Source organism: Paenibacillus tianmuensis (genome assembly GCF_900100345.1).
GTDB classification, from domain to species: Bacteria; Bacillota; Bacilli; order Paenibacillales; family NBRC-103111; genus Paenibacillus_G; species Paenibacillus_G tianmuensis.
In genome coordinates this window covers 2366-60036 of the sequence record NZ_FMTT01000029.1, presented here as the reverse complement: position 1 = coordinate 60036, position 57671 = coordinate 2366, and the positions used below count along the sequence as shown (strand labels likewise).

The 57671-nt window shown below is 51.2% G+C and carries 53 protein-coding genes, 1 tRNA gene, 2 other RNA genes and 2 pseudogenes (1 of these 58 cut by a window edge); 49 read left to right on the top strand and 9 right to left on the bottom strand.

The features are described 5' to 3' along the window. The 25 genes from BLO51_RS18240 to BLO51_RS18125 form a co-directional block, all read left to right on the top strand. Window positions 1–265, top strand: partial view of a PucR family transcriptional regulator gene (locus BLO51_RS18240; RefSeq protein ID WP_090674161.1) — the 3' end only. The gene continues 851 nt to the left of window position 1, outside the view; the window shows 265 of its 1116 coding nt (coding positions 852–1116); the start codon falls outside the window, past its left edge; its stop codon occupies window positions 263–265. A 93-nt stretch (window positions 266–358) separates the two neighbouring features. Beyond that, window positions 359–1483, top strand: coding sequence for an ABC transporter ATP-binding protein (locus tag BLO51_RS18235; protein ID WP_090674159.1), 1125 nt, complete (start codon window positions 359–361; stop codon window positions 1481–1483). Between the two features lie 159 nt (window positions 1484–1642). Next, a complete protein-coding gene (locus BLO51_RS18230) occupies window positions 1643–2539 on the top strand; it encodes a LysR family transcriptional regulator (RefSeq protein ID WP_090674158.1) in 897 nt (298 codons plus the stop codon). A 58-nt stretch (window positions 2540–2597) separates the two neighbouring features. Further along, the gene (gene hprK, locus BLO51_RS18225; RefSeq protein WP_090674156.1) at window positions 2598–3536 is read left to right on the top strand and encodes an HPr(Ser) kinase/phosphatase; all 939 of its coding nucleotides are present in this window, start codon (window positions 2598–2600) and stop codon (window positions 3534–3536) included. 57 nt (window positions 3537–3593) lie between these two features. Then, complete coding sequence (gene lgt, locus BLO51_RS18220) at window positions 3594–4589, top strand: prolipoprotein diacylglyceryl transferase (RefSeq protein WP_090674155.1); 996 nt, start codon at window positions 3594–3596, stop codon at window positions 4587–4589. A 4-nt stretch (window positions 4590–4593) separates the two neighbouring features. Further along, a complete protein-coding gene (gene ppaX / locus BLO51_RS18215; RefSeq protein WP_090674154.1) occupies window positions 4594–5241 on the top strand; it encodes a pyrophosphatase PpaX in 648 nt (215 codons plus the stop codon). Between the two features lie 3 nt (window positions 5242–5244). Further along, window positions 5245–5751, top strand: coding sequence for an acyltransferase (locus BLO51_RS18210; protein WP_090674153.1), 507 nt, complete (start codon window positions 5245–5247; stop codon window positions 5749–5751). 123 nt (window positions 5752–5874) lie between these two features. Further along, on the top strand, window positions 5875–5994 hold the full coding sequence (locus tag BLO51_RS30435) for a putative holin-like toxin (protein ID WP_245719726.1): 120 nt from the start codon (window positions 5875–5877) through the stop codon (window positions 5992–5994). Window positions 5995–6268: 274 nt separating this feature from the next. Then, window positions 6269–7474, top strand: coding sequence for an ATP phosphoribosyltransferase regulatory subunit (locus BLO51_RS18205; protein ID WP_090674151.1), 1206 nt, complete (start codon window positions 6269–6271; stop codon window positions 7472–7474). A gap of 13 nt (window positions 7475–7487) precedes the next feature. Further along, the gene (gene hisG / locus BLO51_RS18200; protein ID WP_090674149.1) at window positions 7488–8129 is read left to right on the top strand and encodes an ATP phosphoribosyltransferase; all 642 of its coding nucleotides are present in this window, start codon (window positions 7488–7490) and stop codon (window positions 8127–8129) included. A gap of 67 nt (window positions 8130–8196) precedes the next feature. Next, window positions 8197–9486, top strand: coding sequence for a histidinol dehydrogenase (gene hisD, locus BLO51_RS18195; RefSeq protein WP_090674147.1), 1290 nt, complete (start codon window positions 8197–8199; stop codon window positions 9484–9486). Then, a complete protein-coding gene (gene hisB, locus BLO51_RS18190; RefSeq protein ID WP_090674146.1) occupies window positions 9479–10090 on the top strand; it encodes an imidazoleglycerol-phosphate dehydratase HisB in 612 nt (203 codons plus the stop codon). The genes hisD and hisB overlap by 8 nt, the downstream gene beginning before the upstream one ends. Window positions 10091–10093: 3 nt before the next feature. Then, window positions 10094–10702, top strand: a complete 609-nt coding sequence (hisH, locus tag BLO51_RS18185; RefSeq protein ID WP_090674144.1) for an imidazole glycerol phosphate synthase subunit HisH — start codon at window positions 10094–10096, stop codon at window positions 10700–10702. An 83-nt stretch (window positions 10703–10785) separates the two neighbouring features. Next, entirely contained in the window at window positions 10786–11514 is a 729-nt protein-coding gene (gene hisA / locus BLO51_RS18180) for a 1-(5-phosphoribosyl)-5-[(5-phosphoribosylamino)methylideneamino]imidazole-4-carboxamide isomerase (protein WP_090674143.1), read from the top strand. A gap of 21 nt (window positions 11515–11535) precedes the next feature. Then, on the top strand, window positions 11536–12294 hold the full coding sequence (hisF, locus tag BLO51_RS18175) for an imidazole glycerol phosphate synthase subunit HisF (RefSeq protein WP_090674141.1): 759 nt from the start codon (window positions 11536–11538) through the stop codon (window positions 12292–12294). Next, window positions 12291–12974 carry a bifunctional phosphoribosyl-AMP cyclohydrolase/phosphoribosyl-ATP diphosphatase HisIE gene (hisIE, locus tag BLO51_RS18170; RefSeq protein WP_090674139.1) on the top strand — a complete coding sequence of 228 codons (684 nt, stop codon included), beginning with the start codon at window positions 12291–12293 and terminating at the stop codon, window positions 12972–12974. The genes hisF and hisIE overlap by 4 nt, the downstream gene beginning before the upstream one ends. 67 nt (window positions 12975–13041) lie before the next feature. Further along, complete coding sequence (gene hisJ, locus BLO51_RS18165) at window positions 13042–13869, top strand: histidinol-phosphatase HisJ (protein WP_090674138.1); 828 nt, start codon at window positions 13042–13044, stop codon at window positions 13867–13869. A 112-nt stretch (window positions 13870–13981) separates the two neighbouring features. Continuing rightward, complete coding sequence (locus tag BLO51_RS18160) at window positions 13982–14932, top strand: ribose-phosphate diphosphokinase (RefSeq protein ID WP_090674136.1); 951 nt, start codon at window positions 13982–13984, stop codon at window positions 14930–14932. A 164-nt stretch (window positions 14933–15096) separates the two neighbouring features. Beyond that, a complete protein-coding gene (locus BLO51_RS18155; protein ID WP_090674134.1) occupies window positions 15097–16845 on the top strand; it encodes a tetratricopeptide repeat protein in 1749 nt (582 codons plus the stop codon). A gap of 36 nt (window positions 16846–16881) precedes the next feature. Beyond that, entirely contained in the window at window positions 16882–17829 is a 948-nt protein-coding gene (gene trxB / locus BLO51_RS18150; protein WP_090674133.1) for a thioredoxin-disulfide reductase, read from the top strand. Window positions 17830–18317: 488 nt separating this feature from the next. After that, complete coding sequence (locus BLO51_RS18145) at window positions 18318–19268, top strand: ROK family glucokinase (protein WP_090674131.1); 951 nt, start codon at window positions 18318–18320, stop codon at window positions 19266–19268. A 319-nt stretch (window positions 19269–19587) separates the two neighbouring features. Beyond that, on the top strand, window positions 19588–20487 hold the full coding sequence (rapZ, locus tag BLO51_RS18140; RefSeq protein WP_090674130.1) for an RNase adapter RapZ: 900 nt from the start codon (window positions 19588–19590) through the stop codon (window positions 20485–20487). Then, window positions 20484–21473 carry a gluconeogenesis factor YvcK family protein gene (locus BLO51_RS18135; protein WP_090674128.1) on the top strand — a complete coding sequence of 330 codons (990 nt, stop codon included), beginning with the start codon at window positions 20484–20486 and terminating at the stop codon, window positions 21471–21473. The genes rapZ and BLO51_RS18135 overlap by 4 nt, the downstream gene beginning before the upstream one ends. A gap of 5 nt (window positions 21474–21478) precedes the next feature. Continuing rightward, complete coding sequence (gene whiA, locus BLO51_RS18130) at window positions 21479–22408, top strand: DNA-binding protein WhiA (protein WP_090674126.1); 930 nt, start codon at window positions 21479–21481, stop codon at window positions 22406–22408. Window positions 22409–22664: 256 nt separating this feature from the next. Next, window positions 22665–22934: an HPr family phosphocarrier protein gene (locus tag BLO51_RS18125; protein WP_010500412.1), complete on the top strand. Its 270-nt coding sequence runs from the start codon at window positions 22665–22667 to the stop codon at window positions 22932–22934. Window positions 22935–23126: 192 nt separating this feature from the next. On the opposite strand, the gene clpP is transcribed toward BLO51_RS18125, so the two are convergent. Continuing rightward, the gene (gene clpP / locus BLO51_RS18120) at window positions 23127–23708 is read right to left on the bottom strand and encodes an ATP-dependent Clp endopeptidase proteolytic subunit ClpP (RefSeq protein ID WP_090674124.1); all 582 of its coding nucleotides are present in this window, start codon (window positions 23706–23708) and stop codon (window positions 23127–23129) included. Window positions 23709–23830: 122 nt separating this feature from the next. Further along, window positions 23831–23905, bottom strand: a tRNA-Arg gene (locus tag BLO51_RS18115). A 307-nt stretch (window positions 23906–24212) separates the two neighbouring features. Here BLO51_RS18115 and BLO51_RS18110 point away from each other — a divergent pair. From BLO51_RS18110 to BLO51_RS18030, 17 genes and pseudogenes are all read left to right on the top strand, one after another. After that, complete coding sequence (locus BLO51_RS18110; RefSeq protein WP_090674123.1) at window positions 24213–25241, top strand: sugar-binding transcriptional regulator; 1029 nt, start codon at window positions 24213–24215, stop codon at window positions 25239–25241. A gap of 99 nt (window positions 25242–25340) precedes the next feature. After that, complete coding sequence (gene gap / locus BLO51_RS18105; RefSeq protein WP_090674121.1) at window positions 25341–26345, top strand: type I glyceraldehyde-3-phosphate dehydrogenase; 1005 nt, start codon at window positions 25341–25343, stop codon at window positions 26343–26345. A 264-nt stretch (window positions 26346–26609) separates the two neighbouring features. Further along, complete coding sequence (locus BLO51_RS18100; protein WP_090674119.1) at window positions 26610–27791, top strand: phosphoglycerate kinase; 1182 nt, start codon at window positions 26610–26612, stop codon at window positions 27789–27791. Window positions 27792–27803: 12 nt separating this feature from the next. Continuing rightward, window positions 27804–28556, top strand: a complete 753-nt coding sequence (gene tpiA / locus BLO51_RS18095; protein WP_090674118.1) for a triose-phosphate isomerase — start codon at window positions 27804–27806, stop codon at window positions 28554–28556. A 1-nt stretch (window position 28557) separates the two neighbouring features. Next, the gene (gpmI, locus tag BLO51_RS18090) at window positions 28558–30102 is read left to right on the top strand and encodes a 2,3-bisphosphoglycerate-independent phosphoglycerate mutase (protein ID WP_090674116.1); all 1545 of its coding nucleotides are present in this window, start codon (window positions 28558–28560) and stop codon (window positions 30100–30102) included. A gap of 44 nt (window positions 30103–30146) precedes the next feature. Then, a complete protein-coding gene (gene eno / locus BLO51_RS18085) occupies window positions 30147–31439 on the top strand; it encodes a phosphopyruvate hydratase (protein WP_090674114.1) in 1293 nt (430 codons plus the stop codon). A 177-nt stretch (window positions 31440–31616) separates the two neighbouring features. Next, window positions 31617–32336 carry a M50 family metallopeptidase gene (locus BLO51_RS18080; protein WP_090674113.1) on the top strand — a complete coding sequence of 240 codons (720 nt, stop codon included), beginning with the start codon at window positions 31617–31619 and terminating at the stop codon, window positions 32334–32336. 121 nt (window positions 32337–32457) lie between these two features. Further along, window positions 32458–32697, top strand: coding sequence for a preprotein translocase subunit SecG (gene secG, locus BLO51_RS18075; protein ID WP_090674111.1), 240 nt, complete (start codon window positions 32458–32460; stop codon window positions 32695–32697). Between the two features lie 145 nt (window positions 32698–32842). Then, a complete protein-coding gene (locus tag BLO51_RS18070) occupies window positions 32843–33157 on the top strand; it encodes an alpha/beta hydrolase (protein ID WP_245719725.1) in 315 nt (104 codons plus the stop codon). A gap of 22 nt (window positions 33158–33179) precedes the next feature. Next, on the top strand, window positions 33180–35654 hold the full coding sequence (rnr, locus tag BLO51_RS18065) for a ribonuclease R (protein WP_090674109.1): 2475 nt from the start codon (window positions 33180–33182) through the stop codon (window positions 35652–35654). Window positions 35655–35742: 88 nt separating this feature from the next. After that, on the top strand, window positions 35743–36222 hold the full coding sequence (gene smpB, locus BLO51_RS18060) for an SsrA-binding protein SmpB (RefSeq protein WP_090674108.1): 480 nt from the start codon (window positions 35743–35745) through the stop codon (window positions 36220–36222). A gap of 209 nt (window positions 36223–36431) precedes the next feature. After that, window positions 36432–36795, top strand: a transfer-messenger RNA (tmRNA) gene (gene ssrA, locus BLO51_RS18055). Between the two features lie 112 nt (window positions 36796–36907). Next, window positions 36908–37272, top strand: a transfer-messenger RNA (tmRNA) gene (gene ssrA, locus BLO51_RS18050). 79 nt (window positions 37273–37351) lie between these two features. Further along, a complete protein-coding gene (locus BLO51_RS18045; protein WP_167670255.1) occupies window positions 37352–37696 on the top strand; it encodes a helix-turn-helix domain-containing protein in 345 nt (114 codons plus the stop codon). Between the two features lie 973 nt (window positions 37697–38669). Beyond that, window positions 38670–39440 carry a DUF5986 family protein gene (locus BLO51_RS18040; RefSeq protein WP_217266756.1) on the top strand — a complete coding sequence of 257 codons (771 nt, stop codon included), beginning with the start codon at window positions 38670–38672 and terminating at the stop codon, window positions 39438–39440. Window positions 39441–39467: 27 nt separating this feature from the next. Further along, on the top strand, window positions 39468–40652 hold the full coding sequence (locus tag BLO51_RS18035; protein WP_090674104.1) for a helix-turn-helix domain-containing protein: 1185 nt from the start codon (window positions 39468–39470) through the stop codon (window positions 40650–40652). A gap of 172 nt (window positions 40653–40824) precedes the next feature. Then, window positions 40825–41861: pseudogene (locus BLO51_RS18030) on the top strand (IS630 family transposase). An 882-nt stretch (window positions 41862–42743) separates the two neighbouring features. Here the strand turns inward: BLO51_RS18030 and BLO51_RS29835 are convergent. The 3 genes from BLO51_RS29835 to BLO51_RS18015 form a co-directional block, all read right to left on the bottom strand. Next, window positions 42744–42938 (bottom strand): hypothetical protein, encoded by a 195-nt coding sequence (locus tag BLO51_RS29835; protein WP_217266755.1) that lies wholly within the window; start codon window positions 42936–42938, stop codon window positions 42744–42746. A 1797-nt stretch (window positions 42939–44735) separates the two neighbouring features. Further along, window positions 44736–46247: a hypothetical protein gene (locus BLO51_RS18020; protein ID WP_090674101.1), complete on the bottom strand. Its 1512-nt coding sequence runs from the start codon at window positions 46245–46247 to the stop codon at window positions 44736–44738. 200 nt (window positions 46248–46447) lie between these two features. Then, a complete protein-coding gene (locus BLO51_RS18015) occupies window positions 46448–46915 on the bottom strand; it encodes a GNAT family N-acetyltransferase (RefSeq protein WP_090674099.1) in 468 nt (155 codons plus the stop codon). Window positions 46916–47356: 441 nt separating this feature from the next. Between BLO51_RS18015 and BLO51_RS18010 the strand changes: the two genes are divergently transcribed. From BLO51_RS18010 to BLO51_RS18000, 3 genes are all read left to right on the top strand, one after another. Beyond that, entirely contained in the window at window positions 47357–48502 is a 1146-nt protein-coding gene (locus BLO51_RS18010) for a SagB/ThcOx family dehydrogenase (RefSeq protein WP_090674097.1), read from the top strand. 22 nt (window positions 48503–48524) lie between these two features. Beyond that, window positions 48525–49697: a SagB/ThcOx family dehydrogenase gene (locus BLO51_RS18005; RefSeq protein ID WP_090674096.1), complete on the top strand. Its 1173-nt coding sequence runs from the start codon at window positions 48525–48527 to the stop codon at window positions 49695–49697. A gap of 74 nt (window positions 49698–49771) precedes the next feature. Further along, window positions 49772–50983 carry an MFS transporter gene (locus tag BLO51_RS18000; protein ID WP_281180386.1) on the top strand — a complete coding sequence of 404 codons (1212 nt, stop codon included), beginning with the start codon at window positions 49772–49774 and terminating at the stop codon, window positions 50981–50983. Between the two features lie 283 nt (window positions 50984–51266). Here the strand turns inward: BLO51_RS18000 and BLO51_RS17995 are convergent, their stop codons facing one another. Together BLO51_RS17995 and BLO51_RS17990 are read right to left on the bottom strand one after the other, a co-directional pair. After that, window positions 51267–51773: a hypothetical protein gene (locus tag BLO51_RS17995; RefSeq protein WP_090674092.1), complete on the bottom strand. Its 507-nt coding sequence runs from the start codon at window positions 51771–51773 to the stop codon at window positions 51267–51269. Between the two features lie 389 nt (window positions 51774–52162). Then, on the bottom strand, window positions 52163–53371 hold the full coding sequence (locus tag BLO51_RS17990; RefSeq protein WP_090674090.1) for an MFS transporter: 1209 nt from the start codon (window positions 53369–53371) through the stop codon (window positions 52163–52165). A gap of 233 nt (window positions 53372–53604) precedes the next feature. On the opposite strand from BLO51_RS17990, the gene BLO51_RS17985 reads away from it, so the two are divergent. Continuing rightward, window positions 53605–54063, top strand: a complete 459-nt coding sequence (locus BLO51_RS17985; RefSeq protein ID WP_090674089.1) for an Lrp/AsnC family transcriptional regulator — start codon at window positions 53605–53607, stop codon at window positions 54061–54063. A 187-nt stretch (window positions 54064–54250) separates the two neighbouring features. Here the strand turns inward: BLO51_RS17985 and BLO51_RS17980 are convergent. Further along, window positions 54251–54636 (bottom strand): annotated as a pseudogene (locus BLO51_RS17980) (winged helix-turn-helix transcriptional regulator). 55 nt (window positions 54637–54691) lie between these two features. Further along, entirely contained in the window at window positions 54692–55573 is an 882-nt protein-coding gene (locus tag BLO51_RS17975; protein WP_090674172.1) for a LysR family transcriptional regulator, read from the bottom strand. Between the two features lie 111 nt (window positions 55574–55684). On the opposite strand from BLO51_RS17975, the gene BLO51_RS17970 reads away from it, so the two are divergent. The 3 genes from BLO51_RS17970 to BLO51_RS29320 all read left to right on the top strand — a co-directional run. Continuing rightward, entirely contained in the window at window positions 55685–56884 is a 1200-nt protein-coding gene (locus tag BLO51_RS17970; RefSeq protein WP_090674087.1) for an MFS transporter, read from the top strand. Window positions 56885–57225: 341 nt separating this feature from the next. Next, window positions 57226–57390 (top strand): hypothetical protein, encoded by a 165-nt coding sequence (locus BLO51_RS29325; protein ID WP_167670254.1) that lies wholly within the window; start codon window positions 57226–57228, stop codon window positions 57388–57390. Between the two features lie 63 nt (window positions 57391–57453). Next, the coding region (locus BLO51_RS29320) for a helix-turn-helix domain-containing protein (RefSeq protein WP_245719724.1) at window positions 57454–57671 on the top strand (218 nt) is incomplete at its 3' end.

Genomic DNA, 57671 nt, shown 5'->3' with positions numbered 1-57671 from the left:
AGCGGAGAAGGTGAGCTTTCTCGAGAACGTGCTGAAACGGCTCGATGTGGCGTTCGATGCGGAGACGATGACGACGCTCGAACAGTTTTTCCAGTTGGACTGCAACGTCAGTGAGACGGCCAAGAAGCTGTATATTCACCGCAATACGCTGTTGTACCGCTTGGACAAATTCAAGCAGGAGACGGGATTGGACGTGCGAACGTTCAACAACGCCGTGCTTGTGAAGATTGCCATGCTATTGTACAAAGTAACGAAAAGAAAGTAATTTTTTTGTGAAGATTGTGCATAGTCATGATACGCCTTGTTACGGTATGATTTAAACAATGAACACGATACTAATTCGTAGGGGGAATCAATCATGGCAGGTGTACGTTTGAACCACATCGTCAAAAAATATCCGGGCGCAGAAGAAGCAACGGTAAAAGACTTCCATCTTGATATTCAGGACAAGGAATTTCTGGTTCTGGTAGGCGCTTCCGGTTGCGGTAAATCCACGACGCTGCGGATGATCGCCGGGTTGGAGGAAATCACGGAAGGCGAGCTGTATATCGGCGATCGTCTCGTGAACGACGTCGCTCCGAAAGACCGCGATATTGCGATGGTATTCCAATCCTACGCTTTGTATCCCCACATGAACGTATATCAAAACATGGCATTCGGCTTGAAGCTGCGTAAATTCAAAAAAACCGACATCGACGCTCGCGTGCGCGAAGCGGCCAAAATTCTCGATATCGAGCACTTGCTCGACCGTAAGCCGAAGGCGCTCTCCGGCGGTCAGCGTCAGCGTGTTGCCTTGGGCCGGGCGATTGTCCGTGAGCCGCAAGTGTTCCTGATGGACGAACCGCTGTCCAACTTGGACGCGAAGCTGCGCGTACAAATGCGCGCTGAAATCACAAAGCTCGTTAAACGTCTCGAAACGACGACGATCTACGTAACGCATGACCAAACGGAAGCGATGACGATGGGCGACCGGATCGTCGTTATGGATAAAGGTATCATTCAACAAGCGGCATCTCCGGAGGAGATCTACAACTATCCGGTGAACATGTTCGTAGCGGGCTTTATCGGTTCCCCGTCTATGAACTTCGTGCATGGCGCATTCGCTGAGCAAGGCGGCAGCTTGTACTTTAAAGCATCGGGCTTTAATGTCGAAGTAACGGAAGGCAAAGCCAAAATCCTCCGCGAGAAAGGTTATGTCGGCAAGGAAGTCGTACTGGGCGTACGTCCGGAAGATTTCCACGAAGAAGCGATCTTTATGGAAGCTTCTCCGAACACGATCATCAACGCTCATGTCGAAGTAGCGGAGAACCTTGGTCATGAAATGCTCTTGCACCTCAGCGGAATCGGCAGCCAAATCGCCGTGGTTCGTGTAGACGGCCGTTCGAACGCCAAAGAAGGCTCCGGCGTAAAGCTTGCTGTGGATATGAACAAAGTTCACTTCTTCGATAAAGATACGACGAATTCCATATTGCTGAACGCTTAATGCGTATCGAACAGAATAAAAGGTCAGTCCTGACGGGCTGGCCTTTTTTGCTGCGGCTGGCATTGGAATGAAAATCGCGATATGCTAGGCGTAGCCTCTACGAATGAAGGGTTCGTCCGGACAGCGCGGCTGTACGAAGAACTGGGGAGTGGGGAATTCATGAGCATCGAGCAATTAAAAGTGTTTGTGACGGTAGCGGAGCTGCAGCATTTTTCACGTGCCGCAGAGCTGCTGCATTTGTCTCAGCCGGGAGTCAGCATGCATATCCGCAGCTTGGAAAACGAGTTCGGGGCGAAGCTGCTTCATCGTTCATCGAAGCGGGTGAAGCTGACGGAGGCGGGGGAAATCTTGTATCGTCAAGCGAAGGCGATACTGCTGCAATACGAGACGGCGAAGCATGAGATCGACAGGCTGAACCAGGTCGTCTCCGGCAGTTTGAGCGTCGGGGCAAGCTTCACGATCGGAGAGTTTCTTCTGCCCAAGTTGCTGGCGAGCTACGCACGGCTGTATCCGGGGGTGGAGGTACAGGTCACCGTCGGCAATACGGATGAAATCGAGCGGCTTGTGCAGGCGCACGAGCTGGAGGTCGGGCTGGTCGAAGGAGAGCTGCAGCGGCCGGGGATTCGTTCGGAGACGTTCATGGAGGACGAAATGATCGTGGCCGTCCCGGCAGGCCATCCGCTTGTGGCGTACCGGGAAGTGACGCCGGAGGCTTTGCAGGATCAAGTCTGGATCTTCCGCGAGGTCGGCTCCGGTACCCGGGCCTACAGCGACCGGCTGATCCGCGAGTGGGGACTGCGGGTGCAGCGGGCTTACGTGTTGAGCAGCACACAAGGCGTCAAGGAGACGGTTGCGGCGGGACTGGGCATTGCTGTATTGTCGCGCTGGACTGTAGGACGAATGGTTGCGACGGAGGAACTGAAGGAGCTGCGAATTCGCGGACAGCGGCTGACCCGTTTGTTGTCGCTGATTCAGGGCGAGGAGCGGGCGGGGACGCTTGCGCTGGACCGGTTCGTCCAGCAGGTGAGAGGGCTTCGTACGGCCTCTTCCGGTTGATTTATGAGGCTGATTCCTTTAGGATGAGGATATTGGGATATAAAGGAGAAAGATCACGATGCCGAAAAAAGTGAAAGTATCGGATTTGGTGAGAGAGTTCCATCTGGAAATTATTTGCGGCGAAGAGGGACTGAAGCGTCCGATCGTCACGGCGGATTTGTACCGTCCCGGGCTTGAGATGGCTGGATATTACGAATTCCATCCGACGGACCGGGTCCAAATTCTCGGCAAAACGGAGCTGACGTTTTTCGACGGGTTGTCATCGGAGGAGCGGATGGACCGGATGCACCGGCTGTGCGCGCCGGAGGAAACGCCTTGCATTATTATCAGCCGCGGGATGGACGCGCCGATCGAGCTGCTGGCGGCGGCGAACGACCATCAAATCACGGTTGTTCGGACAGCGATGGCGACGACGATTTTGGCCAGCCGCGTAACGAATTTTCTGGAAAACCGGCTTGCCCCTACCACGACGATTCATGGGGTGCTGGTCGACGTATATGGTATCGGCATGCTGATTTCCGGGTCCAGCGGGATCGGCAAAAGCGAAACGGCGTTGGAGCTGGTGAAGCGGGGACACCGGCTGATCGCGGACGATGCGGTCGAAATCCGTCAAACGGCCGACCATCAGTTGATCGGCAACGCGCCCGAATTAATTCGGCACCTGCTTGAAATCCGCGGCATCGGAATTATTAACGTCATGACGCTGTTCGGCGCCGGTGCGGTGCGTACCGAGAAGAAAATATCTGTGGTCGTCAAACTGGAGACATGGCAGCAGGACAAGCAGTACGACCGGCTCGGCCTGGACGAGGAAACGACGCAGATTATTGATACGAACATACCGCTCGTGACGATTCCGGTTCGGCCGGGACGAAACTTGGCGGTTATTATTGAAGTTGCGGCGATGAACTACCGCTTGAAACGGATGGGTTATAACGCCGCCCTGCAGTTTACGAATAAATTGACCGAGTCGCTGGCCGAGGACATGGACGATTTGTAAGGGGAGGCCCCGAATGGAGGGGCGGACAATTTTTGGTATAAGGAAGGAGTCACAAGCATGTTTCTCGCGATTAATCCGATTGCTTTTTCCATCGGTCCGTTAAGCGTCCGTTGGTACGGCATCATCTTAGGGACGGCGGCGCTGGTCGGTCTGCTGCTCGCGATTCGAGAAGGGAAACGGTTCCGCATGTCCCCGGACTTCTTCATGGATCTGGTGCTGATCGGGGTACCGTCGGCGATCGTTGGCGCAAGAATTTACTATGTCGCTTTCAAATGGGAGGATTACCAAGATAATCTGTGGAAAGTCTTTGCCGTTTGGGAAGGCGGTATTGCTATCTACGGAGCGTTGATCGGCGCCATTATCGCGGCAGTCATTTACGTGCGGCGGAAAGGCTACTCGTTCTGGCGCATTGCCGATATCTGCGCGCCTGGCCTAATCATCGGACAAGCGATCGGGCGTTGGGGCAATTTTATTAATCAGGAAGCGCACGGCGGGGTGGTAGCTGAATCGTTCCTCAGGAACAACCTGCATCTGCCGGATTGGATCGTCAATCAAATGCTTATTGAAGGCCAGTATTACCATCCGACGTTTTTATATGAGTCGCTTTGGAACGTCGCGGGACTCCTTCTGCTGTTCGTGCTGCGTCGGCGTTCGTTTTTGCGGGCGGGAGAGCTCTTCTTCAGTTATTTTATCTGGTATTCGATCGGGCGGTTTTTCGTAGAAGGCCTGCGGACGGACAGTCTCGATTTTACGGGACCAAGCTGGCTGGCCGCGCTGATGAACGGCATGTGGTCGCCGATGACAGCTTTCGGCTTCGAGCCCGGATTCATGACCTACGGAGGCAATGTGCGGATTTCGCAGCTTCTGGCGGTGCTGATCGTGCTGGCCGCGTTTGTGCTGATCATCGTTCGCCGCCGGACGGGCGCAGCTTCGGAGCGCTATAGCGCTCCGATTGTACGGATCGGACAAGCCCCGGAGGAAGCGAGCAAAGCCGGCGATGCAGACACTCGGCCGAATGGCACCAAGGAAGCAGACATAAAGGCAAAGGAGTAGCAGTATGATACAAACGGTGTTATTTGATCTGGATGGAACGATTGTCGATACGAACGAGCTGATTATTCAGTCGTTCTTGCATACGTTTGAGGGAATAACTGCAGAGCCGGTAACTCGGGAACACATTGTGCCGAACATGGGACGACCGTTGATCGAGCAGATGGTGTTCTTCTCCGGACGGGAGCAGGTGGACGATTTGGTGCAAAAGTACCGGACGTTTAACATTGCGCATCACGACGAACTGGTGCGGGAATTTCCTTATGTTCGCGAGACGCTGGCCAAGCTCCATGCCGCCGGCGTCAAGCTGGGCGTGGTGACAAGCAAAATCCGGCAGACGACGGAAATGGGGCTGAAGCTGACGGGGCTGTACGACTACTTCAGCACGGTCGTAACGGTGGACGATGTCGGGAAAGCGAAGCCGGACCCGGAAGGGATTCATAAAGCGGTTCGGGAGCTCGGCGGCGATCTCTCGTCCGCGCTGATGGTCGGCGACAGCCACTATGATATCGAAGCGGCGCACAATGCGGGCATTCCGTCGGTAGCGGTCGCTTGGTCGCTGAAAGGGACCGAATATTTGAAACAGTATAACCCGACCCATATCATTCAGGATATGCGCGATATTGTGCCGATTGTCGGGATCGAGGGGAAGTAGCGCTTGAGAAACACGGACAAATATCCGGTGGAAGGGCCGAACTCGCTGTGGCAGGTTTATAAGACGATCAGCCGTTTCAAGGCGGTCCGCAATTTTATTTTTATCCAAATATCCAGGTATGCGCCCTCCTTGCCAATGAAACGGTGGATTTACCGCCACGTGCTTGGGATGAAGGTAGGGGAGCATGCCTCCTTTGCGTTAATGGTGATGGTGGATGTTTTTTTTCCGGAGAAGATCGAGGTCGGAGACAATACGATTATCGGTTACAATTCGACGATTTTGACGCATGAGTATTTGATCAAGGAATACCGACTCGGGCGGGTGAAAATCGGGTCGCATGTGATGATCGGAGCGAATACGACGATTTTGCCCGGGGTGACGATTGGCGATCATGCGGTCGTGGGCGCGGGCTCGGTCGTGCATAAGGATGTTGCGCCGTACAGCTTTGTGGCGGGGAATCCGCTTCAGGTGATCCGGGAGGATGTGCGCATGACGGAGCAGGATAGATGAGTGGGCACGTTTTATCTATTGCAAATTTAACATTTTGCAAAAGTTAACAATTTGCTCTATAATACGGCTTGTACAATAAAAAGGCTTGCAAGGGCGGTCGGCTAATCTCCCGGAAGGGAGGAGATGCCTGTGGAGGCTAAGGACACGCTGACTTTAATGATCGGCTTCGGGATGCTGCTTATTGCGCTGCTCACGCTGATAGTTAACATCATTGTCGCTCTTATCCAAAACAAAAAGAAATAGACCGCCCATTACACAGGGAACACGGTCTATTTCACGATCATTCCTTATTCAGCCAACCGCCTTTGAAGCGGTTATTGTACCAAGGGAGAACGGTAGCCGCCGTTGCTCCTTTGTATTGTTTATTATATGCTCTTGCCTTTATTCGTGCAACCGGCTCCATGCAAGCGGATCATTGACGAATCAAGCGCTCCCGTGATAAACTTACGATTACATTCTTTATTTTGGTAGCATGGTAGCGCACTAAAGCAAAATTAAAGATAGCAGGGTGAAGACGGTGTCCAAACCGAAGGTGTTTGAAAAGCCAACAGGCGTAAAAGATTACCTCCCCGAAGCGGCGGCCAAGCTCCGCCGCATCGAATATAAAGTCATGCAGTGCATGGAGCGCTGGGGCTATAGAGAAATTATTACTCCTACTCTGGAGTATTACGATACCGTTGGGGTCGCCAGCTCGACGGAGGACAAAAAGCTGTTCAAGCTGCTGGACCGGAACGGTACGACGCTTGTGATGCGTTCCGATATGACGGCGCCGATCGCCCGGGTTGCTTCCTCGCTGCTCAAGGAGCATCCGTTTCCGCTGCGGCTCTCGTATCAAGCGAACGTATTTCGGGCGTTCGAAGCCGAGGCGGGACGGGATGCGGAGTTTTTCCAGACGGGCGTGGAGCTCATAGGCGATGCTTCCAGCGAAGCCGATGCCGAGGTAATCGCCTTGGCCATCGCTTGCTTGCAAGCAGCGGGTGTGCAGCAGTTCAAGATCGCCCTCGGCCATGTGGGCTTCCTCAACGGCTTGTTCCAAGAGATGCTGCAGCAACGTCAGGATGCACAGACCGCGCTGAAAGCGTGTCTGCTCAGCCGCGATCACGTCGGCTACCGGGAGACGATCAAGTCGCTTGGCCTTCCTCGCGAAGTGCAGCAGGAGTTGGAAGGCATTCTCCGGCTGCGCGGCGGGCGGGAAATCTGCAATCAGGCGCGGCAGGTGACAAAAGACCCCGTCGCACAGCATGCGATTGCGCATCTGTGCGAAATCTGGGACGTGCTGGAAGCGTATGGCGTCTGCGAGCATGTGCTGATCGATCTGACGATGATCGGCGATTTCTCGTACTATACGGGAATGACGTTCGAAGGCTACGCTGCGGATCTGGGCTTTCCCGTATGCAGCGGGGGACGGTACGACAACCTGCTGGCGCAGTTCGGGCGTCCGGCGCCGGCGACGGGTTTCGGGCTGAAGACGAACCGGATCTTGGAAGTGATCGGTAAAAGCAAAACGGAAGAAGCCCCGCAGCGTGTGCTGATCGTCTACAAGGAGCCTCATCGGGCCAAAGCGTTGGCTAAGGCAAGGGAGTACCGCTCGCGAGAAGGCTTTATTGCGGAGACGCGTCTTCTAGAAGACGGACAACAAGGACTGAATGTGGTACGGCAAGCAGACGGCGTGCTGCAAGTGCACGGCTCCCGCTATGGCGACATCATATCGTTTACGGAGTAAGGAGGGGTAGTGCATGCAGGACTTATTGAAGGTGGCAATGCCCAAAGGGCGTATTTATAAGCAGGCTTCCAAGCTGTTCCGCGAAGCGGGGCTCGCCATCCCCGAGGAGACGGACGATTCGCGCAAGCTGATTATTGCCGTGCCGGAGGCGCGGATGGAATTCATTATGGCGAAGCCGGTCGATGTGCCAACCTACGTCGAATACGGCGTGGCGGATATCGGCGTCGTCGGCAAAGACGTGCTGATGGAGGAGAACCGGGACGTATACGAGCTGCTGGATCTCGGAATTGCGCGCTGCCGCATGTCCGTCATCGGGCTGCCGGATTGGCAGCCGGTGCTCAACCCGCGGGTGGCGACGAAATATCCGAATGTGGCTTCGCAATATTTTCGGGAGCAAGGACAGCAGGTGGAGGTCATCAAGCTGAACGGCTCGATCGAGCTGGCCCCGCTGATCGGTCTGGCCGACCGGATCGTCGATATGGTGGAGACCGGCAGCACGATCCGGGAAAACGGGCTGGCCGAGCATGAGCAAATTTTTGCGATTACAAGCCGGCTCATTGCCAACCGCGTCAGCTACCGGATGAAAAACGACGCTATTCAGGCGCTCTGTGACCGGCTGCAGCCGGTCATTGCCGCTGTGACGGCAACGGTATAGCTTCATAGGCCGATTATATTGAAGGAAAGAGAAACAGAATTCGCATACATCAAAGGAGGCCGCGGTCATGAGAGTGATGCCCGCATCGGAATTTTCGCTGCAGCGTGAGGTCGAATACGGCACGCCCGAGCAAAACGAGAGTGTACAGCGCATCATCGAAGAGGTGCGCCGGAACGGGGATACCGCACTGCGCAAGTTCGCACAGCTGTTTGACGGGGTCAAAGTCGAGGAGCTGCGCGTTGCGCCGGAAGAGATTGAAGTCGCCTATACGCAGGTGGACGAGAGCTTCTTGGCGGCGCTGCGTGAAGCGGCGGCAAACGTGCGCCGCTTCCATGAGAAGCAAATGCGCAACTCGTGGATGGACCTGCAAGTCGACGGCAGCATTCTCGGCCAAGTGATCCGCCCGCTGCGTAGGGTCGGGCTGTATGTGCCCGGCGGCAAGGCGGCGTATCCGTCGTCGGTGCTGATGAACGCGATCCCGGCACAGGTTGCGGGCGTGCCCGAAATCGTGATGGTGACGCCTCCGGCTACGGCCGGGGTGGAGGGCATCAACCCGCATATTCTCGTTGCAGCCGCGGAAGCGGGCGTGCGCGAAATCTACCGCGTCGGCGGCGCGCAGGCGGTAGCTGCGCTGGCGTATGGGACGGAATCGATTCCGGCGGCGGACAAAATCGTCGGCCCCGGCAACATCTACGTCGCGCTGGCGAAGCGCAGCGTATTCGGCGCGGTGGACATCGACAGCATCGCCGGGCCGAGCGAGATCGTCGTTCTGGCGGACGAAACGGCGGACGCCGCCTATGTGGCGGCGGACCTGCTGTCGCAGGCCGAGCACGACGAGATGGCCTCGGCCATTCTCATCACGCCGTCGCAGGAGCTGGCTGAAGCGGTTCGCCTGGAGGTAGACCGCCAGTTAAGTGAACTGCCGCGCCGCGACATTGCCGCGCAATCGATTCGCGATTACGGCGCGATTTTGACCGTGGGCAACCTCGAGGAAGGCGTCCGCGCCGTGAACCGGCTGGCGCCGGAGCATTTAGAAATCATCGTGCGTGAGCCGTTCGATTATTTGAGCCGGATCGAGAATGCCGGGGCGATTTTCCTCGGGCCTTACAGCTCGGAGCCGGTGGGCGACTATTTTGCGGGACCGAACCACGTGCTGCCGACGAATGGCACGGCACGGTTCTCGTCGCCGCTGAACGTCGACGATTTTCTGAAAAAGTCGAGCGTCATCTATTACAGCAAGGAAGCGTTGCTGCGCGATGGGGAGAAGATTATAACGCTGGCCCGTCACGAAGGACTGGACGCGCATGCGCGGGCCATCGAAATTCGTTTGAAGAAAGAAGGGGACCAGCGTGGCTGAGCAAAACCAGCAAGGGGCCGGGCGACAGGCCGAAATCGCGCGTAAAACGAACGAGACGGACATCCGGCTCGCATTTAACGTGGACGGTACCGGCGTATCCGAGATCGAAACGGATGTGCCGTTCTTGAATCATATGCTCGATCTGTTCACAAAGCATGGACAGTTCGATTTGAAAGTGGACGCCAAAGGCGATGTCGATATCGACGATCATCATACGGTCGAGGATATCGGCATCTGCCTCGGACAGACGCTGCGCGAGGCGCTTGGCGACAAGAGGGGAATCAAGCGTTACGCGAACGTATTCATCCCGATGGACGAAGCGCTGGCACAGGTGGCGATCGATATCAGCAACCGGCCGCATCTGGAGTATCGGGCCCAATATCCGTCGGCGACGGTCGGCAGCTTTACGACGGAGCTGGTGCATGAATTTTTGTGGAAATTTGCGCTGGAGGCGCGGATTACGCTGCATGTCATCGTGCACTACGGGCATAACACGCACCATATGGTCGAAGCGGTATTCAAGGCGCTCGGACGGGCGCTCGACGAGGCGACGAGCATCGATCCCCGCGTACAGGGCGTGCCGTCGACGAAAGGGGTCCTGTAATCCATGATCGCCATCATCGATTACGGCATGGGCAACCTGCACAGCGTCGCTTCGGCGGTGGAACGGCTTGGCTACCGCGGCGTGATCGTTTCGGACGAGCAGGAGCTGCTTCAGGCGGAAGGAGCCATTCTTCCCGGCGTCGGGGCGTTCGGCGATGCGATGGACCACCTGCGCGAATCGAAGCTGGATGCGGCCGTGAAGCGTTATGCGGACAGCGGTAAGCCGCTGCTTGGCATCTGCTTGGGCTTGCAGCTCCTGTTTAGCCGCAGCGAGGAGCATGGTCTGCATGAGGGGCTGAACCTGCTGCCCGGAGACGTCGTCCGCTTCCGCGGCGATTACAAGGTGCCTCACATGGGGTGGAACAAACTCGAATTCCGGCAGGCAAGCCCGCTGTTTGAAGAGGTAGAAGAGGGGCATGTGTACTTCGTTCACTCGTTTCATGTGAAGCCGGAGCAGCCGGGTGATCTGCTGGCGGTAACGGATTACTATCAGCAGGTGACGGCCATCGTCGGCCGCAATAACGTATTTGGGATGCAATTTCACCCCGAAAAAAGCGGCAGCGTCGGCATGAAGCTGCTCGGCAATTTTCTTGCGCTGTGTACGCGTAAATAGACAGGCCGTGTGCTTGGCTCCGGCTCGCCGGGTTTCCAAACGGCCGGTGCGATTCATATTTTCAAGGTTGGAGGAACGTTTTCATGTCTTCATTCATCATTTATCCCGCTATCGACATTCGCGGGGGCAAGTGCGTGCGCTTGATCCAAGGAGATTACAATCAGGAAACCGTGTATAACGAAAATCCGCTGGAGGTCGCCAAAGCTTGGGAAGCGCAAGGAGCCAAATGGATTCATCTCGTCGATCTGGACGGAGCGAAGGCGGGCTATCCGGTCAACGACAAGCTGGTCGGCGATATCGCCAAAGCCGTTAACGTTCCGGTTCAGCTCGGAGGCGGCTTGCGCACGGAAGCGGACGTGGATCATATTTTATCGCTCGGCGTTTCGCGTATCATTCTCGGCACGGCGGCCATCGAAAACCGCGAGTTCGTCAACCGGGTGCTTCAGAAGCACGGGGACAAAGTCGCCATCGGCATCGATGCCCGGGACGGATATGTGGCGACCCGCGGCTGGCTGGAAACGTCCGCAGTCAAAGCGGATGAGCTTGCCGCAGAGCTGGCGAAGGAAGGCGCGAAAACGTTTATTTTTACGGATATTTCGCGCGACGGTATGATGGGCGGTCCGAACGTGGAAGCAATCGTCCATTTGGCGAAGGTATCGGGGCAGTCGGTGATCGCTTCCGGCGGCGTAAGCCGTTACGAGGATTTGGAGCGGCTGGCGAAGCATGCGGCGGACGGCGTAGGCGGCGCCATCGTCGGCAAGGCGCTGTACACCGGCAGCATCAAGCTGGAGGAAGCGCACGGACGGGTGTAAAGGCAGAAAGGAGGACGTCTTATGCTGGCCAAACGGATCATCCCTTGTCTTGACGTGAAGGACGGGCGGGTCGTCAAAGGAGTCAACTTTGTCAATTTGCGCGATGCCGGCGATCCGGTCGAGCTCGCATCGATCTACGATCGCGAAGGAGCCGACGAACTGGTGTTCCTGGACATCTCCGCCTCCCATGAGGGACGGGCGACGATGGTCAACGTCGTGCAGCAGACGGCTGGTCAAATCACGATTCCGTTCACGGTCGGCGGCGGAATCTCGAGCGTGGACGACATGAAACGGCTGCTGCGGGCGGGCGCGGACAAAATCGGGATCAACACGGCTGCGGTCCGCAATCCTCAGCTTGTATCCGACGGCGCGCGCCGCTTCGGCTCGCAGTGCATCGTCGTCGCGATCGATGCCCGGTACAATCCGGAGTGGAACGAATGGGAAGTGTTCACCCACGGCGGGCGGAACGGCACGGGCATCCGGGCGCTCGAATGGGCCAAGCGGATCGAAGACCTCGGCGCCGGTGAAATTTTGCTGACGAGTATGGATGCGGACGGCACGAAGGACGGGTTCGACCTGCGGCTCACGCGGGCGGTTTCGGAGCTCGTATCAATCCCGGTCATCGCCTCCGGCGGAGCGGGCAAGAAGGAGCACTTCTACGACGTGTTTGCGGAAGGCAAGGCGGACGCAGGACTGGCCGCTACCATTTTTCACTATAAAGAGATGACGATCGAAGAGGTTAAGGACGACCTCAGGCATAAAGGAGTGGAGGTCCGGTGAGCGGGCAAACGGTAGGAACCTTAGAGGAGTTAACGGCGGCGATCAAATGGGACGCGAACGGCCTCGTGCCGGCCATCGTGCAGGATGCGGCAAGCAAAGATGTGCTGATGATGGCCTATATGAACCGGGAGTCGCTGAAGCTAACGCTGGAATCGGACGAAACGTGGTTTTGGAGCCGTTCGCGCAGCGAGCTGTGGCATAAGGGCGCGACGTCCGGCCATGTGCAGAAGGTTAAGGCTTTGAAGTACGATTGCGACGGCGACACACTGCTGGTGCTTGTGGATCAAGCAGGGCCGGCTTGTCATACCGGCCGCTACAGCTGCTTCTACAACGAAATGAAGCTCGGAGCTTTGGCGGATGGCGGGGAAGCTGCGGCAGAATCGAAGTCTGCGGACCGTTTTGCCATGCTCGGCCGACTGGAGTCGGTGATCGCGCAGCGCGACGCGGAACGGCCGGAAGGCGCGTATACGACGTATCTGTTTGAAAAAGGCATCGATAAAATATTGAAAAAAGTCGGCGAGGAAACGGCCGAGGTCATCATTGCGGCGAAAAACCGCGACAACGACGAGCTGAGGTACGAAGCGAGCGACCTTATTTTCCACCTGATGGTGCTGCTGCGCGAAGCGAAGCTGCCGCTCGATGAGGTTATGCGCGAGCTGGACCGCCGACACAAAAAATAACGGCGGCGAAGAAGGGGCAGGCTGGTGACCATGCCGCCCTCCGTCGCCTAAAAGGAGAATTCGCTCGATGCGCATCGATTATCATACGCACCATGTGCGGTGCGGGCATGCGTCGGGAGAGCTGGAGGAGTACGTGCTGAAGGGCATTGAGATCGGACTGGACCAACTGGGGCTGTCCGATCACATGCCCTTGCTGCATGTGGACCCGGCTTCTTATTACCCGGGCATGGCTATGCCGATGGACGAACTGCCGAGCTATGTGGAAGAAGCGCTGCATTTGCAGCATAAATACAAAGATCAGATCGATATCCGGGTCGGACTCGAAGGCGATTATATCGAAGGCTATGAAGCGGAAATCGAGCGGATCATTAAAGCGTATCCGTGGGATTATGTGATCGGGTCCGTTCATTTTCTCGGGGAATGGGACATTACCGATTACCGGCAGACGGACGGCTGGAAGGAGCGGGACGCCTACGAGGTCTACGTGCAATATTACGACGCCGTTTGCAAAGCATGCCGGACCGGCTTCTACGACTACATCGGGCATATCGACGTGATCAAGCGGTTCGGCTTCAAACCGGAGCAGAGCGTGGAGCACTTGGAACGTCAGGCGCTGGACGCTGTTCGGGAGGCAGGTATGGCCATCGAGCTGAACGCATCGGGCTTGCGCATGCCGGTAGAGGAGATGTTCCCAAGCCTCCGTGTGCTGAAGCACGCCCGCGAGCTGGGAATTCCTGTGACACTAGGCTCGGACGCGCACCAGCCGGACCGGCTCGCTCAGTACCTTGACCAAGCGACCGCCCTGCTGCGGAAGGCAGGATTTAACGAATTAGCCACATTTAAAAGCAGGAAACGCGCCATGGTGCCTATTGGATTCGCTTCATTTCATGTATAATGGGGACGTGGGCATTTTAAATATTGTGTAAACCTGCCAACCGGAGCCTTTTTGAAAAGGTCCATTCAACGTCAAATGACCCATTGTAACATAAGCAAAAGCGGAGGTAACCATGTACAGCGACAAAATGAAGATTTTCTCGGGTTCGTCCAACCCGAAACTGGCGGAGCGCATATGCGAAGAGTTGAAAGCGCCGCTCGGCAAAATCAAGCTTTCCCGATTCAAGAGCGGGGAGATTTACTGTCTCTACGAAGAAAGCATTCGGAACTGCGACGTCTTTCTGGTGCAAACGTTCTCTCATCCGATCAACGAGAATTTCATGGAGCTTCTCGTCATGATGGATGCTGCCAAGCGGGCTTCAGCGAGAACGATCAACCTTGTCGTTCCTTACTATGGTTATTCCCGTCAAGAGCGCAAAGCCGCGCCTCGGGAACCGATCTCGGCCAAGCTGGTGGCGGACCTGCTGACGGCAGCGGGTGCGGACCGCGTCATCACGATTGATCTGCATGCCCCGGCGATTCAAGGCTTCTTCAACATCCCTGTGGACCATTTGACGGCGCTGGACTTGGTTAGCGATTACATTAAAAAGCTTAATATCCAAAACCCGATCATCGTCTCTCCGGATGCGGGACGCGCGACGACAGCCGAGAAGATGGCGAACATTCTCGATGCGCCGTTTGCGATGATGATCAAGAAAAGACCGGCTCACAACGAAGCGGTCATTACGCATGTTATCGGGGATGTAGCCGGCCGTACGCCGATCATCATTGAGGATCTGATCGATACCGGCTCGACCATCGTCAACGTCGTGGAAGGCCTGAAGGAACGCGGGGCTCACGACGCTTATGTCTGTGCGACGCACCCGGTATTCTCCGGCCCGGCCTTGCAGCGACTGGATCATCCGAACATTAAGGAAGTCGTCATTACGGATTCCATCGCCATTCCGGACAACCATCCCAGCCGATTCCGGGTGCTCTCGGTTGCCCATCTGCTTTCGGACGCGATCAATATCATCATATCCGGCGGTTCGCTTAGCTCGCTGTTCAAATACGGCGGCGTATAATAAATTATTACCACACGACTCCGGCTGTCGAAACCTTACGGTTTTGGGCCGGATTGTGTTATACTTAGGAATCATTATTACTCCGGCGATGTAGAAATGAAGCTCTGAAATGCACAGGCGGGTTTCTCATGTAATTCCGGACGGGTCACGGAGGTGCCTGAATTATGGAGAAGAAAAAACGTGTGCTGCCGAAACCCAGCACCAATGTCGTACCGATGAAAATGGACGCCACGTTCTTTTTCGAAAAAGCCGTTCAGTCCTTGGACCGTTATCATTACGATAAGGCATTGAAATATTTTCGTCGTGCGGCTGAGTACGAACCGGAAAACCCGGTCAATCACTGCAACTTGGCCGGGCTGCTGTCCGAGATGGGAAATTACGAGGAATCCAACCGCATTTTGCAGCACGTACTGGACCGGATCGATCCGACGATGACGGAATGTTACTTCTATATGGCGAACAATTTTGCTAACATGGAAAATTACGAATCAGCGGAAAAAGCGATTATTCATTACCTTGAGAACGATCTGACCGGACAGTTTCTGGAAGAGTCCGAGGAAATGATGGAACTGCTCAGCTACGAGCTGGACCGCCCTGCGAAGCTGTCGACGATCAAGAGCCGGGAAGGCTTGTTCGATCACGACCGGGCGCGCTCGATGCTGGAGGAAGGAAAGTTCTCCGAAGCGGTTCGACTTTTGGAAAATATCATCAGCAAGCATTCCGATTTTATGGCCGCGCGCAACAACTTGGCCTTGGCCTATTATTATATGGGGCATTTCGACAAGTCGGTCGACATGATCCGGCAGGTGCTGGAGATGGAGCCCGGCAATTTGCATGCGCTCTGCAACCTGGCAATCTTCTACCAGCATTTCGGTGACCGGGAGAGCTTGGCGGAACTGCTCGAAGTGCTGCGCAAAACGTACCCGTTTCATCAGGACCACGTCTTTAAGCTGGCCACAACGATGGGGATCTTAAGCGAGCATGAGAAAGCATTCCGTCTGTTCAAGCGGCTGTTGAAAACGGGCGAAGCGGGTCTGGATCCCTGCTTGTTCCACTACACAGCCGTAGCCGCTTACAATACGGGGCGGTACGAAGAAGCTCAGCGGCAGTGGAAGCAGGCGGAGAAATTCGATCCGGGCTCGGAAATCCCGAAGTTCTATCTGAATTTGCTGGATAAGCACCGGGAGGAAACGAGAAAGCCTCCGGTCAGCTATCACTACCATCTACCGTTCGAGGAACAATTTCGCGGGCTGGAACGCGCCGAGGGCGGGCTGCCGGAGCATATGAAGCGCGATCCGCTTGTCCGGTCGTCGTTCTTTTGGGCGCTGCGTCATGGAGATGGAGATACGAAGCTGCAGGTGATCCAAGCGTTCGGTCTGATTGCGGACGACGAAGTGAAGGATGCGCTCACGGAATTTATTATGCTGCCGGACGAGGACGACTATTTGAAGCAGGTGGCTATCTTCGTGCTGCGCAGCATCGGGATGAAAGAGCCGCTGAATGCCGTGCTGAACGGCAAGCCGACGACGGTCGAGCCTTCGCCGTTCTCCCCGGGGCTTCCGGTATGGGAAAGCAAGTGGCAGGCCATCATGGAAACGGCGCTGCGGCATATGGCCCAGCGTTACGATATGGTACAGCAGTACGATTTGCAGACGCTTTGGGTAGAATATTTATCGCGGGTGTTTCCGAATGTGCCCAAGATGACCAAGGTCGAAGGCTGGGCGGCTGCGCTTGAGTATTTGACGGCCAAGATGCACCGGCGTCCGATCAGTTATCACGAGGCGGCGCAGCGTTACGGGGTGTCGGTGGCGACGGTGAGCAAGAATGCGAAGCTGATCGACGAAGCTTGCGGTTTAAAAGAGAAAATGGACGCCATTTTCAAAAAATTGACCGGCATGGAGTCTCAATCTTAATATAGAGATCAAGAAGAAACGACAGGAGGAATCTCTATGTACAAATCGATCGTAATCGGAACCGGCCCGGCAGGACTCACGGCTGCCATTTATTTGGCCCGCGCCAACCTGAACCCGCTCGTCATCGAAGGACCGGAACCGGGCGGACAGTTGACGACGACCACCGAAGTCGAGAACTTCCCGGGGTTCCCGGAAGGAATCATGGGCCCGGAGCTCATGGACAACATGCGGAAGCAAGCGGAGCGTTTCGGCGCCGAGTTCAAAACGGGCTGGGTCAACAAGGTCGATCTTTCCAAGCGTCCGTTCAAGCTGAATGTGGAAGGCCTCGGCGATATTGAAGCCGAATCGCTCATCATCTCGACCGGCGCTTCGGCGAAGCTGCTCGGCATTACGAACGAGAAGGAAAGCATCGGCCGCGGCGTCAGCACTTGCGCTACGTGCGACGGATTCTTCTTCCGCGGCAAGAAGATCATTGTTGTGGGCGGCGGGGACTCGGCGATGGAGGAAGCGGGCTTCCTGACGCGTTTTGCGACGGAAGTGCGCATCGTGCACCGTAGAAACGAACTGCGTGCCTCCAAAATCATGCAGGATCGCGCGCGTCAAAACGAGAAAATTACATGGAGCCTGAACCTCACACCTCTGGAAGTCATGTCCGGCGAAAAGGGCGTGACTGGCTTGAAGGTGAAAAACAACGAGACCGGTGAAGAGGAATTGATCGAAACGGCCGGGATCTTTGTGTCGATCGGTCACAAACCGAACACGGACTTCCTCGGCGGGCAAATCGTCACGGACGAAGTCGGTTACATTTTGGTCAAGCCGGGTACGTCCCTGACCAACGTCGAAGGCGTCTTTGCCTGCGGCGACGTGCAGGACAGCAAATACCGCCAGGCGATTACGGCGGCCGGCAGCGGCTGTATGGCGGCGCTCGACTGCGAGAAGTTCCTGGAAGGGCATATGGTGCATGACTGGAGCAAGTCCCTGTAACAACGCCATATAGGCGTGGAACCCTGCGTTCTGCGCCTTTTTCATGCTTATAAGAAAAGCTTCTTATCGAAGTCTATTCATGGATGAGCGACCGCGGTTTAGCGGAAGTTTTTCTTGTGATATAGAATTTGTTCAGCTTTGCTGAAAATTTATAAATTCTATATCGTTAAGAAAAGCTTCTTATCGAAGCCATTTCGAGGAAGATACATTCGTGTTTTAGTGGAAGCTTTTCTTGCGATATAGAATTCAATCAGCTCCGCTGATAACTTATAAATTCTATATCTAAAAAAATTACGTTCCGTCTTAAGCTTCTCGGGGCGCTCTTCCGTGATTAAGCGGCTGGAAAGCGGTCATTGACACTTTCTCGACACACTCTCGGAGGAGTCTCCGGCTTCCCCTTGGCTAATCTTGACCTTCTAGGGAGGTTGGCTTATAGTTGGAACAGGAGCTTATAGATAACGGATAGGGTACGAGGTGATTCGACAGGTATGGGAGAACGTGTTTATGTAGGAGTCGATTTGGGAGGAACCGCGATTAAAGTCGGATTGTGCGACGAGCAGGGGAAACTGCTGCAAACGTACGAGGGCCCGACCGGTACCGAACATGGCGCAGAGGTAGTGCTGGAAAATATCGCGCAGTATGTGCGTAAGCTGGTTGACGAATCTCCATACGAATGGGAGCAGGTCGCCGGCATCGGTGCGGGAATCGCCGGGTTCATGGACATTCCCGAAGGCTTCATCAAGCTGTCGCCCAACCTGGGCTGGCGCAACGTGCCGGTCAAGAAGATTATGGAAGAGAAGCTTGGCAAAACGGTCAAAATCGATAACGACGCCAACGTCGCAGCGCTCGGGGAAGCATGGAGCGGTGCAGGCGCGGGCATTCCGAATGTCGTCTGCTATACGCTAGGCACAGGAGTAGGCGGCGGGGTCATTATCCACGGCCGTATCTACCAGGGCTACAACGGCATGGCCGGCGAACTCGGCCACATGGTTGTTGTGCCGGACCTCGAAGCCATCGAATGCGGTTGCGGAAAGAAAGGCTGTCTGGAGACCGTATCGTCGGCAACAGGCATCATCCGCATGGCCAAAGAAGCTGTGGAGCGGGGCGAGCATACGTCTCTGGCGCTTGTCGAGAACATCATGGCGAAAGACGTGTTTGACGCGGCCAAAACGGGCGATGAAACAGCGCTGCGGATCATTAACCGCGCCGCTCTGTATCTCGGCAAATCGATGGCGGCGATTTCCGTCGTTCTGAACCCGCAGCGTTTTATCGTGGGAGGCGGCGTATCCAAGGCAGGCGACATCCTGTTCGATGCGATCCGCAAGTACTACAACGAGCATGCTCAGGAAACGGCCAAAGAAGGCGTGGACATCGTCCCTGCCGTTCTCGGCAACGATGCCGGCGTCGTCGGCGCAGCGGGCCTCAACCTGCACAGCTAGACGCAGGCGACGGACCTGCAGCACGGCTCATGAAGCCTGCGCATCGGTCTGGAAACCGCTGAAGTTTGGAAACCCGGGCCGGATTTTCACGTATAAACAACCGGCGCGACAAATTGCAAAGCGCCAACAGATATATATAGCGAAGGTCGGGTCTGCGTAAGCAGCAGGAAAGATACCGGAGAGTTTACGTGGTCCCTTTTAAATCATGTTCCGACCATTTTATTATTATTCCAGGAACACGATTTGAACAGGACCCGGAGGTACTTTCCTGCTGCGACAGCGAAAAGACCCGAACGGAGCGTCCTCAGGAGGAGCAGCCATGGAAGAAATGCAAACCCTCGGAAAGCTGGTCATCATTACGGGCATGTCCGGAGCCGGCAAGACGATTGCGGTGCAGAGCTTGGAAGACTTGGGCTTTTTTTGCGTGGATAACCTTCCTCCGGTGTTGATTCCCAAATTTGCCGAGCTGATCGAGCAGTCCAAAGGCCGGATCGGTAAAGTTGCGCTGGTCATCGACCTGCGGGGAAGAGAGTTTTTCACTTCGCTGTCCGAATCGCTGCGCTACTTGAGCGAGAACTACACGCTAACACACGAGATTTTGTTCCTTGACGCGATGGATGCGACGCTTGTGCAGCGTTATAAAGAAAGCCGGCGCAAGCACCCGCTGGCTCCGACGGGCGCCCCGCTGGAAGGGATTCATCAGGAGCGTAAGCTGCTGGAGGAGCTCAAAGGTCTGGCAACACAGGTGATCGATACATCCAACCTGAAGCCGGCGCAGCTGAAGGAAAAAATCATATCCCGGTTCACCAGTCTCGAAAACAGCGGCATTTCGATCAACGTCATCTCGTTCGGTTTTAAGTACGGCATTCCGATCGACGCTGATCTTATTTTTGACGTCCGCTTTTTGCCGAATCCGCATTATGTGGATAATCTGCGTCCCAACACCGGGCAAGACCCGGATGTGTACGATTATGTCATGAAGTGGACCGAAACGCAGGAGTTTCTCGCGAAGCTGCTCGACATGCTCTACTTTCTCGTTCCCCAATACAAGAAAGAAGGCAAAAGCCAGATCGTTATTGGCATCGGCTGTACGGGTGGAAAGCACCGTTCGGTGGCGATTGCCGAATATCTCGGTAAAATGATGGGCAATAGCGAAACGGAAGTCGTTCGGGTCAGCCACCGCGATTCCGAACGCGACCGGGTTGAGGTGAAGAAATGACGTTTGACCGGGAGAGGGAAACGTACATTCCGCGCATCGTCGTGATCGGCGGGGGGACCGGGCTGTCGGTCATGCTCCGGGGGCTAAAGCATAAACCTGTGGACATTACGGCGGTCGTCACCGTAGCCGATGACGGAGGAAGCTCGGGCATCTTGCGGTCGGAGCTGGAAATGATCCCGCCGGGCGATATCCGCAACGTCTTGTCTGCGCTGGCGGACGTAGAGCCGCTGCTCGGTCAGCTGCTCGATTACCGTTTTGATAAAGGGAACGGATTGGCAGGCCACAGTTTGGGTAACCTAATGTTGGCAGCCATGTGCGACATCACCGGTGATTTCGTCACCGGCGTGCGCGAGTTAAGCCGGGTGCTGGCCGTGCGGGGACGCGTTCTCCCGGCTTCCGATCACTCGATCGTGCTGCGGGCGCTTATGGAAGACGGCTCGATCGTCGAAGGCGAGTCCAATATCCCGAAGGCAAGAGGCATTATACGCCGGGTGTCGATCGAACCGAAAGACGTTCGGGCGCTCCCGGAGGCGCTGGAGGCGCTGCGGGAGGCGGACGCGATTCTGGTCGGTCCGGGAAGCTTGTATACAAGCATTTTGCCCAATCTGCTGGTGCCGGAAATCGCGAAAACGATCGTCGAGTCGAATGCACTCAAAATTTTTATTTGCAACGTGATGACGCAGCCGGGCGAAACCGACGATTATAAGGTCAGCGACCATCTCAAAGCAGTGCGCGACCACATCGGCAGCGACCTGTTCGATTACGTGATTGTGAACGATGGGGACATCCCGGAGCAGGTGCAGAGCAAGTATGCCGAGCAGGGGGCCAAGATCGTACCGCTTGATTTAGACGAAGTGACCAAGCAGGGCTATAAGGTCATTGCCGATCAACTCGTTCTGTTCCGGACTTATCTGCGTCATGACGCCGAGAAGCTGAGTCAACATATTTATCAACTGGTGGAGAGCTGGATGTTCAAGAAGAGGTGATTCCCATGTCCTTCGCCGCCCAGACGAAAAAAGAACTGACCATGATGGAGTCGGATCGCTGCTGCGAGAAAGCCGAGCTATCCGCTCTTATCCGCATGAACGGGGCTGTGCAGTTGACCAGCCAGAAGATCGTGCTCGATATTTCGACGGAAAACGCCGCAATTGCAAGACGCATTTATTCGCTGCTCAAAAAATCGTTCAAGGTGCATACCGAGCTGCTCGTCCGCAAAAAAATGCGGCTCAAAAAAAACAACGTGTATATCGTGCGCGTGCCGAATCAAGTGCAGGACCTGCTGTCGGAGCTGCATATCGTCTCCGAAGGGTTTTTGTTCACCCCCGGCATCGAGCCGGATATCATTAAACGCAGCTGCTGCAAGCGCGCTTATTTGCGCGGGGCGTTCCTTGCGGGCGGCTCCGTGAACAATCCGGAGGGGACGTCGTACCATCTGGAGATTTATTCGATGTACGAGGAGCACTGTCAGGCTCTGGTACGGCTGGCCAATGAGTTCGATTTGAACGCCAGATGCATCGAGCGGAAAAAGGGCTTCGTCCTGTACATCAAAGAAGGCGAGAGGATCATCGAGTTTCTAAGCCTGATCGGCGCTCACCAAGCGCTTCTCCGGTTCGAGGACGTCCGGATTATGAAGGATATGCGCAATTCCGTCAACCGTCTGGTCAACTGCGAAACCGCCAATCTGAACAAAACGATCGGCGCCGCCGTCCGGCAGATCGACAACATCCGGCTGCTGCAGAAGGAAGTGGGGCTCGACAACCTGCCCGACAAGCTTCGGGAAGTGGCAGAGATCCGGCTGATGCATCCGGATATGAACCTTAAAGAGGTCGGCGATCTGCTGAAAGGCAAAGTAAGCAAATCCGGGGTGAACCACCGGCTGCGCAAGATCGATGAAATGGCTGAAAAGCTGCGGAAATCGTGAGTAGATTCGGCCAATTATAGATTTTTTGTGTAAATTTGCAATAATTCTAGTGTAAATTGCCGAAAAATGATATAATGTTTGAAAAATCGTTTGTTTAAATCGGTTTCGGATAGACTATCCTCCAGATTGCACATCCATGCCGAAATCGTTGGTAAATCGTTTGTCTAGTCCTGCAGGACGATGGTTTCGTTTACGCTGAGGGCGTTACGCCCTTCCTTATTTTAGGAATTCAAAGATTGTAGGGGGTATTGGTTGCATGTCGAGACGCCCAGTTGTCGTCAAGTTGAAAACAGGCCTTCACGCCAGACCGGCAGCGCTTTTCGTACAGGAAGCGAATAAGTTTTCTTCAGAGATTTTTGTGGAGAAGGACGAGAAGAAGGTCAACGCCAAAAGTATCATGGGCATTATGAGTTTGGCCATCAGCACAGGAACCGAAGTTCACATAAGTGCAGAAGGTTCGGACGCCGAACAGGCTGTAAACGCTTTAGTCACATTGGTCAGCAAGGAAGAGCTGGAAAACCAATAAACCGCCACAGGGCTTCCGATCCGGAAGCTTTTTTCTTTGCGGCGTTCCCTTATTTTGTCGCATATGATACTCGCGAATAAAGTGAAACCTTTTTTGGGCAATTCGTTGCATGAAAAAAGCCCGGCCATTCGCACGGAGGCATACAAAGATGCGTCGTGGAATGGCCGGGCTTTTCGTGCTGACCGGATCAGGTTATACGCGTTCGATAACTTTGTCGATCAAGCCGTAGTTTTTTGCTTCCTCTGCGGACATGAAGTTGTCGCGGTCGGTGTCTTTCTCGATGCGCTCGATCGATTGGCCCGTACGCTCAGCGAGAATCGTGTTCAGCTTGTCGCGCGTTTTCAGGATACGCTTCGCGCGGATCTCGATATCGCTGGCTTGGCCTTCGGCTCCGCCGAGCGGCTGGTGAATCATAACCTCGCTGTTCGGCAGCGCCAAGCGTTTACCTTTCGCTCCCGCGGTGAGCAGGAAGGCGCCCATTGATGCCGCCATGCCGACACAGATCGTGGACACGTCCGGTTTGATGAATTGCATCGTGTCATAGATCGCCATCCCCGACGTAATGGAGCCGCCAGGGCTATTGATATACAAGCTGATGTCTTTATCCGGATCGGTTGCGGCCAGGAATAGCATTTGGGCAATAATCGAATTGGCTACAACATCGTTGACCGGACTTCCGAGAAAAATAATCCGGTCCTTGAGCAGACGCGAATAGATGTCATAAGCGCGTTCTCCTCTTGCATCCGGTTCGACGACCATTGGAATAAAACTCATGGGCTGCAGCCTCCTTTTATATTCAAACTATAACCATCATATACGAAAAACAAACAAAGGTCAAGAAAGGTCAAACTAAAGAAATAAAAAAATCAGTTTTGTTAAAACTGACTGTGTGTGAATGGCGCGCCCGCAAGGAATCGAACCTTGATCTCAGGCTCCGGAGGCCTACGTCATATCCATTGGACCACGGGCGCATATTTAATTTGGTGTGCTGTATTTCATAAGTGACAGCAAAAATTATTATAAGCTATAAACCCAAGAAAAGCAACCCTTTGGCGATAAAAAAAATTTCCATACCTAAATTGCCGCAAGAATAGCGGTTGCGGACGGTTAACGGAATGTCGAACGGTGACGAAGGCACTTGATGTGAGAAGAAGAATGGGTTATAATGGGGACACTAAGTGAAACAACTTAGTACTTTTTTTAGAGTATGTGGGACTTAAAATGCAGCACTGGGACAAAAAAAGTCCAACAAAGCTGCGATCTTAAGCAGGTGAATCCATGAGAGAAATCCTCGACATTCAAAAGCAGCTTTTGCCCGATCTGGTTGACACCATGAAGAAGCGATATACGATCCTGCATCACATCATGATATCCGGTTTGGTGGGCCGTCGGACGCTGGCGCTGTCGGTGGGAACGACGGAGCGGGTGCTCCGCGCGGAAGTGGATTTTCTGAAGGAGCAGGGCTTGATCGAAGTCGAAGCTTCCGGCATGCGGATCAGTGGAGCGGGCAGAGAGCTGTTGGAACGGCTTGAACCGGTTGTTAAAGACTTGTTCGGTCTGACCGAGCTGGAAGAACGCATACGTTCGCACTTCGGCTTGAAGCAGGTGATCATCGTCCCAGGTGATTCGGACGTTTCGCCTCATACGAAGAAAGAGCTTGGCCGTGCTGGCGCCTCCGTCTTGCGGAAGCTGGTCGGCGAGGACGAAACCATTGCCGTAACCGGCGGCTCTACGATGGCTGAAGTGGCCTATCATTTGACGCCGGCGACTCCGATGAAGGGCTGCTGGTTTGTACCGGCCCGCGGCGGACTAGGGGAAAGCGTCGAGCTTCAGGCGAACACGATCGCTTCGACGATGGCGAAGAAAGCGGGCGCCCGTTACCGGCTGCTGCACGTGCCGGACCATCTCGGCGAGGAAGCCTACCAATCGCTGATGCAGGACAGCCACATTGCAGAGATCATCGCCTTCATCCGCGGCGCGCGGATTGTCGTTCACGGCATCGGAGAAGCTATGGTAATGGCCAGACGGCGCAAGGTGGACCCGGAGACGACCGAAAGCCTGCGGCATGACGGCGCGCTTGCGGAAGCGCTCGGGTACTATTTTGACCGGGACGGAAACATTTTGCACAAAATGCCGACTATCGGGCTGCGCATCGAAGACATTCACAACATGGACCATGTGATCGGAATTGCCGGAGGCAAAAGCAAGGGCGCGTCAATCGCTTCGGTATTGAAACACGGTCATGAGGACGTGCTGGTCACCGATGAGGCGGCTGCTTTGGAAGTTGTCAATCGCTTGCTATCTTGACGGGCTCTGCCTGTCTTGACATATCGCTGCCGCGGTCGTAATTCTACGAAACCTTGCCGGGAGCAGCGGAAACCAAATCATTTCTAGGAGGCTTTCAACATGGTAAAAGTTGGTATTAACGGTTTTGGACGTATCGGTCGTAACGTATTCCGCGCAGCACTTGGAAATCCTGAGGTGGAAATCGTTGCTATCAACGACTTGACGGATGTAAAAACGTTGGCTCACCTGCTCAAGTACGACACGACTCACGGTCGTCTGAACGCTACGGTGGAAGCTACCGAAGGCGCGCTCATCGTGAACGGCAAAACCATTAAAGTGTTCGCCGAGCGCAATCCGGAAAACCTGCCTTGGGCTGCAAACGGCGTTGAAATCGTCATTGAATCCACAGGGATCTTTACCGCAAAAGAGAAAGCCGAGCTTCACCTGAAAGGCGGAGCGAAGAAAGTTATCATCTCTGCACCTGCAACGAACGAAGATATTACGATCGTTATGGGCGTTAACGAAGATAAATACGATCCTGCACAACATACGATCATCTCCAACGCATCCTGCACAACGAACTGCTTGGCTCCTTTCGCCAAAGTGATTAACGATAAATTTGGTATCGTTAAAGGCATGATGACGACGGTTCACTCCTACACGAACGACCAGCAAGTGCTCGACCTGCCGCATAAAGACCTGCGCCGTGCTCGTGCAGCCGCTGAAAACATCATTCCTTCAACGACGGGCGCTGCGAAAGCCGTTTCCCTCGTTCTGCCGGAGCTGAAAGGCAAGCTGAACGGTATGGCGATGCGCGTTCCTACGCCGAACGTATCGGTTACGGACCTCGTTGTTGAGCTGAGCAAAAACGTAACGGTCGACGAAGTCAACGGCGCTCTGAAAGAAGCTGCTAACGGCCCGTTGAAAGGCATCCTGAACTATTCCGAAGAGCCGCTCGTATCCAGCGACTACAACGGTGATCCGGCTTCTTCCACCATCGACGCGCTGTCCACGATGGTTGTCGGCGACAACATGGTGAAAGTGGTATCCTGGTATGACAACGAGTGGGGCTACTCCAACCGTGTCATCGATCTGGTAAGCTTTATCGCGAAAAAAGGTCTGTAATGGTAAAATTGTGGTGATGTTCTGAAAACCTGCTTGAAAGACAGCTCGCTTTTCGTACGCAATGGGATGTGTCTCCGGGTTCTGTTGAACTTTCGTTTCTTTTAACCATATTTGATAGGATGAAACGAAAATTCAAAGGAATCGCGCTCTACGACACACCTCATTTGCGCTCGCGCGAGCTGCCTTTCAATAGTGGAAACAGGCACATTCCCACAATTTTTGTATATGGGTAGGAAAAGACAAAACCGCTGGGAGGCATGGAAGATGAATAAGAAAAGCGTTCGTGACGTAGAAGTTAGCGGTAAGCGCGTATTTGTCCGGGTCGATTTCAACGTGCCGCTGGAGAACGGGAAAATTACCGACGATACGCGGATTCGCGAAACGCTGCCAACGATCAAGTATTTGACGGATCGTGGAGCGAAAGTCATTCTGGCCAGCCATTTGGGTCGTCCGAAGGGACAAGTCGTCGAAGACATGCGGCTGACTCCGGCTGCGGCACGCTTGTCCGAGCTGCTCGGCAAGCCGGTTGCGAAGGCGGACGAAGCGATTGGCGACGCGGTCAAAGCGCAAATTGCCAAGCTGAACGACGGCGACGTGCTGCTGCTTGAGAACGTGCGCTTCTACGCGGGCGAAGAGAAGAACGATCCGGAGCTGGCGAAAGCTTTTGCCGAATTGGCGGATCTGTACGTCAACGACGCATTCGGCGCCGCGCACCGGGCTCATGCTTCCACGGAAGGCATCGCGCATCATCTGCCGGCCGTATCCGGATTGCTGATGGAAAAAGAACTCGACGTTCTCGGCAAAGCGCTCAACAAACCGGATCGTCCGTTCACCGCGATTGTCGGCGGAGCGAAGGTCAAAGACAAAATCGCCGTCATCGAGAAGCTGATCGAGATTGCAGACAACATCATCATCGGCGGCGGGCTGTCCTACACCTTCTTCAAAGCGAAAGGCCACGAGATCGGCAAGTCCCTTGTGGACAACGACCGTCTGGAGCTGGTGCAGGAATTCGAGCGCAAAGCGAAGGAAAAAGGCGTGAACTTCCTGCTGCCGGTTGACGTTGTCGTCGGTGACGATTTCAGCGCTTCGGCGAATACGAAAATTGTAGATGTCGACCAAATTCCAGCGGATTGGGAAGGCTTCGACATCGGACCGAAAACCCGCGAGCTGTTTGCCAAAACGATTGCGGAATCCAAGCTGATCGTATGGAACGGACCGATGGGCGTATTCGAATTGAAGCCGTTCGAAGACGGAACGAAAGCGGTAGCGGAAGCTTGCGCGGCGACGGCCGGCTATACGATCATCGGCGGCGGCGACTCGGCGGCAGCTGTGGAGAAATTCCATCTCGGCGACAAAATGGATCACATCTCTACTGGCGGCGGAGCTTCTCTTGAATTTATGGAAGGCAAGGCGCTTCCAGGCGTCGTGGCTTTGAACGATAAGTAGGAGGCGGGGCATATGCGCAAACCAATCATTGCAGGCAACTGGAAAATGTTCAAAACGGTAGGGGAATCGCTGGCCTTCGTCAGCGAGGTGAAGGGCAAGGCGGAAGCAGCGGGCGTCGAGAGCGTCATTTGCGCGCCGTTCACGAACCTTCCGGCCTTGGTAGAAGCGGTGAAGGGCACGACGCTGAAGGTCGGCGCTCAAAACCTGCATTTCGAAGACAACGGCGCATTTACGGGCGAGATCAGCGGCGTGATGCTGAAAGATCTCGGCGTAGAGTACGTGATCATCGGGCACTCCGAGCGCCGGGCTTATTTTGCCGAAACGGACGAAACGGTGAACAAAAAAGTGCATGCGGCGTTCAAGCACGGTTTGACTCCGATCGTATGCGTCGGCGAGAAGTTGGAAGAGCGCGAAGCGGGCCAAACGAAAAACGTATGCAAAGTGCAGACCGAAGCGGCGTTTGCCGGCTTGAGCGCGGAGCAAGCGGCGGAAGTCGTCATCGCTTATGAGCCGATCTGGGCGATCGGAACGGGCAAATCGTCGACTGCGGCGGACGCTCAAGACGTGATCGGATACATCCGCGAGCTGGTTGCCGGTTTGTATGGAGCCGAGACGGCAGCGGCGGTACGGATTCAATACGGTGGTAGCGTGAAGCCGAACAATATCGCCGAGTACATGTCGCAGCCGGACATCGACGGCGCACTGGTAGGGGGCGCGAGTCTGGAGCCGGCATCCTACATCGATTTGATCAAGGGAGCTGAATAAGATGGCCAGACCGAAACCGGTAGCACTGATCATTTTGGACGGCTTCGGCCTTCGTAACGACACGCAGGGCAATGCGGTAGCGCAGGCGAACAAGCCGAATTACGACCGGTATTGGAACCAGTTTCCCCATACGACGCTGACTGCTTGCGGCGAAGCGGTCGGGCTGCCGGAAGGGCAGATGGGCAACTCCGAAGTTGGCCATTTGAACATCGGCGCCGGACGAACCGTGTATCAGGACTTGACGCGGATTTCCAAGTCGATTCACGAAGGCGAGTTTTTCGAGAACGAAACGATACTCGGCACTGTACGCCATGCCCGCGAGCACAGCAAGAAGCTTCATTTGTACGGTCTGCTGTCCGACGGCGGCGTACATAGTCATATCGCACACCTGTTCGCATTGCTGGAAGTGTGTAAGAAGGAAGACTTTCCTGAAGTCTACATTCACGCGTTCCTTGATGGCCGCGATGTCGCGCCGGACAGCGCTGTGAACTATATAGAGCAGCTGCAAAACAAAATTGCGGAGCTCGGCGTCGGCCACATCGCTACGGTGCAAGGACGTTACTATGCGATGGACCGCGACAAGCGCTGGGAGCGTACGGAGAAGTCGTACCGCGCGATGGTATACGGGGAAGGACCAGCCTTCGAGGACCCGATGAACGCCGTCAAGGAATCGTACTCCCGTTCCGTATACGACGAGTTCGTCATGCCGACAGTCATCGTGAAGAAGGACGGCACGCCTGTCGGTCTGGTAGATTCCGGCGATTCGGTCGTGTTCTTCAACTTCCGGCCGGACCGGGCCATCCAGCTGTCGCAAGTATTTACGAACAGCGACTTCCGCGGCTTCGACCGCGGGGACAAGTGCCCGAAGGATTTGTACTATGTTTGCCTGACGCTCTTCAGCGAAACCGTGGGCGGTTACGTTGCGTATAAACCAAAGAATCTGGACAATACGCTCGGCGAGGTGCTGGTGCAGAACAACCTGAAGCAGCTCCGCATTGCCGAGACGGAAAAGTACCCGCACGTCACATTCTTCTTCAGTGGCGGCCGCGACGTTGAGCTCCCGGGCGAAACGCGTATTCTCATCAGCTCCCCGAAGGTTGCGACGTATGACCTGAAGCCGGAGATGAGCGCTTACGAGGTAGCGGAGGCGGCGGTGAAGGAGATTGAGGCCGAGCGTCAGGACGTCATCATTCTAAACTTTGCCAACCCTGACATGGTCGGACACTCCGGTCTGCTGGAGCCGACGATCAAGGCGATCGAAGCGACGGACGAGTGCCTCGGCAAAGTCGTCGACGCCATTCTGGCGAAGGGCGGGGTCGCACTGATTACGGCTGACCACGGCAACGCCGATATTGTGACGAATCCGGACGGTTCGCGCAATACCGCGCATACGACGAATCCGGTCCCTTTCATTATGACCGATAGTCATGTTACACTAAGAACCGATAGTATTTTGGCGGATATCGCCCCGACGATGCTTGAGCTTCTGGGCTTGACGCAGCCGGCGGAAATGACCGGTAAATCGATCGTTGCAACACGCGGTTAACCCTTGTGCAAATGGATTAAAAAAAGAGAAGGAGTGTTCTAGCAATGACTGTAATCTCCAATGTATACGCTCGTGAAGTGCTTGATTCCCGCGGGAATCCGACCGTTGAAGTGGAAGTGTATCTGGAATCCGGAGCGCGCGGCCGCGCTATCGTTCCATCCGGCGCATCGACCGGCGCTTACGAAGCCGTAGAGCTTCGCGACGGCGACAAAGGCCGTTACCTCGGTAAAGGCGTATTGAAAGCTGTAGAGAACGTCAACGACGTGATCGCACCGGAAATCATTGGCATGAACGCCCTCGATCAAGTCGGCATCGACAAGCGTATGATCGAGCTGGACGGCACGCCGAACAAAGCGAAGCTAGGCGCGAACGCAATTCTTGCCGTATCCATGGCGGTAGCCCGCGCAGCGGCTGAAGCGCTGGATATTCCGCTGTACGTATACCTCGGCGGGTTCAACTCCAAGACGCTTCCGGTTCCGATGATGAACATCATCAACGGCGGCGCACATGCGGACAACAATGTGGACGTGCAGGAGTTTATGGTATTGCCGGTGGGCGCTCCGACCTTCAAAGAAGCGCTGCGTACGGGCACAGAAATTTTCCACAGCTTGAAAAACGTATTGAAAGAGCAAGGCTTGAACACGGCGGTAGGCGACGAGGGCGGCTTTGCTCCGAACCTGAGCTCCAACGAAGCGGCGATTCAAACGATCATCACGGCGATCGAGCGCGCAGGCTACAAGCCGGGCGTCGACGTATTCTTGGGAATGGACGTAGCTTCCACCGAGTTCTTCAAAGACGGCAAATATCATCTTGAAGGCGAAGGCAAGTCGTTCACTTCCGCCGAGTTTGTAGACTTCCTCGCTTCCTGGGTAGATAAATACCCGATCATCACGATCGAAGACGGTTGCTCCGAAGACGATTGGGAAGGCTGGAAGCTGCTCACTGAGAAGCTTGGCGACAAAGTGCAACTCGTCGGCGACGACTTGTTCGTAACGAACACGAACCGTCTGTCCCATGGCATCGAGCAAAATATCGGCAATTCCATCCTCGTCAAAGTGAACCAAATCGGTTCCTTGACCGAGACGTTCGACGCGATCGAAATGGCAAAACGCGCCGGCTATACAGCGGTGATTTCCCACCGTTCCGGTGAAAGCGAAGACAGCACGATCGCCGATATCGCCGTGGCTACGAACGCAGGCCAAATTAAAACCGGTGCACCTTCCCGTACCGACCGCGTGGCGAAGTACAACCAATTGCTCCGCATTGAGGATCAACTGGCAAGCGTCGCTCAATACGCAGGCAAATCTGCATTTTATAACTTGAAAAACTTCAAATAAGTTTGCAGTTGTAAAGTACAGGGTTTAATAATAAAATAGGTTTGAATTGCTTTCGACAACCGGAGTTGGAGATCCGTATGTCTGCCGGAACATAGCACTGCAGGCAGACATCACGGAAACGGCAACGGTTGTCGATTTTTGCACTTCAAACGCTGATACTTACCCGGAGGGGATCACATGAGTAATCTGATAAAGACCGTATTTTTCTTGATTTTATCGGCCTTTCTTACGCATTTGATTCCCTTCAGTGATTTTTTTCGCAATCTCGATACGATGATTCACGAGTTCGGCCATGCGATCGTGACGTTGGCGTTCTCCGGTAAAGTGATGTACATCGAGTTGTTCGCGAACCATAGCGGCGTGACGTATTCGCAGGTAACGAGCCGATGGAGTCTCCTTCCGATTGCGCTGGCGGGGTACACGACGGCCTCGCTGTTTGCGCTCTTCATGTTCCGGATGCGGGCCAGCGACAAGCAGCGGCTCGGACTGCAGGTGATGACGGCGATCGCCATCGTGGCGCTTATCTTGTTCGTGCGCAACGAGTTCGGAATCTTCTGGCTGCTCGGCTTCATTATCTTGAATACGATCATGCTGGCGTTTATGCCTCGCTGGCTCAACGACCTGTATTACTTGCTGCTGGCATTCCTTACGCTGGAAGAGTCGGTTTTCGGGCCATTCTCGTTGATCCTGTATGCTTGGAACGATCCGGCGAAGGCGGGCGATGCGTCGAACCTCAGTATGGTGACTCCGATCCCGGCTATTGGGTGGGCGGTGCTGTTGACGCTGTTTTCCTTGTGGTGCGCGGTACGGGCGTTGAAGTGGTTTCTCAACGGACGCAAATCGCCGCGATCGCCACGATCCTCGCGTCCTGGGTACCGCCAGCAGTTCGGAGAATGAAGATTTTGTAAAATACGCATGGGACGATCCAACAGGATTTGTCAGTGCGTATTTTTTGTGGTATACTAAGCATGCTGTCTATTTTCGGACAAGTCCGTTTATTTTTGCAGGAGGTGGAATCATGGAATTAGCATTGAAGATCATCCTGGTCATCGCTTCACTTGGCTTGATTGCGGCCGTTTTGCTGCAGCCGGGAAAAAGCGCAGGTTTGTCCGGTGCCATCTCCGGAGGGGCGGAGCATCTGTTCGGAAAGAAGAAGGCGCGGGGGCTGGAACTGTTTTTGTCCCGTTTGACTATGGGTCTCGCCGTTGTATTCTTCGTCTTATCTTTGGTTGTGGCGTACTTTGTAAGAGGCGCGTAAACATAAAAAGGCGACAGCAGGGGAATATTACTCCTGCTGTTTTTTTGTAGCTTTTCACATGGATAGATCTCGCGAGGGCCGCACGCTCCAGGAAGGAAGAGGCGGCCCGGAAAATCCCGAAGGCTGCGAGACGGAGGCGGGGCGCTTGAAACGAGTACACAAAACAACGGAGCCTTTTCGGCTGGAAGGTACCGGTGAGCGGGCTTCGACGCAGCAGCTGCTCATTCACGGCTTTACGGGTTCCCCGTCTGAGTTTCGGCGGCTCGGCTATGATTTGAACGATCTGGGCTATACTGTTAATGCTGTCCTGCTGCCGGGCCATGGAACGACGCCGGAGGATATGATTCGTATCGGCCGGGGCGGGAACGGGTATACGAAGATATATCCCGTTTTTTGGCGAGGCTTGATCAGGTCGGGACATGGAAACAGGCGGTCGTGGAAATTCAGACATAGGTTATAGAAAGAAAAGGCAGGTGAGAACATTGATAACGCGTGAAGCTTTACTAGATTTTATGAAAGAGACGGCTTATAAGCCGATGACGTATCATGAGCTGGAGCAGCACTTCGTGCTGGAGAGCGCGCAGGAGTTCAAAGCGTTCCTGAAGCTGCTCAATGAGCTCGAGAATGAAGGACTTATTCTTCGTACGCGCAACGAACGGTACGGGGTGCCGGAGCGGATGAATCTGCTGCGCGGCAAGCTGCAGGCGCATGCCAAAGGCTTCGGCTTCCTCATACCCGACGATCGCGATCATCCGGACGTGTATATCCATGCCAACGATATGGGGACGGCGATGAACGGAGATATCGTGCTCGTGCGGATCACGTCCAAGAGTCCGTCCGGCGGCCGGATGGAGGGCGAAGTGGTACGGGTGGTCAGCCGGGGCAATACGCAGATTGTCGGTCTGTTTCAGGCCCATGAGGAGTATGCGTTTGTCATTCCGGACGACAAACGGGTAGTGCGGGATATTTTTATTCCGAAGGAATCGTTCGGCGGTGCCATGGACGGGCACAAGGTCGTGGTGAAAATCGTATCGTACCCGGAAGGACGCGCGGCGGCGCAAGGCGAAGTGGTGGAGATCCTGGGTCATAAAAACGATCCGGGTGTGGATATTCTCTCGATTATCCGCAAGCACCAGCTGCCCGAAGCGTTCCCGGACGAGGTGATGGAAGAAGCGGCGGCTGCCCCGGATGTGATCTCGGAAGGGGATTTGAAGGGCCGCCGCGATTTGCGCGGGAAGCGTATCGTTACCATTGATGGAGAAGACGCCAAAGACTTGGATGATGCGGTCAACGTGGAGCGGCTGCCGAACGGCAACTATGTGCTCGGCGTGCATATCGCCGATGTCAGCTATTATGTTCGCGAGGGCTCGCCGCTGGACAATGAAGCGTACAGTCGCGGGTGCAGCGTATACTTGGTGGACCGGGTCATTCCGATGCTGCCGCACCGGCTGTCCAATGGGATCTGCTCGCTGAATCCGCAGGTGGACCGGCTTACGATGTCCTGTGAGATGGAGTTCGACGCGGATGCGAACGTGGTGCGCCACGATATTTTTACAAGCGTGATCAAGACGAGCGAGCGAATGACGTATACGAACGTCCGCAAGCTGCTGACCGAGGAAGCGCCCGAGCCGGAGCTGCTGGAGAAATACGCGTACCTGTTGGAAGACTTCCGTTTAATGAAAGAGCTGGCGATGAAGCTGCGGTCGAAGCGGATGCGCCGCGGTGCGATCGATTTCGATTTTCAGGAATCGAAAATTTTGGTCGATGCGGACGGCAAGCCGACGGATATTGTGAAGCGGGACCGGACGATCGCCGAAATGATCATTGAGGAGTTCATGCTGGCGGCGAACGAGACGGTGGCGGAGCATTTCCATTGGCTGAAGGTGCCGTTCCTGTACCGGATTCACGAGGACCCGGATGGGGAAAAGCTGCAGCATTTTATGGAGTTCATTACGAACTTCGGCTATGTTGTCCGGGGCAAAGGCAATTCGGTGCATCCGCGGGCGCTGCAGACGCTGCTTGAGGAAATTAAGGGAACGAAGGAAGAAACGGTCATCAGCACGGTAATGCTGCGCTCGATGAAGCAGGCGAAGTACGATTCGCAAAGCTTGGGCCACTATGGTCTGGCCGCGGAATTTTACTCTCACTTCACGTCGCCGATCCGACGTTACCCCGATCTCATCATTCACCGCGTTATTCGCGAGGTGCTGGAAAGCGGCTCATTCAGCGAAGCGCGGCACGAGTACTTGGCTTCGCGGATGGACGATATTGCGAAGCAATCGTCCGAGCGGGAGCGGGTGGCGGTCGATGCGGAGCGGGAGACGGAGGCGCTGAAGAAGGCCGAATTCATGCTCGACAAAGTCGGCGAGGAATTTGGCGGCATTATCAGCAGCGTGACGAGCTTCGGGATGTTCGTAGAGTTGGAAAATACCGTGGAAGGGCTGATCCGTCTATCCGATCTGACGGACGACTATTACCACTTCCACGACGCTCAGCACACGCTCATCGGCGAGCGCACGTCCAAAATTTATCGCCTTGGCGATGAAGTGAAGGTGCGCATCTCGCGGGTAAACATGGAGGAGCGTACCATCGATTTCGAGATGGTCGATATGAAGCCGCGGCCGCAGAAGATGAGCTTGGTCGACGCGCTGGATGCCGTGCGCAAGACCAAGCGCGACGGTCGTCCCGGTCGCGCAGGCAAGGCCGCCGCAGGTGGAGTCCGCGCGGGACGCGGCGAACGCGCCGGGAAGCGCGGCGCAGGCGGCAGCGGGCGCGGGAAGGGCCCAGCCGCCGCGAAGACGCGCGCGCTGGAGGCGGTGCGCACCGGCGAGGGCGCCACGGCGACCGGCCGTGCCGCAGGGCGCAAAAGCGCCAAAGCCGTGGGCAAGGCGGCCAAAGGTGGCGGCGTGGGCATCGGCTTCGCCAAGAAGAAGCGCAAAAAGACCGTCAAGCGCTAGTTCCCCTTGATTTCCGGGGATGGAGTTGGTACAATGGACTCCATCCCTCTGTTTGGAAATCGGTATGGGAAGGAGCGGCTACGGGGGCATGAGCAAAAAAAGCGATGGAAAAGTGCTGGCGCAGAACAAAAAAGCGTCTCACGATTATTTTATCGAGGATACTTACGAATGCGGCCTGGTGCTGACCGGGACGGAGATCAAATCGCTGCGGCTCGGACGAGCCAATATCGGCGACGCGTTTGCGACGATCCGCAATGGCGAAGCATTCGTGCACAATATGCACATCAGCCCGTTCGAGCAAGGCAACCGGTTTAACCCCAGCGATCCGACGCGGGCCCGAAAGCTTCTTCTCAAGAAAGTCGAGATTAACAAACTGCTGGGCCAATCGAAGCAGGAAGGCTACACGCTGGTGCCGCTCAAGGTATATGTGCGCAACGGCTACGCGAAGCTGCTGCTCGGCTTGGGCAAAGGAAAGAAGCAATATGACAAACGCGATACGGAGGCGAAACGTGACGCTCAGCGGGATATTCAGCGGGCGCTGCGCGAGAAGCAGAAGGTCGCACGGTAACGTCTTGGCGGGAATGCGCCAATATGTTTAGGTTTTGGTATCGCTTCCAACAACTCGCCCCTTCATTTTGCTCAAGGATATGTTATAATGAAAGAGCACTTGGGGAAGTGCACAGCTTTTATAGCAGAAGTCAGCAGAAGTTGTAGGTAGATTTTATTTCATAACCTTTTTAATTAGGGTCTCCCATCCGATGGGAGGGCCACCTATGCGGGGACGTTCTTGGATTCGACGGGGATAGTTCGAGCATGGGTTGCGGGTAGTGGGGACGCGTCCGCTTTATCAACGCTAAAGCCAATTAAATGGCAAACAACAACAATCCTACGCTTTCGCAGCTTAATAACCTGTGAGCGTGCTTCTACCCTGCATCGCCCATGTGCCGGGATAGGGGCTCAACTTTAGTGGGATACGCTGTCTAGTCTCCGCCTGCGGCTAGCTGAAGAAGATAATCAGGCTGACCCAACGCGTAGCCGGTTACGGGGCGACGCTCGGGTGACATCAAAACTGTGACTACACCCGTAGAAGCCTGTGTGGCGTTATCTTCGGACAGGGGTTCGACTCCCCTCGTCTCCATAAGTATTACCAGAAGGGATGTCCGCTGAGGTGTGAAATCAGTCATAATTTTGCCGCTTAGGCAAGCAAATGCATGATTTTTGTTCCGGCAAAAATATGCATGATTTTTTTACCCGGGGCCGTTATGGATTCGACGGGGATAGTTCGAGCATGAGTAGCGAGTAGTGGGGACGCGACCACTTCATCAACGCTAAAGCCAATTAAATGGCAAACAACAACAACCTGCTCTTTTAGCAGCCTAAGAAACTGCTGGAGCGCTCCTACCTTCCATCGCCCATGTGGCGGGCTAGGGGCTCAACCTTTAGTGGGATACGCTGTCTAGTCTCCGCCTGGGGCTAGCTGAAGAAGACAATCAGGCTGACCCAAACGCGTAGCGGGTTACAGCGCGATGCTTGGGTGACATTAAAACTGTGACTACACTCGTAGAAGCTTATGTGGCGTTATCTTCGGACAGGGGTTCAAATCCCCTCGGCTCCATACGTAAAGCATATTTTTGTCCAAATGGGACGAGAGTATGCTTTTCTTGTATAAACTCACCAAAATTAAGGTGGAGTTAAATTTGGATAATTTTACTTCGGTTGGAGAAAGAATAAAATCTATAAGAAAACATCATAAATTGACGCAAATCGAATTTGCGCAAAGCTTAGAAATAGCACAAGGCACACTTAGTGAGATAGAATCTGGAAAAGCCAAGCCTTCTTTTGAAATGTTAGTTTTGTTGGCGGATAAGTTTTTGGTAGACATGAATTGGCTGGTTTTTAACAGAGAAACAGAACTGCATCTAGGCTTGCAAAATGATGAACTTTTGTTATTGGAAAATTACCGCAACCTTGAGCAAATTGCTAAGGATGAACTAATCGATTTTTCAAACTTAAAGTTATTGCGTTATCAAAGAAAACTTTAAAGTCCTATAATGATTTTACATTTACATTGAGGAGTACTCAATAGGGATCTTGTTGTTTGAATAGGAATAATCGGAATAACGCATAGAGATCTTTAGAAATCTTGACTACGGTTTAAAGATATTATTGGCCAAAGTGGTTAGGCTGGTGGAAGTTAAAATTGCTTATTCATAGATACAGAGGCTTGGAAGCCTTTTGATCATTACAATAAAGTATTGTTCTAAAAAAATAACTACAATAAAGTTTTGTACGAAACTTGTAGAAGTGTATTTCTCCCTTGAAAGTCCCGATGATTGTTTTCATCGGGATATTTTTTAATTCGAAAGGAGAGGTTAAGTTGCAAGCAAGCTTAGGGGATCATTCGTATAACAAATCAATCGAATCACATGAATTCTCAAACTTGATTGGAGTTTCTCAAAACATTAAGTGAATTGGAGCAAGGCAAATATAGGATACAATACTATCCCTACATAATGTATTTAATACAGATCATAACTGGGCATTGTTCGAAAATAATGAACGCACCTACAGCATTGTTCTCACTTGATGAAAAGAAACTGTGATTAATTGAATTATTTAGAAAGCTCCGTGAAAATGATCAAGAAGAATAGTGCAATTTATGATTTAAGTGGCTTGCAGTACGGGTTCCCTATCCATTTGACTTGGTGTATTTTTTCATCGTGCTCAGATAGATCTGCACCAATAATAACGGCTACTCTGGAAGTGCTGGGGATCCCTAAAGAGTTTATCTTGCCATATCGGTTTATTGTTTTTCATATTCTTTAATGGATTCAAGATAGAACTTTTCAAGCTTATTTTGAAGAGAATAGATATCATCAAATTTATCGTCGTCTCAGTTCGGTATTAGCACAGTCAAGGACAGCATAATTGGAACATGGGGAACAATGAGATGAAATAGCAGTCATAGGTTTACTTTTTTTTATTTTATGTAGTATAATTAAAATAAAATCGGGAATGATGATTTGGGGGTGGAATAAATTGCTGAGTCGTTTAGTGTTGAATGATGATATGGCAGAGTTATTGGTCAGATCCTTTACTCAAGAAACAGAGAGTGTCTTAAACGATATCAAGAAGGAACATGGTCTGGATACCGGGAATTTTAGAAATGGTGGTTCTTGGGACAAACGGTTTGGCCGTATTAAAGATGTGGCCCTTCAAAATGATTTAGTTGTGCTCACAAGGAGCAGGGGTATCTGGACCTTTGTCTGTGTTCTGGATTTAGGTACTGGAAGCCTGTACATTTTCTCAAAGGAAAAGAACTTAGATGTTGTAATCAAGAATTTTGGTAAAAAGAGTATACACTACTTTCATGCGTTTGTATCGTTGAACGGTGGCCCCTTGGAATTTGCCAACCAACAATTGACGTTATTTGAATCACTAACAGAAGAATATGAAAATAAAAGGTTGCTGGAAGTCCAGAAGATACTGGGCGAAGAATATCCTTTGGTCAAGCAGGTAATTTTCGTAATTGGTCAGGAAATCGATAAGAGAGTTGTTGGTGTTGAGGCGCGCCTGTTTAATCGATATTTTGAGTTAATCGATAAGGCGGATTGGACGGCGTATGTATTTAAAGATGAATATAGTGACGTGGCTGTTTTAAATGAGGAAGTCGTGGAGAGCATGGATATTATACCCAAAATTAAGCCATCGGTTAAGAAGCGGAAAGAGGAAATTGCAAAGAAGAAGCTTCTTGAAGAAGGAAAAAAAGAGGAAGATAACGGGTAGTGTTCCTCGATATAAGGAGGAATCTGAATGTTTCAGCGGCAGTTTAATGGGACGAGACTAAGAGAGGGAAGGATATATCGAGGTCTAACTATTACTGATTTAGCCAACGAACTTGGTGTCAGTAAACAGATGATTTCGAAGTATGAAAACAATAAAGCTGTCCCTAACCTAGATTCATTGTTGCATATAACAAATATTTTGAAATTTCCCAGAGAATACTTTTATGAAACACCAGTTGAAGTAAAGACGGGAAGCACATACTTTCGTTCTTTGTTGACTACGGGAAAGAAAGAACGAGAGATGCAGTATGATCGGGTAAAGTACCTAACAATTATTCGTGCTTTGCTTGAGGAATACGTGGACTTCCCAGAGCTTGATGTTCCAGATTTTTCTGATCGGGATACTGAAAGTGTTGAAGAAGTAGCGGACCAAGTCAGAATGGCTTGGTCGCTTGGTGATAAGCCGATCAAGGATATTATTTATTTACTTGAAACTAAAGGGTTTGTTATATCCTCTTTGAAGCTAGATAATAAGATGATTGATGCTTTTGGCTCACAACATGAAATACATGGGAAGTTGTACTATTCTATTGTTTTAGGCAATGATAAACGGTCTTTTTACAGACGTCAGTTTGACGTTGCTCACGAGTTAGGTCACAAAGTTTTGCATGACCCATATTTGAATATTGAAGATTTAAGTAAAGAAGAGTTTAAGCAAATTGAGCAGGAAGCGAATGATTTTGCTGCAGCGTTCTTACTGCCTAGAGAAAGCTTTCTGAGAGATGTATCCATTCATCCTAATGACTTGAACTACTATAAATTGCTTAAGAAAAAGTGGTGTGTGTCTATTGGAGCAATGGTGATGCGGGCATATAAGTTAGGAGCAATCAATGATGGAACATACCAGTACATGCAGCGTTCTATAAGCCATAAAGGTTGGAGAACAAAAGAGCCGCTCGATGATTTAAAAGACCTGAAAGATCCTGTTTCGATGAAACAAGCTATTGAGTTGTTGATTGAGAATGACTACATCAGCGGCGAAGGGTTTATGCAGAAATTATCGCAGCATTATGGATTAAGTTTGTTGAGGGAAGAAGTTGAAGAATTATTAGGACTTGAAGAAGGGTATCTGGAGACAGAAATCGCCTATACAGGCAATATCGTGAGCATTAAGGATAAGTTAGAATCAAGATCTAGAGACATAACAAGTTAGTTACTACACTGTTGCAAAGGCGCCCCTAAAAATGGCACCTTTTTTTGTTTTTGTTAAAGAAAATATAGTATTATATAAGTTGAACTAAAGATCTTAGAAAACTATGGTAAGGAAATTCATACCTACTTGTCGAATAAGTAATGAAACATGAGCAGACAGGCAGGGAATGAAGATGGAAAACACAAAAAAATTAGAAGAAGTCAAGCAAGCGATGAAAAAAGCAAAAGATCGCCGCATGTACGAGCGTTTATCAGGCACTATATTTATATTTGCAAGTTACCCGGGCGGAAGCGATTGCGCCTATTTTAAATCGAAGCGTTCAAACGGTCAAAGGCTATATTCAAGCTTATCAAACAGGCGGTCTTTCCGCTCTGAAAATGAATCATTCACCAGGAGCACCTGCTCGCTTAACGAAAGAGCAGCAGGAAAAACTAAAGCAGACCATTATAAGCTCAGTTCCAGATGATGTGGGTTTTACGGCCCGCCACAACTGGACGTTGGAAATCATCGTGGCCTTTATTAAACGAGAATTTGGCTATACCTATTCGCTTCGTGGTGTTTCGAAAATGATGCATCGCCAAGGGTTAAGCTATACGAAACCCACCTATACCTTAGCGGCGGCGGATGAAGAAAAGCAGCGCCAGTTTTCGGAAGAAACATTCCCGCATTTAAAAAAAGACTAATGACGAGCTCGATTATTTACTGTTTGAAGATGAGTCGATGATCCGTGACTACCAAGCCATTCAAAAAACATGGTTTCTGTGCGGCAAACAGCGGATCATCCGCACCACTGGCAAGCATCGCGGTGTCAAACTGTTGGCAACGGTTGACTATGCCACTGGAGAGATTGTTTGGCAGGAAGATGAGAAATACACAGCGGAGACCTTCTTAAGCTTTCTTCAAAAGGTGGTCGCTCACTATCCAAAGGGCAAAATCGTCATCGTGTTGGATAACGCTCGCATTCATCATGCCAAGCTAATACAGCCGTTTTTGGAAGAGATGAAAGGCCGACTCGAACTGGTTTTCCTGCCGCCTTACAGTCCGAAATTGAATCTTGTTGAAGGGTTATGGAAATGGCTGAAGTCCGATGTAATTAACAATGTGTTCTATCACACGGTGGCCGAAATCCGTAACAATGTTCAGCAGTTTATGGACGAAATCATGAAATCTCGGTGGTCGATCATAGATCGGCTTTGTGTTAGGTGCTAATTCAATTGAATTCATTAGTTCAACTTATATAGATTATACCGGTATGCTTTCATGCACCTGGTACAGCGGTCCAGATCGCCCTCCGTCACGCGGACGGATACTGATACACAAGCAGCTACCGCAGCGCGAGTGAAATGATATATATTGTAGTTTCGTTTTGTTCCTACGATAAAAGAGGATAATTTTACCGAGAGGTGATTACCATAATTTATGTTGCAAGTACAGAGCTAGGGGAGATAGGTGTTGAATTTAGTAATTAAACCAAAACAACCCAAAAGATGAGTAGATTGTATATGGGGCGATGGGATGGAATGACACAATACTGTAGTAAAATTCAATGTTTTAAGGACAAGAATTAGATTTGAAGATTCCCTATGTTCGGTTGAAGGGGAATCTTTTAATTTGGTCGGTGCCGCGGCAGCAACCTGCGCGCACGTCCAGCTGCATCGCAGAGTGACTGAGCCGCACGCTCCGGGTGCACGACGGCAACGTCAGTGGGACGAAACCCGGCATTCGAATGGCGACCTGTTACGTCGTTCTCTCGGCCCCGCGTCCTGGTACATGGAGCCGGCCCGAGAGAACGACGTCATACGTTGTCCGGGGAGAACCGGCAGTGTATCGGCGGGCGAAGTCGCACGCCTCGGGTGCAGGTGGCATTCACCAGCGGTTCTACGACGGAAGTCTGCGATCGGTGTCCCGTTGCATTTCGGCGGGCGATCAGCCACGCGCTCCGGGTGTAGGCGGTATACACTAAATCCGATGAAACAGTTGGAACTGCGGCAGCCGTATACTCGCTGCTCTATGACGGCAGGCCCCGGGTTGCGCGAGCCGGGTGCAGTCAGCATACACCAGTGTTGCAGCAGTTGCATACGCGAGATCCGGTTACGTGACGGCGGGCGACCAGCCACCCGATCCAAATGCAGGCGGTATGTAGCAACTCGGGAAAGCGGTATGCGTCGCGATGGCAGCTTGTACGCGGTGCTTGGTTGCATGATGGCAGACGGCCACGGCCGGAACACATGCCCCAGTAAACGACGGCATATAATAGTCCGGGGAATCCGGAGGCACGAGCTGCATCCAGTTGCGTGTCGGTGGGCGCCTCTCCTAGACCCAAGTTAAGAACATTGCACGTCGCGTGAGTGACGGGAAGGTTCGCATCGGCGCACGAATCGCAGCCTATGCAGCTCCCCCCTGTAGAATGAATAACCGGCCTGAACGTGGAACGCTTCCGGCGCCCATAGACAGAATGATTTGTCTGTGCCAAAGGGCTGTTCAGCGATCTTAACGCATCGATCAGATTGCCTGCCAGTCAGCGCAGCTGATGCACGGCCACGGCGGTCCGGAAAGAGCGAGCCGGGAACGCGGCATGTCGGTCCTGATCAGCTTCTGCAGCGCGCTTCGGAAGCGCGGCGTTTAATGCATAATTAATAGAGGCACACTCTATGAATATATGATATAATTTCCATGGATGACAGAGCAGTGGTGGCCTGCGGCAGATCGCCTTTAAGGAGGTGAATGCCTTGGCCACACTTGCGACAACGCTATTCTCGGCCATAAAGGTGCTTGCACCCTTGCTGAGCTTTTGGTTCAGCGTTCGGAAGCTGTACAGATGGCTTAAGCGCAAGCGGCGCAAATGAAAAACCACCGTTGCTTGGCTGCCCGGTGGTCTTCATGTAAGGTACTCTTCATAACATAACTCGCGCCGTTGGTTATCACAGCTTTGTCATCTGACCATGAAACTGTTGGCGCAGTCTCGTGGTCTTTTTTATTATTCCCAAAGTAGCCCTAAGTGTTACTTTGATTCACCTTAATTCTATCACGTATGCATTGCATACGCTACAAAAAAGTGTAAAGAGTACGTTACACTTTTACAGAATTTGGATTAATGAAATCAAATTTTGGGATTTGTCTTTTGAATTCTTACTGCGACTTCTGAATCAACAAAGCAACAAGGAATAAAAAAACGAAATGAACTGGATAAAAGGACCTCCAAAGCCATTTTTTCAAACAAGGTCGATTATAAAAACACACTACCTTGATATGCGTGGTGGGGGACGAAGCCGCATGCCTTGGGTGCAGGCGGCATTCACAAACTCGGGAAACCGCGGTGCTATGAAACCTGTGAGTGACGTCCGGTTGCGTGTCGGCGAGCGACCGGGCCGCGATAGCCCTGGAATACAGCGGTTAACGATAGTCGACTGCATACACCAGACCGGGGCGCGGCGGCAACTTAAAGCGTGAGATGCCCAGCAGCGTAGCATAGCCTAGTCTGGCAAAAAAAAGAGGACGAGGTGGGAAGCACGCCGAAGTCAAAGAAGTCAGTACGCAAGATTCTATGATAGGCGTCGACACTACCCCAATCGACTTCAAAACTTTAGAAGTAATTCCAGCGAATGAATCAATGGGGCTTGAGACTTTTTTTCAGATGATTGAAGTTCTTAAGCAGTCATTCCCGGTTACCATCAAAATGTTGCTCTTAAGGGTACCGACCGGTAAACGCTTCTCTATCTGTCCGAATGGTTCCCGCAGAACCTGCGCCGTTGTTCAGTTGGTATATGGTATCTCGACATTCTACATTGTCGAAGTGGCTAGACCTGATGATTGGTCGATTTCGACACTAATATTACGTCCTACGAATCAATTCCAAATCAGCACGGTCGAAAAAATATTTAGCACCTCCTAGACGGGGTGTTACAAAAAGGCGGACACTGGGATCAGTACATCCTGAATCAGTGCAACGGAATAAGTATTGATAAGTTGAAGCATTATCAGAGTGACACGATTCGTGAATGGGCATATAGACTTGCAGGCAAATTAATGCCCTAAAGAACCGATTACTTCGGAATAATGAAGTAATGCAAGTACGGATTTTCGCTAATCGACTCGCTCTAATCGCATGCTTTCGGATCTTTGTTGCGGGACACCAGATCCTCGAACTTCCTGCGTGCCCAGCGGCGCCGAGGCAATCACTACACTACCCGAGTCGGTGCGGCACACTAGTTCGATGCGGTCGTACCGCTCCCAGTCTGGCAACACGTTCTTGACGATCAACGCGACCTCGTGCAGCAGGCGGGTCGCTGGGTAGTCCGAGCCACACACGCCTAATTCAACCCGGTCCGCCGATTTCGCCGCCAGATCGGCGATCGCGGTAGCGCGCACCACCTTGGTGTACTGGGGCCAGCGGACGAACTTGGCCACCTTGTTCTCGAACATCAGTTGGAACAGCCGGTGCCGCTTGCCACCATCGGTCGACCGGACCAAGATGTCCTCCATGACCTCCACCGGCAACCACGCCCGTTGCCACGCCCGGTGCTGGCCTCGGTGAGCACGTACGGCGCGCTTGTACAGTTCGGACTCGGCGGGTGCTCGCACGGCGTCATTCGTCAGGCCATTGGAGTACATCGGCACGGAGGTGAACGGCCACTCCTCGGACTGTCGTATCAGCACTGTGATCAGGACCACGCACGCGAGCAGTCCCACGGCGGTGAACAAGCCCGCCAGGGGGACGGCGGAGGCGATGCTTGCATGGTCGGTCAGGCTCGGCACGACCAGAAGCAGGTAGCACCACATTTGCACCCAGTACTTGGGACGCATCACGCACAGGATGCCGACGTGCAGCGAAATCCAGCTTACGACCAACGGAACCCGCCACGAGGGAACGAAGATCGCGACCGGCGCCGACAGTTCGATCAGCACGGTCAAAGACGCGAACACCCGGCACAGCACCGGGCTACCCACCAGTAGTCGGGTCATGAAGGGCCAGAGGGACGGCGAGTACTTGATATAGAACCGCAATGCGCCGCCATTTAACCACCCGAGGCCACCGTAGAGGAGCTTGGACACGCCGCCGGCGAACATCGTGTAGGACAGGAATAATAGCAGTAATAGCGGAGCGAACCCCGAGGTGAACGCCGATTGACCGGGCACCAGCAGCGGCCAGTTCACGTACTGGGCGAGCAGACCGTCCAGCGAGAAGTCGTAGGACACCGAGAAACACATGGCCAGCAACGCGTACAGCGCCGAGTGCTTCGAGTGGTGGGCGCCTAGCGCACCAGCATTGACCATGTGCAGGAACGCGAAACCCAGGAACGTCAGTACCCCGCTGACCGGCTGGACGAACCCGGCTGCGGCCGCGACCCAAATTGCGATCGTCAGCTTGGCCACGACCGACAGCACCTGGGGACTAACCCAGCGGAGGCCCAGCAGCCGCAACGCCAGGACCGGGGTGTAAAAGGCGCGCTCGGTACTGCCCATGATCTTCGCCGCCTGCAGCGGCGACGGGAAGTCGACGATACACAGCACCAGCAAGCCAGTGTAGAAGACCGCCCGCAGCACCCCGGATACCGGTGCCATCTCGAACAGCCACCAATGCGTGACCATGTTCATTGCTATACCCCTCCCAAGGATAAATCCTCGCCATTGTCATAGTATCGAGAATTCCTGGACCCATAAAAAGAAAGCTTTCTCAAAGTGCCAATCATATGGATCACAGTTAAAAGTTCGGAAGACTACTTGATAGCCCAGTGATTGTTCCCGACTTGCTATCGTTCTAGTAAAAACGAGATACGAGTTAGTTTTCACTTGCTTCAGAGATGTTTTTTCATCTTAATGCTTGTTGGAATATACCCCATCTTGGTATATAACTGATACGCACGTTTGTTGTGCCCGAAAACATGTAAGCCGATTGAACTTACATTCATCGAGGCAAGGTCAGTTTCAAGTGCAATAAGTGCCTGCTTTCCATATCCCTTGCCTTGAAATTCTTCGTATATCTGAATGCTGTAAATATAAGCTGATTTCTCACCCTTGTTTTCTTTGACTGTATACCAAACCGTGCCTATTGTACCTACTACTTCGTGATGCAATGAACACAGAAAATGTCCATTCGTTTGAATCCCTTTAGGTAATAGTTCATTTGTTTCTTTGGTCGCTCGTTCAATCGATTCTGATGGTGTCCATCTGCCTTCCTTTACATTTTCTTCAGCATACTCTCTGACTGTCTCTTCGAAGAACCTTTTATATTGTTCTTCGTTCATTCGAACCAGATTTATCATGGATGCTCCTCCAATTACTCGACATACTGAGACTAATTCTCGTCGGACAAAATAAACAATTTAGTAAAAAAATGCAACTAATATTCACAATTTATAACTGATATTGACTTAATATTACCATTTAGTTAATATAAGTACAACAAATAGTAGGAGGTGGAAAACTTGGAGAATGCAGTGAACGAAGAGGCGTTTGTTTTTGACGAAAAGAAAGAACAGGACATTATGATGCATCCGTCCGACTAATCGATTTGTAACATCTTATTAAAACGGAGGTGACAATCTTGGAAGAAATCCGCAAAGAGGAAACTTTTGTTTTCGATGAAAAGAAAGAACAGGACATTATGATGCATCCGTCCGACTAATGGTTGGCATGAGCGGAACCACCTGATCATCAATCAGGTGGTTCTCACGACTATTCCTGCTGGGAAAGGGTTTGATAGAATGTCACGATTGAACCGTTATTATTTAGCACCTGATTTAGTCATCACTTATCCAGATGGACAACCGCAATTGATTCTACCGTCTGTAAAACGCACTTTTAAAGTTGATTGGAAGGTATGCGAGATTATCTCCATGTTTTCGAGTGAAGACACAAGCTTGCAACCGATTTTTTCAGAATCAATGGTAACAAATATTATCGATCACTTGGTCAAAAATGGAATTCTCATCGACAAGGAAACAGATCACAATTTGGCCATTGAGCAAATCGTAGCGGAATGGCAAGATTGGGATGAATCCTCTTGGTTCCTTCATCTGCAAACAAAAGATACAAAATTTGAAACCACTGAAGAAGGTCGCTTGCAAAGTGTTGAGAAATTCAGAAAAATAACATCTCCTCCACCACAATATTTCAAGTGTAACTGCACATCATCTAGCATCAAACTACCGACTTCCAGTAAACTTTTAGATCAAACTTTGGTCAATTCTTTTATGCAACGTAGAACCTGCCGACGTTTTTCTGAAAAACCAATTTCACTACAAAACTTAGCCGATGTTCTATTTTACTCTGGTGGAATTCTCTTCACAAATGACACACACTCCTATGGAATCGTAGCCAAAAAGCCCTCTCCCTCTCCGGGTGGACGACATGCAACAGAGTTATATCCGATTGTGAATGCTTGTGAAGGTTTACGAAGCGGTGTGTACCATTACTGTCAAAAACACCACGCTTTACATCTTATTGAGGCAGAAGAAGACGTGAAGCCATTTCTAAACGAAGTCCTATATGGGCAAGACTATTTCCTGAATGCTGCAGTTACAGTTTTTTACACAAGTGTTTTAGAACGTTTAAAATGGAAGTATAAGACCAGTAGAGTTTATCGGCTCATGCATCTAGAAACAGGCCATTACGCGCAAAACTTTTTACTTACCGGTGCTGCTCTTGATTTGGGCGGTTTTGTTACTGCAGCTTTCAAGGATAGTGTTATAGAAGAGAAATTGGGTGTTTGTGGGATTCGCGAAGTTGCGATGTACGTCTCCGGTATCGGCCATATTGTGCCTGATGAGACTACGCGATCAGATATTGAATATGCACAAGTACTGCCTGAAGGAATCGAGATCCGCCTCCCTATAGGAGAGCATAGCTAACGAAAAGGGGGAGGAGAAATCAATGGAAAATATTCATGAATACAGACTTGCATCAGACTTGGTTATTACTTACGTCAACAGGAAGCCTCAATTGAGGATACCCTCTCAACATCGTCGTTTCGAAGTTGACTCGAAAGTCATGTGTGTCGTCTCTGCATTCACAGGGAACCCAGAAGAGACTTTACTCAGACTAGAGAAGACCATTTCCAAAAACACAATACAAGCTATCGTTAATAAGTTGATTGATGTCGGTGTTCTCGTTTCTGCGAACGAACAAAAACAATCAAAAACCTCGGAAATAGTTAGGGGATGGGCAGAGTGGGGAGAATCCACTTGGTTTGTCCATCTGGAAAGCCGCGATGCCAATTATAGGTCGGCCGATGAAGTGGGGAAGGAATTTATGGAATCTTCCGAACCACACCCTCCCACATATAAATGCAACTGCGAAAAATCAAATATCACTTTGGCTAAACCTAGCACCTTGTCAAACATGACCCTCTCCGATGCTTTAACACTTCGAAGATCCTATCGAAACTTTTTGCCGGAATCAATCAAGCTACAAGAACTTTCCGATCTTCTGTATTATACAGGCGGAATCCTCTTCACAAATTCGACTCGTTTCTTTGGACAAGTTGCAAAGAAGGTCGCTCCTTCGCCCGGAGGTCGGCATGCAACGGAATTATATCCAGTCATAAATAATTGTGAAGGTCTGGAAAGAGGCATTTATCATTATTGTCAAAAACACCACGCCCTGCATCTTCTTTCTAAGGAGGAAGATGTTAAATTATTTTTGGATGAAGCATTGTATGGCCAAGACTACTTTCTGGATGCATCCGTTACAATTTTTTATACAAGTGTTATAGATCGATTTAAATGGAAATACAAAGGCGGACGCATGTATCGACTTATGCATTATGAAACCACTCACTACGCTCAAAACTTTTTGTTAACGGGAACAGCACATAATTTAGGCGTATTCATGACGGGAGCTTTTAAGGAAAGTTTAGTTGAATCAAAACTCGGTATTGACGGCGTACATGAAGTGGCCATGTATGTGACAGGAGCTGGACAAAAAGATGAAATAGGTCCATATGCTCGCGCCGGCATTGAGCTAAGTGAAAACGTACCGACAGATTTTAAAATTGTCCTGCCAAAAGCTCTTTCATCTACAGCTGAGCAAAAGATACTAGGGTAGGAGAGGAGACGACATTGAGTCCCTGGTTTCAGTATTCGACAATAAAGAAAGTAGTTCATTCACAACCTTGGAGTGTGCCCCTTCTAGGGGCATTGTTTCTAGATTCGTTCGGCTCAGGGTTAATCATGCCATTTCTTGTTCTTTTTTTTCTAAAGACGAGTGGTCTTTCGTTGGAACAAGTGGGTCAAATGCTATCGATCAGTGGGCTGGCTGGAATTCTTGCTATTCCTGTCTGCGGTATGATCGTGGATCGATTAGGTACAAAGCCTGCTGCTCTTGCAAGTTTTTTATTACGAGGAATCGGAACTCTTGGATTTTTGATATTCCATAATATTTGGGGAGTGACGATCGTAGCGACCATTGTTACCTGGGGACAGCGGGCATGGCCAGTTGCGAACCAATCGCTCATCTCACAACTTGTCCCCAGCGAGAATAGAACGATGTGGTTTGGGAGTTCCCGCAGTTTACGAAATTTTGGGAATGCTTTAGGAATGCTCATAGGTACAGGTGTCATAGCAGTATTCAATACACCATTTGCTTATGAGACGTTAGTATTCATAGATGCAATCAGTTTTCTTATTGCAGCCGTGTTGATTGCAAAAATTCCATTGCGCAACCAACCAATTATAAAAAAAGAACAGGCTCCCAAAAAAGTTTGGGCGATTCGTTTTTCATACGACTCAAACTTAATGCGTTTTTTGGTAGCAGTTGCTCCGATTACCTTTATGTACGTCGCTTTAGCATTCACAGTGCCAGCTTTTATAAAGGAGATAAGTCCAGACCTTAGTTGGATTTCTGGTGTGTTATTTACAGTAAATAGTCTTGCCGTTCTGGTCCTTCAGATTCCGCTGTTGTTTTTTACACATCGCTTGAGCGATTTGCAAAAAATGATCGTCGGTTCGGCTGTTTTGGGCTTATCTTATATGATTTTCTTAGGAAGTGCGTTTTTAGGATCTGTACACTTGAACTTTTTTGTTCCACTTCTTTTCGTCGGAATTCTTCTCTTTAGTTGTGGAGAACAACTTTTTTATCCAGCGTCTGCAACGATTGTGGGGGAAATTGGTCCGGCTGAGAAAAGAGGGCAAAGCATTTCGAGTTATCAACTCCTCTATGGAATCAGTAACGCGATCGGTCCCTTCATTGTAGCATACTTATTAACAAGAAATATTTCCTTATCTTGGTCGTTTTTTGCGGTGCTTGCTTTTGTTAGCGTATTCCTACAGTGTATGTTGTTACCCAATAAAAATGGACAATCGCGTTCTCGTGAAGAGAGAATTTCCCAGTGACGAATCATTGGTCCGCAAGGCATCTTCACTGAAGCATGGTATGTGAATAACCTACCGAATAAATGTTCGGTGAAAATAAAGTATTAGGCTAGAGTTGTTGATTTAGCGAGGTTTTTGAACTGAAGAATCGTCAGCTTTTGAAAAATAAGTTTTAGACTGAACAATTAATATAAAGCAGCGGGAGACCAAGACTGATAAATAAAGTCTTAGACTGCCGCTGTTGTGGTTCAACTAACGTTTCCCGTTAGTGGACCAAGCTCTTAGACCGCTCAGAAAGGAGGAGTTATTTTTGTAAGCTCCATGAATGAATGACTGTATAGTTCTTTTTTAATTGGCTATACCTTATGACATTCTTATTCTTCAGTTCATTAAATAACTGATAATAATCCTGCTCCAAGGTTTCCCAATCACTATATTTTCCATTTCCGTCCAATTGCCCGGTTAGAGAGCTTGAATTCGTTTCGTTAAATAGGGTTCCATTGGACGTTTGCCAATCGGGAATTTTATCTTTCCACTCCGCATATATAAAACCTCTCCACTTGTCCCCTAAAGCTGACACCAATAAGTTTTTATTAACTTGATTAGCTCCCCTGAACATTTCTAGACTAGGATGATTATTATCAATGAAGAAATTACCGCAATTGGAACACTGATAAACCGTTTTAAAAAGTGTGCTTATTAATGATCGGATTCTCATTGCAGCTTCTTCTTTATCTGTAGATGACGGTCCCGATTTCTCAATAGCATCGTCAATCTTGTCCAGGAGATCAAACTGATCTTGGTCCGACATTAAATATCCCTTATAGGATAAATAATCAGTCGTATCGTGTATTCTTTGTCCACACTCACATCTAAAATTCATTCGTTCACCTCAGGCCGACTGCCACTTATATTAGGGCTGCTAATTACAACGTATACTTCAATATAAATACTACCACGTATTGGGGTTATCCTGCCCGTTAATGACTGATTCAGTCTAATACTTTATTTTTACAGTTTATCAAGACCTAAACTTAAGAAAGTCAAATAAAATAAAGGGTTCTACATATTATGCATGACTAATATGTGGAACCCTTTATGATTAACTATCGTGACCCGTTAGCTTAATCATCTCACCTTTTTGACGTACAATGTATCAACAGAGACTCTAATTTTTTTGACAATGCAAGTTTGTATGTCTCAGCGCCTTTTTGAAGGAAATCCGTGCTCTTTAGCGCGCCACGCTACTAGCAGCGCAAGGATCAGTAGAATAAACAATGCCCACGGGAAGGAGCCGACACCAAGTGTTTCGATCAGAATACCGCCTATCACACCGCCGCCGCCGATGGCCAGATTCCATGCCGTCACCAGCATCGACTGAGCCACATCTGCACTTTCACCGCCGGCTTCAGCAACTGCTGTCTGTAGCAAAGTCGCCGCTCCGCCGAACGTCAACCCCCACACAGCAACCACTAGATAGATCACGATGGGCTGATTGCTACTTATGCCTAGTGCGACTGACGCCAAGGCGAAAGCAGTGAGGCTGATCAGAACCAATGGCCGTAGTTTGCGATCGATTAAAACACCGATGACCCAGATGCCAATAAGCGCTGTAATGCCGAAAATAAGAAGGACCAAGTCAACGTGCTGGGTAAGCCCCGCTTGGGCAAGGTACGGTGCAATATAGGTATACAGGATGTTATGTGCCAGCACCCAAGCCAGAACGACAAATAGTATCGGCCGTACCCCCGGAGTGAGGAAGACTTTTCGGAGAGGGAGCCGTTTGTCTGCGGCCTCTCCTGGATAGTCGGGCAGCTTCCAAAGCACCCAGGCAACCAGCATTAGAGCCAACAACGACATGATTCCAAAGACAGAGCGCCAGCCTACAAGGTCACCGAGTAGTGTTCCAGCAGGGACACCGAGCGCCAGGGCGAGAGGCGTCCCGACCATCGCCACCGCCATAGCTCGTCCCTTAAGTGATTCCGGCACCATCCGGCGGGCATAGCTTGCTAACATACCCCATAAGACACCAGCGGATACGCCCGCGAAGAATCGAGCTACCAGCGTCAATATATAGTTGGAAGAAAATGTAGTGAAGGTGTTGAATACGAGAAAACCAAGGATACACATGAGCAGCAGTGGTCGCCGCCGCCACCCGCGCGTCGCGGTGGTCAAGGGAATCGCGGCCAATAGTGAGCCTAGGGCGTACAAGGTGACGAGTTGACCCGCAAGGGCCTCCGAGACTCCAAGACCCTCACCAATCTGGATCAGCAATCCGGCCGGAATTGTTTCTGTAAGAATACATATAAACCCCGTCATAGCTAGGGCGAGTAATCCAGCCCATGGGAGACGTTCAGAAGAGGGTGTGTTGGAGACACTCTGTGTGGCAGAAGTTGTGTTTTGGCTCATTTCAGAAGAACCTCTCTTGTATAAATTGTTATTTATATGATCTACTGCAAAGCGATTAAAACATTCTTCATCCTTTCGGAATAGTTAAAGCATCAAACACTTTACTATTGTAAGTTTATTATATAAAATAAGTTATCTTGATTACATAAGGGAACCAAGTTAAATTAACCATATAACGATTAATTACAAGTTAGTTTATAGGAAATACCTTAAATTTAAAGGAGTCGATTTCAATGGACCACGTTGATCAGCAAATCCTTTTTCACCTTCAAAACCAAGCGAGAATTTCTATGACGGAACTAGGAAAATATATTGGTTTATCACAACCCGCAGTTACGGAAAGAGTTAGGCGTATGGAGGAAAAAGGGATCATCAGCGAGTATCGCACCATAATTTCCCCTGATAAAATTGGAAAACATGCTGCTGCCTACATGTTGTTTCATTCAAGGGATTGTAACGCATTCCTTGATTTCTGCCGCTCAACTCCCGATGTCGTCGAATGTTACCGAATAAGTGGAGAACACAACTACTTATTGAAAGTAATAACCGACTCCACACGAGCCCTCGAGGAGTTCGGAAATCAATGTGATAAATACGGAACCTACACGATTCTAATCGTAATGTCATCGCCTATCGATCATAAATTTCTCATACCTTCGCTTGAAGAAGGAAACTTAAACATGCTGAGTTAGATAAACATGACAAAAAGGAATCCGGTATCGAACCGGATTCCTAGCACTATTTTTACAGCCATATATTTCTAAGCCTTAGATCTTTCCAACGTAATTGAACATTACTGCCGTTAGCTGAACAAAGGGCTACCACTCGGCAGCCCTTGTAAGGCTGTTTGTTGTCATAAGATTCAATATAGGAAGTAATCTATATTTTCAATCCGTCTTTTTCCTTTAGGCTTCTGTTACTACGAACATTCTGATCATATCTTTCTCCCCAATCTCGCATAAGGAAAACAATAGATTTTAAGGTCTCTCCGAACTCCGTAAGGGAGTATTCCACTTTTGGAGGAATTACTTGATATATTTCACGATTTACAATCCCATCTTGCTCTAATTCACGAAGCTGCAACGTTAATATACGTTGTGTAGTGTTTGGCATCAATGTCCGCAACTCATTAAACCGCTTGGTTCCAGAAGTTAAGTAATATAGAATAATCCCCTTCCATTTCCCCCTATTACGTTCACGGTACTAGCAACAGGACAAGCATGTGTGTTGGGACACGGTTTCTTCTTTTTTTCTTCAGCCATCATAATAACCCCCATGTATTCTAGGTATCAAAGGCCTACAGGCCGAGGAGCTTCCCCTTCACTGGTTGTCCATTTTCGCTTGCTCCCTCATAATTCGAATGAATTCTTTGGCCGCTGGGGTGACATCTTCCATAGAGAGGGCAATAAGTCCGATGTTCCGAGTAATTTTAGGTTCAATCTCCTTGACGATCAGCTGATGATTGACTGAAGAGAGCGTGAACTTCGAGATAATCCCGATTCCCAAATGGTTGTTTACCATGTTGACTAACGTTTCGGTAGTTTGGACGGTCAAATTCTCGCTATAGGTAATCTTGTTCTCATGCAGGACCTTAGCGATTGCGTCTTCATGTCCGCCTTTGCAATAGATAAGATCACTTTGATAGTTCTCGATAGGAACGATACGATCGTGGATTAACTTATGACTCTCGGGAAGGACGGCAACCATATAGTCGGAAATTAAGTGATGATACTCGAAGCCATCGAACGGTGAAGTAACGATGCCGAATTCGACTTTCCTCTCTCTTACCCAGTCTTTAATCTGATTGGAGACCCCTTCATCCAGTTCAAAGGCAACTTGTGGATGATGAGACCTGAATGAGGAAATGGCTTTGGGTAATAATTTCGCCGAAGCTGCGGGGAAAGAAGCCAATTTTATTTTTCCTGACAAGAGCATGTGTTCGTCGCTTACCAGTTGGAAGATTCTCGTTTCAAGGCTTTTCATTTGTATAGCCAAATTTCGGATTTCTCTACCGATATCCGTTAGAATCAGACCTTTGTGCTTATCTCTAATGAATAATTTCACGTTCAGATCTTTTTCAAGATTTTTAACGGATTTACTGACTGCTGGTTGAGAGATGAATAGGGTTTTAGAAGCATCGGTTACGTTTAATTTGTCAGCGACCACCAGAAACACGTTTAGATTGTTTAAATTTATGTTCATGTCCATCCCATAACCAAATGGTTATACCCCTTATCAATAATGTGTATTTCAATTATAACCTATTCATTGCTACGATATAAAGCAATAATACTTCGAGAGGGGATAATCAAGATGAGTGATCATGCTCGATCTGGAACCAAACGCATATGGATTACCGCTTGGATGGTTACCGCCGTATTCATATTGTCCAATTCGGCAACGCCGCTCTATATTCAATGGCAAGGACAAATGGGATTTACGAACGGTACGTTAACCCTCATTTTCGCTGCCTATATTATAGGACTTCTTGCGACGTTATTAGTAGCCGGCCAGCTCTCTGACCGCTTCGGGCGTAAACCGGTATTGTTCCCCGGTTTATCGGCTGCTTTGGTAGCGTGTGTCATGTTCGCTTCGGCTTCTTCGGTTATTATGCTTGTCATAGCTCGGTTGCTCTCTGGCGTTGCCGTCGGGGTAATCGTGACGGCGGGTATGGCTTCGGTAGTGGATGCCGGTGGGCCTTCCAAGAAGTACCTGTCTTCTCTAGCAGCATCAGTTGCTATGGTACTTGGCGCCGGACTCGGCCCACTGCTTGCAGGCATTATGGCACAAGAATTGGCCAAGCCTGCCGTTCCTATTTTTATCATGGAGTTCATCATCTTGGTTACCGCTTTTATCGTGGCAAGCTCACTTCCGAGGCATCAAAATCGAGAACGGCTAGAAGATCCCTCTAGCAAATGGAGACTGCGCCTGCCAGGTGTCGATACTCCGAATCGAACCCATCTCGCTCTTGGAATCGCCGTATTCGCGCCGGGCATTACTTCGACTTCTTTTGTCTTGTCACTAGGCCCCTCGCTCTTGTCCAAACTGATTCATGTCACGAGTCCGCTAGTTGCCGGGGGAACTGCTTGCGCAATGTTCCTTGCCGCAACTGGGGTTCAATTCGGCGTCAAAAAGCTAGCTATCCGCCAAATATTATTCTTAGGTAGTTTGGCTGTCCTCCTATCCATGGTCAGTATGGCTGCCGCCGTTAACTTATCGGTTGCATCCCTCCTTGTGATAGCTGCTGTATTCGCTGGGATGGGACAAGGTTTGGGTCAATTGGGAGGACTTACGCTTATCTCGCTGCATGTGCCCGAATTTCGGAGAGCGGAAGCCAATGCTGTCCTTAATTTAGGCGGGTACATTCCGGCCGCTTTACTCCCCGTAGGTACAGGCTTCCTCATTGACAGCACAAGCTTAGCCTTTGGAGCAACGTTATTTACGGTCGTTCTCATCGCTGCTTCAATTGTCGGAGCCTGTTTTGTAGCGGCGAGATTAAAGCAAGAGCATTAAGATGGGGTCACCATGTGTTCCAATTTGTCATTCGCTTCTGCGATCGGAAGTGCTGGGATGACGATGACATTTGCATTCATCGGGGTGCTTGGATTACTCCTAGTTGCCCTTATCCTACCAAGATATCCCCTTCGGCTTATGTACCATGCTGCAAGAATTAAAGACATTAAATAATTAAGCTCGTATTCGTTCATTTGATATCGATAGTGTTAATGACCGATAAGAAGCAACTTTATTTTCACAGTCTACAACTTTATTTTCCGAGTCTATATAAGTTGAACGAAAGATTGGGTAACTATGGTAAGGAAAATCGTACCTGCTTGTCGAATAAGTAATGAAACATGAACAGACAGGCAGGGAATGAATATGGAAACACATCAAAACTTGAAGAAGTAAAACAAGCGATGAAAAAAGCAAAGGATCGTCGCATGTTCGAGCGCTATCAGGCGCTGTATTTACATTTACAGGGTACTCCGGCAGAAGCGATTGCACCTGTTCTAGACTGAAGTGTCAAAACTGTAAAAGGTTATATTCGGGATTATGAAACAGGTGGTCTATCCGCTCTGAAAATGAATCATTCACCAGGAGCGCCGGTTCGCTTAACGAAAGAGCAGCAGGAAAAACTGAAGCAGACCATTGTAAATTCGGTTCCTCATGAGGTGGGTTTTTCGGCCCGTCATAATTGGACATTAGAAATCATTGCAGCCTTTATTAAACGTGAATTTGGCTATACGTATTCACTTCGTGGCGTCTCGAAAATGATGCATCGCCAAGGGTTAAGCTATAC

Excerpts from the sequence above, each read along its gene's own strand:
- BLO51_RS18235 (WP_090674159.1), top strand. The coding sequence starts at position 359 with ATGGCAGGTGTACGTTTGAACCACATCGTCAAAAAATATCCGGGCGCA.
- BLO51_RS18230 (WP_090674158.1), top strand. The coding sequence starts at position 1,643 with ATGAGCATCGAGCAATTAAAAGTGTTTGTGACGGTAGCGGAGCTGCAG.
- hprK (WP_090674156.1), top strand. The coding sequence starts at position 2,598 with ATGCCGAAAAAAGTGAAAGTATCGGATTTGGTGAGAGAGTTCCATCTG.
- lgt (WP_090674155.1), top strand. The coding sequence starts at position 3,594 with ATGTTTCTCGCGATTAATCCGATTGCTTTTTCCATCGGTCCGTTAAGC.
- ppaX (WP_090674154.1), top strand. The coding sequence starts at position 4,594 with ATGATACAAACGGTGTTATTTGATCTGGATGGAACGATTGTCGATACG.
- BLO51_RS30435 (WP_245719726.1), top strand. The coding sequence starts at position 5,875 with ATGCCTGTGGAGGCTAAGGACACGCTGACTTTAATGATCGGCTTCGGG.
- hisG (WP_090674149.1), top strand. The coding sequence starts at position 7,488 with ATGCAGGACTTATTGAAGGTGGCAATGCCCAAAGGGCGTATTTATAAG.
- hisD (WP_090674147.1), top strand. The coding sequence starts at position 8,197 with ATGAGAGTGATGCCCGCATCGGAATTTTCGCTGCAGCGTGAGGTCGAA.
- hisH (WP_090674144.1), top strand. The coding sequence starts at position 10,094 with ATGATCGCCATCATCGATTACGGCATGGGCAACCTGCACAGCGTCGCT.
- hisA (WP_090674143.1), top strand. The coding sequence starts at position 10,786 with ATGTCTTCATTCATCATTTATCCCGCTATCGACATTCGCGGGGGCAAG.
- hisF (WP_090674141.1), top strand. The coding sequence starts at position 11,536 with ATGCTGGCCAAACGGATCATCCCTTGTCTTGACGTGAAGGACGGGCGG.
- hisJ (WP_090674138.1), top strand. The coding sequence starts at position 13,042 with ATGCGCATCGATTATCATACGCACCATGTGCGGTGCGGGCATGCGTCG.
- BLO51_RS18160 (WP_090674136.1), top strand. The coding sequence starts at position 13,982 with ATGTACAGCGACAAAATGAAGATTTTCTCGGGTTCGTCCAACCCGAAA.
- BLO51_RS18155 (WP_090674134.1), top strand. The coding sequence starts at position 15,097 with ATGGAGAAGAAAAAACGTGTGCTGCCGAAACCCAGCACCAATGTCGTA.
- trxB (WP_090674133.1), top strand. The coding sequence starts at position 16,882 with ATGTACAAATCGATCGTAATCGGAACCGGCCCGGCAGGACTCACGGCT.
- BLO51_RS18145 (WP_090674131.1), top strand. The coding sequence starts at position 18,318 with ATGGGAGAACGTGTTTATGTAGGAGTCGATTTGGGAGGAACCGCGATT.
- rapZ (WP_090674130.1), top strand. The coding sequence starts at position 19,588 with ATGGAAGAAATGCAAACCCTCGGAAAGCTGGTCATCATTACGGGCATG.
- BLO51_RS18135 (WP_090674128.1), top strand. The coding sequence starts at position 20,484 with ATGACGTTTGACCGGGAGAGGGAAACGTACATTCCGCGCATCGTCGTG.
- whiA (WP_090674126.1), top strand. The coding sequence starts at position 21,479 with ATGTCCTTCGCCGCCCAGACGAAAAAAGAACTGACCATGATGGAGTCG.
- BLO51_RS18125 (WP_010500412.1), top strand. The coding sequence starts at position 22,665 with ATGTCGAGACGCCCAGTTGTCGTCAAGTTGAAAACAGGCCTTCACGCC.
- clpP (WP_090674124.1), bottom strand. The coding sequence starts at position 23,708 with ATGAGTTTTATTCCAATGGTCGTCGAACCGGATGCAAGAGGAGAACGC.
- BLO51_RS18110 (WP_090674123.1), top strand. The coding sequence starts at position 24,213 with ATGAGAGAAATCCTCGACATTCAAAAGCAGCTTTTGCCCGATCTGGTT.
- gap (WP_090674121.1), top strand. The coding sequence starts at position 25,341 with ATGGTAAAAGTTGGTATTAACGGTTTTGGACGTATCGGTCGTAACGTA.
- BLO51_RS18100 (WP_090674119.1), top strand. The coding sequence starts at position 26,610 with ATGAATAAGAAAAGCGTTCGTGACGTAGAAGTTAGCGGTAAGCGCGTA.
- tpiA (WP_090674118.1), top strand. The coding sequence starts at position 27,804 with ATGCGCAAACCAATCATTGCAGGCAACTGGAAAATGTTCAAAACGGTA.
- gpmI (WP_090674116.1), top strand. The coding sequence starts at position 28,558 with ATGGCCAGACCGAAACCGGTAGCACTGATCATTTTGGACGGCTTCGGC.
- eno (WP_090674114.1), top strand. The coding sequence starts at position 30,147 with ATGACTGTAATCTCCAATGTATACGCTCGTGAAGTGCTTGATTCCCGC.
- BLO51_RS18080 (WP_090674113.1), top strand. The coding sequence starts at position 31,617 with ATGAGTAATCTGATAAAGACCGTATTTTTCTTGATTTTATCGGCCTTT.
- secG (WP_090674111.1), top strand. The coding sequence starts at position 32,458 with ATGGAATTAGCATTGAAGATCATCCTGGTCATCGCTTCACTTGGCTTG.
- smpB (WP_090674108.1), top strand. The coding sequence starts at position 35,743 with ATGAGCAAAAAAAGCGATGGAAAAGTGCTGGCGCAGAACAAAAAAGCG.
- BLO51_RS18040 (WP_217266756.1), top strand. The coding sequence starts at position 38,670 with ATGATGATTTGGGGGTGGAATAAATTGCTGAGTCGTTTAGTGTTGAAT.
- BLO51_RS18035 (WP_090674104.1), top strand. The coding sequence starts at position 39,468 with ATGTTTCAGCGGCAGTTTAATGGGACGAGACTAAGAGAGGGAAGGATA.
- BLO51_RS29835 (WP_217266755.1), bottom strand. The coding sequence starts at position 42,938 with ATGCAGCTCGTGCCTCCGGATTCCCCGGACTATTATATGCCGTCGTTT.
- BLO51_RS18020 (WP_090674101.1), bottom strand. The coding sequence starts at position 46,247 with ATGAACATGGTCACGCATTGGTGGCTGTTCGAGATGGCACCGGTATCC.
- BLO51_RS18015 (WP_090674099.1), bottom strand. The coding sequence starts at position 46,915 with ATGATAAATCTGGTTCGAATGAACGAAGAACAATATAAAAGGTTCTTC.
- BLO51_RS18010 (WP_090674097.1), top strand. The coding sequence starts at position 47,357 with ATGTCACGATTGAACCGTTATTATTTAGCACCTGATTTAGTCATCACT.
- BLO51_RS18005 (WP_090674096.1), top strand. The coding sequence starts at position 48,525 with ATGGAAAATATTCATGAATACAGACTTGCATCAGACTTGGTTATTACT.
- BLO51_RS17995 (WP_090674092.1), bottom strand. The coding sequence starts at position 51,773 with ATGTCGGACCAAGATCAGTTTGATCTCCTGGACAAGATTGACGATGCT.
- BLO51_RS17990 (WP_090674090.1), bottom strand. The coding sequence starts at position 53,371 with ATGAGCCAAAACACAACTTCTGCCACACAGAGTGTCTCCAACACACCC.
- BLO51_RS17985 (WP_090674089.1), top strand. The coding sequence starts at position 53,605 with ATGGACCACGTTGATCAGCAAATCCTTTTTCACCTTCAAAACCAAGCG.
- BLO51_RS17975 (WP_090674172.1), bottom strand. The coding sequence starts at position 55,573 with ATGAACATAAATTTAAACAATCTAAACGTGTTTCTGGTGGTCGCTGAC.
- BLO51_RS17970 (WP_090674087.1), top strand. The coding sequence starts at position 55,685 with ATGAGTGATCATGCTCGATCTGGAACCAAACGCATATGGATTACCGCT.
- BLO51_RS29325 (WP_167670254.1), top strand. The coding sequence starts at position 57,226 with ATGAACAGACAGGCAGGGAATGAATATGGAAACACATCAAAACTTGAA.